At 72.8% G+C, this 55,823-nt stretch carries 54 protein-coding genes and 1 pseudogene (2 of these 55 running past the window's edge); 23 read left to right on the top strand and 32 right to left on the bottom strand.

From position 1 onward, the window contains the following. Both JSY13_RS12655 and JSY13_RS04270 read left to right on the top strand, forming a co-directional pair. A pseudogene (locus JSY13_RS12655) lies at window positions 1–231 on the top strand (cytosine permease) (its annotated part extends 648 nt beyond the left edge of the window); the annotation flags it as partial. A 230-nt stretch (window positions 232–461) separates the two neighbouring features. After that, window positions 462–911 (top strand): nucleoside deaminase, encoded by a 450-nt coding sequence (locus JSY13_RS04270; protein WP_259607797.1) that lies wholly within the window; start codon window positions 462–464, stop codon window positions 909–911. Window positions 912–949: 38 nt separating this feature from the next. Here JSY13_RS04270 and JSY13_RS04265 read toward each other — a convergent pair whose 3' ends face one another. From JSY13_RS04265 to JSY13_RS04255, 3 genes are read right to left on the bottom strand one after another with little or no spacing between them, the layout of a single operon-like run. Then, window positions 950–1,438 (bottom strand): GNAT family N-acetyltransferase, encoded by a 489-nt coding sequence (locus JSY13_RS04265; protein ID WP_259607796.1) that lies wholly within the window; start codon window positions 1,436–1,438, stop codon window positions 950–952. Window positions 1,439–1,449: 11 nt separating this feature from the next. Further along, window positions 1,450–2,148 (bottom strand): uracil-DNA glycosylase, encoded by a 699-nt coding sequence (locus JSY13_RS04260; RefSeq protein WP_259607795.1) that lies wholly within the window; start codon window positions 2,146–2,148, stop codon window positions 1,450–1,452. After that, entirely contained in the window at window positions 2,148–2,933 is a 786-nt protein-coding gene (locus JSY13_RS04255) for an SDR family oxidoreductase (RefSeq protein ID WP_259607794.1), read from the bottom strand. The genes JSY13_RS04260 and JSY13_RS04255 overlap by 1 nt, the downstream gene beginning before the upstream one ends. 170 nt (window positions 2,934–3,103) lie before the next feature. Here JSY13_RS04255 and JSY13_RS04250 point away from each other — a divergent pair, with 170 nt between their 5' ends. Both JSY13_RS04250 and metX read left to right on the top strand, forming a co-directional pair. Further along, window positions 3,104–4,426 carry a bifunctional o-acetylhomoserine/o-acetylserine sulfhydrylase gene (locus JSY13_RS04250; protein WP_259607793.1) on the top strand — a complete coding sequence of 441 codons (1,323 nt, stop codon included), beginning with the start codon at window positions 3,104–3,106 and terminating at the stop codon, window positions 4,424–4,426. A 120-nt stretch (window positions 4,427–4,546) separates the two neighbouring features. Then, window positions 4,547–5,752, top strand: a complete 1,206-nt coding sequence (gene metX / locus JSY13_RS04245; protein ID WP_259607792.1) for a homoserine O-acetyltransferase MetX — start codon at window positions 4,547–4,549, stop codon at window positions 5,750–5,752. A 42-nt stretch (window positions 5,753–5,794) separates the two neighbouring features. Here the strand turns inward: metX and JSY13_RS04240 are convergent, their stop codons facing one another. The 4 genes from JSY13_RS04240 to JSY13_RS04225 all read right to left on the bottom strand — a co-directional run bounded on the left by JSY13_RS04240 (window position 5,795) and on the right by JSY13_RS04225 (window position 8,937). Beyond that, window positions 5,795–6,442: an NUDIX hydrolase gene (locus JSY13_RS04240; protein WP_259607791.1), complete on the bottom strand. Its 648-nt coding sequence runs from the start codon at window positions 6,440–6,442 to the stop codon at window positions 5,795–5,797. Between the two features lie 91 nt (window positions 6,443–6,533). Further along, complete coding sequence (locus JSY13_RS04235) at window positions 6,534–6,863, bottom strand: thiamine-binding protein (protein WP_259607790.1); 330 nt, start codon at window positions 6,861–6,863, stop codon at window positions 6,534–6,536. Window positions 6,864–6,898: 35 nt separating this feature from the next. After that, entirely contained in the window at window positions 6,899–8,116 is a 1,218-nt protein-coding gene (locus JSY13_RS04230; protein ID WP_259607789.1) for a hypothetical protein, read from the bottom strand. Beyond that, the gene (locus JSY13_RS04225) at window positions 8,113–8,937 is read right to left on the bottom strand and encodes an NAD(P)H-hydrate dehydratase (protein WP_259607788.1); all 825 of its coding nucleotides are present in this window, start codon (window positions 8,935–8,937) and stop codon (window positions 8,113–8,115) included. The genes JSY13_RS04230 and JSY13_RS04225 overlap by 4 nt, the downstream gene beginning before the upstream one ends. Window positions 8,938–8,991: 54 nt before the next feature. Here JSY13_RS04225 and JSY13_RS04220 point away from each other — a divergent pair, with 54 nt between their 5' ends. Beyond that, window positions 8,992–10,059 carry an NADH:flavin oxidoreductase/NADH oxidase gene (locus JSY13_RS04220; RefSeq protein WP_259607787.1) on the top strand — a complete coding sequence of 356 codons (1,068 nt, stop codon included), beginning with the start codon at window positions 8,992–8,994 and terminating at the stop codon, window positions 10,057–10,059. 6 nt (window positions 10,060–10,065) lie between these two features. Here the strand turns inward: JSY13_RS04220 and JSY13_RS04215 are convergent, their stop codons facing one another. The 3 genes from JSY13_RS04215 to guaB1 all read right to left on the bottom strand — a co-directional run bounded on the left by JSY13_RS04215 (window position 10,066) and on the right by guaB1 (window position 14,029). Then, window positions 10,066–11,127: a hemolysin family protein gene (locus tag JSY13_RS04215; RefSeq protein WP_259607786.1), complete on the bottom strand. Its 1,062-nt coding sequence runs from the start codon at window positions 11,125–11,127 to the stop codon at window positions 10,066–10,068. Beyond that, on the bottom strand, window positions 11,124–12,440 hold the full coding sequence (locus tag JSY13_RS04210; RefSeq protein ID WP_259607785.1) for a hemolysin family protein: 1,317 nt from the start codon (window positions 12,438–12,440) through the stop codon (window positions 11,124–11,126). Before JSY13_RS04210 ends, JSY13_RS04215 begins: the two co-directional genes overlap by 4 nt. A 128-nt stretch (window positions 12,441–12,568) precedes the next feature. Then, entirely contained in the window at window positions 12,569–14,029 is a 1,461-nt protein-coding gene (gene guaB1 / locus JSY13_RS04205) for a GMP reductase (protein ID WP_259607784.1), read from the bottom strand. A 160-nt stretch (window positions 14,030–14,189) separates the two neighbouring features. On the opposite strand from guaB1, the gene JSY13_RS04200 reads away from it, so the two are divergent. Next, complete coding sequence (locus JSY13_RS04200; RefSeq protein WP_259607783.1) at window positions 14,190–17,855, top strand: multifunctional oxoglutarate decarboxylase/oxoglutarate dehydrogenase thiamine pyrophosphate-binding subunit/dihydrolipoyllysine-residue succinyltransferase subunit; 3,666 nt, start codon at window positions 14,190–14,192, stop codon at window positions 17,853–17,855. Window positions 17,856–18,332: 477 nt separating this feature from the next. On the opposite strand, the gene JSY13_RS04195 is transcribed toward JSY13_RS04200, so the two are convergent. Then, window positions 18,333–18,578 carry a zf-HC2 domain-containing protein gene (locus JSY13_RS04195; RefSeq protein WP_259607782.1) on the bottom strand — a complete coding sequence of 82 codons (246 nt, stop codon included), beginning with the start codon at window positions 18,576–18,578 and terminating at the stop codon, window positions 18,333–18,335. Then, the gene (locus JSY13_RS04190) at window positions 18,575–19,225 is read right to left on the bottom strand and encodes a sigma-70 family RNA polymerase sigma factor (protein WP_272653688.1); all 651 of its coding nucleotides are present in this window, start codon (window positions 19,223–19,225) and stop codon (window positions 18,575–18,577) included. Before JSY13_RS04190 ends, JSY13_RS04195 begins: the two co-directional genes overlap by 4 nt. Window positions 19,226–19,277: 52 nt before the next feature. On the opposite strand from JSY13_RS04190, the gene aroA reads away from it, so the two are divergent. The 3 genes from aroA to bcp all read left to right on the top strand — a co-directional run bounded on the left by aroA (window position 19,278) and on the right by bcp (window position 22,217). Further along, the gene (gene aroA / locus JSY13_RS04185; protein ID WP_259607781.1) at window positions 19,278–20,597 is read left to right on the top strand and encodes a 3-phosphoshikimate 1-carboxyvinyltransferase; all 1,320 of its coding nucleotides are present in this window, start codon (window positions 19,278–19,280) and stop codon (window positions 20,595–20,597) included. Then, window positions 20,594–21,640 carry a ribosome small subunit-dependent GTPase A gene (gene rsgA, locus JSY13_RS04180; RefSeq protein WP_259607780.1) on the top strand — a complete coding sequence of 349 codons (1,047 nt, stop codon included), beginning with the start codon at window positions 20,594–20,596 and terminating at the stop codon, window positions 21,638–21,640. Before aroA ends, rsgA begins: the two co-directional genes overlap by 4 nt. A 100-nt stretch (window positions 21,641–21,740) precedes the next feature. Continuing rightward, a complete protein-coding gene (gene bcp / locus JSY13_RS04175) occupies window positions 21,741–22,217 on the top strand; it encodes a thioredoxin-dependent thiol peroxidase (protein WP_259607779.1) in 477 nt (158 codons plus the stop codon). Window positions 22,218–22,274: 57 nt separating this feature from the next. On the opposite strand, the gene JSY13_RS04170 is transcribed toward bcp, so the two are convergent. Further along, the gene (locus JSY13_RS04170) at window positions 22,275–22,667 is read right to left on the bottom strand and encodes a hypothetical protein (protein WP_259607778.1); all 393 of its coding nucleotides are present in this window, start codon (window positions 22,665–22,667) and stop codon (window positions 22,275–22,277) included. Between the two features lie 205 nt (window positions 22,668–22,872). On the opposite strand from JSY13_RS04170, the gene JSY13_RS04165 reads away from it, so the two are divergent. Further along, entirely contained in the window at window positions 22,873–23,121 is a 249-nt protein-coding gene (locus JSY13_RS04165; protein ID WP_071641453.1) for a WhiB family transcriptional regulator, read from the top strand. A 119-nt stretch (window positions 23,122–23,240) separates the two neighbouring features. On the opposite strand, the gene JSY13_RS04160 is transcribed toward JSY13_RS04165, so the two are convergent. Next, complete coding sequence (locus tag JSY13_RS04160; protein ID WP_259607777.1) at window positions 23,241–24,731, bottom strand: sensor histidine kinase; 1,491 nt, start codon at window positions 24,729–24,731, stop codon at window positions 23,241–23,243. Between the two features lie 59 nt (window positions 24,732–24,790). Beyond that, on the bottom strand, window positions 24,791–25,177 hold the full coding sequence (locus JSY13_RS04155) for an Rv3235 family protein (protein ID WP_259607776.1): 387 nt from the start codon (window positions 25,175–25,177) through the stop codon (window positions 24,791–24,793). A 158-nt stretch (window positions 25,178–25,335) separates the two neighbouring features. Here JSY13_RS04155 and JSY13_RS04150 point away from each other — a divergent pair, with 158 nt between their 5' ends. Then, the gene (locus JSY13_RS04150) at window positions 25,336–25,914 is read left to right on the top strand and encodes a hypothetical protein (protein WP_259607775.1); all 579 of its coding nucleotides are present in this window, start codon (window positions 25,336–25,338) and stop codon (window positions 25,912–25,914) included. A gap of 77 nt (window positions 25,915–25,991) precedes the next feature. On the opposite strand, the gene JSY13_RS04145 is transcribed toward JSY13_RS04150, so the two are convergent. Further along, a complete protein-coding gene (locus JSY13_RS04145; protein ID WP_259607774.1) occupies window positions 25,992–26,267 on the bottom strand; it encodes a helix-turn-helix domain-containing protein in 276 nt (91 codons plus the stop codon). A gap of 97 nt (window positions 26,268–26,364) precedes the next feature. Between JSY13_RS04145 and JSY13_RS04140 the strand changes: the two genes are divergently transcribed. Both JSY13_RS04140 and JSY13_RS04135 read left to right on the top strand, forming a co-directional pair. Further along, window positions 26,365–26,985: an SAF domain-containing protein gene (locus JSY13_RS04140; RefSeq protein WP_259607773.1), complete on the top strand. Its 621-nt coding sequence runs from the start codon at window positions 26,365–26,367 to the stop codon at window positions 26,983–26,985. Continuing rightward, window positions 26,982–28,181: a CpaE/TadZ family protein gene (locus tag JSY13_RS04135; protein ID WP_259607772.1), complete on the top strand. Its 1,200-nt coding sequence runs from the start codon at window positions 26,982–26,984 to the stop codon at window positions 28,179–28,181. The genes JSY13_RS04140 and JSY13_RS04135 overlap by 4 nt, the downstream gene beginning before the upstream one ends. Here the strand turns inward: JSY13_RS04135 and JSY13_RS04130 are convergent. The 3 genes from JSY13_RS04130 to JSY13_RS04120 are packed head-to-tail and all read right to left on the bottom strand — an operon-like array spanning window position 28,129 to window position 30,563. Continuing rightward, window positions 28,129–29,346, bottom strand: a complete 1,218-nt coding sequence (locus JSY13_RS04130; RefSeq protein WP_259607771.1) for a pyridoxal phosphate-dependent aminotransferase — start codon at window positions 29,344–29,346, stop codon at window positions 28,129–28,131. The two genes, JSY13_RS04135 and JSY13_RS04130, sit on opposite strands and share 53 nt — an antisense overlap. Window positions 29,347–29,355: 9 nt before the next feature. Next, on the bottom strand, window positions 29,356–30,054 hold the full coding sequence (locus JSY13_RS04125; RefSeq protein WP_259607770.1) for a GntR family transcriptional regulator: 699 nt from the start codon (window positions 30,052–30,054) through the stop codon (window positions 29,356–29,358). Between the two features lie 35 nt (window positions 30,055–30,089). Further along, on the bottom strand, window positions 30,090–30,563 hold the full coding sequence (locus tag JSY13_RS04120; protein ID WP_259607769.1) for an amino acid kinase family protein: 474 nt from the start codon (window positions 30,561–30,563) through the stop codon (window positions 30,090–30,092). Between JSY13_RS04120 and JSY13_RS04115 the strand changes: the two genes are divergently transcribed. Beyond that, window positions 30,555–30,740: a hypothetical protein gene (locus JSY13_RS04115; protein WP_259607768.1), complete on the top strand. Its 186-nt coding sequence runs from the start codon at window positions 30,555–30,557 to the stop codon at window positions 30,738–30,740. The genes JSY13_RS04120 and JSY13_RS04115 overlap by 9 nt on opposite strands. A gap of 73 nt (window positions 30,741–30,813) precedes the next feature. Here JSY13_RS04115 and secA read toward each other — a convergent pair whose 3' ends face one another. Both secA and JSY13_RS04105 read right to left on the bottom strand, forming a co-directional pair. Continuing rightward, window positions 30,814–33,606: a preprotein translocase subunit SecA gene (gene secA / locus JSY13_RS04110; protein ID WP_259607767.1), complete on the bottom strand. Its 2,793-nt coding sequence runs from the start codon at window positions 33,604–33,606 to the stop codon at window positions 30,814–30,816. Window positions 33,607–33,746: 140 nt separating this feature from the next. Continuing rightward, complete coding sequence (locus JSY13_RS04105; RefSeq protein ID WP_259607766.1) at window positions 33,747–34,157, bottom strand: hypothetical protein; 411 nt, start codon at window positions 34,155–34,157, stop codon at window positions 33,747–33,749. A gap of 273 nt (window positions 34,158–34,430) precedes the next feature. Here JSY13_RS04105 and JSY13_RS04100 point away from each other — a divergent pair, with 273 nt between their 5' ends. Together JSY13_RS04100 and JSY13_RS04095 are read left to right on the top strand one after the other, a co-directional pair. Beyond that, window positions 34,431–35,057: a PadR family transcriptional regulator gene (locus tag JSY13_RS04100; protein WP_259608124.1), complete on the top strand. Its 627-nt coding sequence runs from the start codon at window positions 34,431–34,433 to the stop codon at window positions 35,055–35,057. Between the two features lie 68 nt (window positions 35,058–35,125). After that, window positions 35,126–36,463 carry a hypothetical protein gene (locus JSY13_RS04095; protein ID WP_259607765.1) on the top strand — a complete coding sequence of 446 codons (1,338 nt, stop codon included), beginning with the start codon at window positions 35,126–35,128 and terminating at the stop codon, window positions 36,461–36,463. Window positions 36,464–36,554: 91 nt separating this feature from the next. Here the strand turns inward: JSY13_RS04095 and hpf are convergent, their stop codons facing one another. From hpf to mtrA, 5 genes are all read right to left on the bottom strand, one after another. Beyond that, window positions 36,555–37,217 (bottom strand): ribosome hibernation-promoting factor, HPF/YfiA family, encoded by a 663-nt coding sequence (gene hpf, locus JSY13_RS04090; protein ID WP_259607764.1) that lies wholly within the window; start codon window positions 37,215–37,217, stop codon window positions 36,555–36,557. A gap of 76 nt (window positions 37,218–37,293) precedes the next feature. Then, the gene (locus JSY13_RS04085; protein WP_259607763.1) at window positions 37,294–38,001 is read right to left on the bottom strand and encodes a ComF family protein; all 708 of its coding nucleotides are present in this window, start codon (window positions 37,999–38,001) and stop codon (window positions 37,294–37,296) included. A gap of 136 nt (window positions 38,002–38,137) precedes the next feature. After that, window positions 38,138–39,847, bottom strand: a complete 1,710-nt coding sequence (locus JSY13_RS04080) for an LpqB family beta-propeller domain-containing protein (protein WP_259607762.1) — start codon at window positions 39,845–39,847, stop codon at window positions 38,138–38,140. Beyond that, window positions 39,844–41,535: an MtrAB system histidine kinase MtrB gene (mtrB, locus tag JSY13_RS04075; RefSeq protein WP_259607761.1), complete on the bottom strand. Its 1,692-nt coding sequence runs from the start codon at window positions 41,533–41,535 to the stop codon at window positions 39,844–39,846. The genes JSY13_RS04080 and mtrB overlap by 4 nt, the downstream gene beginning before the upstream one ends. A 9-nt stretch (window positions 41,536–41,544) precedes the next feature. Continuing rightward, complete coding sequence (gene mtrA, locus JSY13_RS04070) at window positions 41,545–42,225, bottom strand: MtrAB system response regulator MtrA (RefSeq protein WP_259607760.1); 681 nt, start codon at window positions 42,223–42,225, stop codon at window positions 41,545–41,547. A gap of 151 nt (window positions 42,226–42,376) precedes the next feature. On the opposite strand from mtrA, the gene JSY13_RS04065 reads away from it, so the two are divergent. The 5 genes from JSY13_RS04065 to JSY13_RS04045 all read left to right on the top strand — a co-directional run bounded on the left by JSY13_RS04065 (window position 42,377) and on the right by JSY13_RS04045 (window position 48,034). Beyond that, on the top strand, window positions 42,377–43,690 hold the full coding sequence (locus JSY13_RS04065) for a hypothetical protein (protein ID WP_259607759.1): 1,314 nt from the start codon (window positions 42,377–42,379) through the stop codon (window positions 43,688–43,690). Further along, window positions 43,687–44,349, top strand: a complete 663-nt coding sequence (locus JSY13_RS04060) for a DUF4129 domain-containing protein (RefSeq protein WP_259607758.1) — start codon at window positions 43,687–43,689, stop codon at window positions 44,347–44,349. The genes JSY13_RS04065 and JSY13_RS04060 overlap by 4 nt, the downstream gene beginning before the upstream one ends. After that, the gene (locus JSY13_RS04055) at window positions 44,346–45,635 is read left to right on the top strand and encodes a DUF4350 domain-containing protein (protein ID WP_259607757.1); all 1,290 of its coding nucleotides are present in this window, start codon (window positions 44,346–44,348) and stop codon (window positions 45,633–45,635) included. Before JSY13_RS04060 ends, JSY13_RS04055 begins: the two co-directional genes overlap by 4 nt. A gap of 167 nt (window positions 45,636–45,802) precedes the next feature. Next, window positions 45,803–46,726 carry an AAA family ATPase gene (locus tag JSY13_RS04050; RefSeq protein WP_259608123.1) on the top strand — a complete coding sequence of 308 codons (924 nt, stop codon included), beginning with the start codon at window positions 45,803–45,805 and terminating at the stop codon, window positions 46,724–46,726. After that, window positions 46,727–48,034, top strand: a complete 1,308-nt coding sequence (locus JSY13_RS04045; RefSeq protein ID WP_259607756.1) for a DUF58 domain-containing protein — start codon at window positions 46,727–46,729, stop codon at window positions 48,032–48,034. It abuts the gene before it with no gap. 184 nt (window positions 48,035–48,218) lie between these two features. Here JSY13_RS04045 and katG read toward each other — a convergent pair whose 3' ends face one another. Together katG and JSY13_RS04035 are read right to left on the bottom strand one after the other, a co-directional pair. Then, window positions 48,219–50,492 carry a catalase/peroxidase HPI gene (katG, locus tag JSY13_RS04040; RefSeq protein WP_259607755.1) on the bottom strand — a complete coding sequence of 758 codons (2,274 nt, stop codon included), beginning with the start codon at window positions 50,490–50,492 and terminating at the stop codon, window positions 48,219–48,221. Between the two features lie 43 nt (window positions 50,493–50,535). Next, a complete protein-coding gene (locus tag JSY13_RS04035) occupies window positions 50,536–50,970 on the bottom strand; it encodes a Fur family transcriptional regulator (RefSeq protein ID WP_272653680.1) in 435 nt (144 codons plus the stop codon). A 187-nt stretch (window positions 50,971–51,157) separates the two neighbouring features. On the opposite strand from JSY13_RS04035, the gene JSY13_RS04030 reads away from it, so the two are divergent. Beyond that, window positions 51,158–51,934: an aquaporin gene (locus JSY13_RS04030; RefSeq protein WP_259607753.1), complete on the top strand. Its 777-nt coding sequence runs from the start codon at window positions 51,158–51,160 to the stop codon at window positions 51,932–51,934. A 42-nt stretch (window positions 51,935–51,976) separates the two neighbouring features. Here JSY13_RS04030 and JSY13_RS04025 read toward each other — a convergent pair whose 3' ends face one another. Then, entirely contained in the window at window positions 51,977–52,966 is a 990-nt protein-coding gene (locus tag JSY13_RS04025) for a stage II sporulation protein M (RefSeq protein ID WP_259608122.1), read from the bottom strand. A 16-nt stretch (window positions 52,967–52,982) separates the two neighbouring features. Here JSY13_RS04025 and JSY13_RS04020 point away from each other — a divergent pair, with 16 nt between their 5' ends. Next, window positions 52,983–53,792, top strand: a complete 810-nt coding sequence (locus JSY13_RS04020) for an RDD family protein (protein ID WP_259607752.1) — start codon at window positions 52,983–52,985, stop codon at window positions 53,790–53,792. Window positions 53,793–53,805: 13 nt separating this feature from the next. On the opposite strand, the gene JSY13_RS04015 is transcribed toward JSY13_RS04020, so the two are convergent. The 3 genes in view from JSY13_RS04015 to JSY13_RS04005 are tightly spaced (each overlapping or abutting the next) and all read right to left on the bottom strand, a layout consistent with a single transcriptional unit that may run on beyond the window. After that, window positions 53,806–55,020, bottom strand: a complete 1,215-nt coding sequence (locus tag JSY13_RS04015; protein WP_259607751.1) for an ABC transporter permease — start codon at window positions 55,018–55,020, stop codon at window positions 53,806–53,808. After that, a complete protein-coding gene (locus JSY13_RS04010; protein WP_259607750.1) occupies window positions 55,017–55,784 on the bottom strand; it encodes an ABC transporter ATP-binding protein in 768 nt (255 codons plus the stop codon). The genes JSY13_RS04015 and JSY13_RS04010 overlap by 4 nt, the downstream gene beginning before the upstream one ends. After that, a protein-coding gene (locus JSY13_RS04005) for an efflux RND transporter periplasmic adaptor subunit (protein WP_259607749.1) crosses the window boundary here: on the bottom strand, window positions 55,781–55,823 show its final stretch. The gene runs 890 nt beyond the window's last position; 43 of the gene's 933 nt are visible here — the last part of the coding sequence; its start codon lies off the right edge, out of view — the gene reads right to left on this strand; its stop codon occupies window positions 55,781–55,783. The genes JSY13_RS04010 and JSY13_RS04005 overlap by 4 nt, the downstream gene beginning before the upstream one ends.

The following is a 55,823-nucleotide window of genomic DNA, read 5'->3' as shown; positions in this document are numbered from 1 at the left end:
CGGTTCATGCGCTCACCCTCCGCCATGCGCCGCGGCAACTTCCTCGGTCTGCCGGTGAACTTCATGCTGTTCGCCGTCGCCACGGTGATCACGACCTCCGGCGGCCTGGCCGTGTTCGGCGAGCTCATCACCGACCCGGTCGAGCTGGTCGCCCGCATCGACAACACCACCGCGGTGCTCCTCGGCGCCCTGACCTTCATGACCGCCACGATCGCGACCAACATCGTGGCGAACTTCGTCTCCGGGGCGATGGACGTGGCGCCCGCGCGGCCGGTACTGGTACCGCCGCGGTTTCAACCCGCGGGCGATCGCCGCGCTCGTGCTGGCCGGCGGACTGACGACGATCATCGCGCAGGTGCCTGCGCTGAGCGCGCTCGCACCGTTCTCCTGGTTCTTCGGCTGCGCGTTCGGACTGCTGTTCCACTGGATGCTCGCGAAGGACAAGGGGAAGGCGGCGACGGATGCCCTCTGAGCGCACGACCGGGATCGCCGCGGCGCTGCAGGAGGCCGTGGACGGCGTCGCGGAGGGCGGGATGCCCTTCGGCGCGGCGCTGCTCGTGGACGGCGAGGTGGTCGCGAGGGGCCGCAACCGGCAGGTGCAGAACGGCGACCTGCTCGCGCACGCCGAGACCGAGGCGATCCGGGACGCCGTGGCGCGGTTCGGCCGGGTGCCGGCGGGCGCCGTGCTGGTGGCCACCGAGGGGCCGTGCGCGATGTGCGCGGGCGCCGCTGTGATCACCGGCATCCGCTCCGTGATCGTCGGCGAGGTCCATCACTTCGCGGGCGCGGTCGGGATGCTGCGCGCGGAGGGTCTGGACGTGACCGTCCTCGACGACGCCGACTGCATCGACCTGGTCAGCAGGTTCCGCGCCGCGCACCCCGACCTGTGGAGCCGGTTCTCGGCGGGGTGACCGACCGGGGCGCCGCATCCGCGTGCGGCGCCCCGGTCTCAGCCCGGCGCGTCCAGCGACAACTGCAGGAACACCACGCCGAGGTCACGGCCGAACTTCACGCCGACGCCGCGCAGCGCTCCGGCATCCGCGAATCCGGCCTTCCGGTGCAGGGCGATCGAAGCCTCCGCCCCCTCGTCCGCGATCACCGCGATCACCTGGCGCAGTCCCGCCGCGCGGCAGGCGTCCAGGAAGTCCGCGAGCAGCCTGCGGCCGAGCCCCCGCCCGGCGGCGTCGGGGGCGAGGTAGATCGAGTTCTCCACGGTGTAGCGGTAGGCCGATTTCGCCGACCACGGCTGCGCGAGGGCGTAGCCGAGCACCCGGTCGTCCTCCTCGGCGACGAGGAACGGCAGTCCGCGGGCGGCCAGCAGCACCCGCTTCGCGGTCCAGGACTCGACGGTGGACTCCTCCTCGTCGAAGGTCACCACCGAGGAGCGCACGTAGTGGTTGTAGATGTCGCGGATCGCGGACAGATCCGCATCCGTCACGTCCCTGATCCTCACGCCTCTCCCCCGACCCGCCAGTCGATCGGCGCCGCGCCGAGGCCCTCCAGCAGCGCGTTGGATCGCGAGAACGGGCGAGAGCCGAAGAACCCCCGGCTCGCCGACAACGGCGACGGATGCGCGGACTCGATCACGGGCGTCCCGCCCAGCAGCGGCTTCAGTCCCGCCGCATCCCTGCCCCACAGCACCGCCACGAGCGGCTGGTCGCGGGCCACGAGCGCGCGGATCGCCCGCTCGGTCACCTTCTCCCAGCCCCAGCCGCGGTGCGAGGCCGGCGCGCCCGGGCGCACGGTGAGCACCCGGTTCAGCAGCAGCACCCCCTGATCGCTCCACGCGCTGAGGTCGCCGTGCGGGGCGGGCGGGATGCCGAGATCGCTCTCCCGTTCCCGGTAGATGTTCGCCAGGCTCCGCGGCAGCGGCCGCACCTCGCGGTCGACGGCGAAGGACAGGCCGATCGGATGCCCCGGCGTCGGGTACGGGTCCTGCCCGGTGATGAGCACCCGCACCTCGGACAGCGGGCGCTGGAAGGCGCGCAGCACGTGGGCGCCGGCAGGCAGGTAGCCGCGGCCGGCGGCCTGCTCCGCACGCAGGCGATCACCGAGCTCGGCGATCAGCGGCTGCACCGGGGCCAGCGCCTGCGCCCAGCCCGGGTCGAGCAGCCCGTCCTCGGCGAGCTGCGCGAGGGTCCGCGGCATCAGTCGTCGTATCCGCGGGGGCGCAGCGGTCCGCGGGCGAGCAGGTGGTGGGCCGACTGGGCGACCGGGCGCATCGTGACCAGATCGAGGTTCACACGGCGCGGGGCGCTCAGTGCGTAGGCGATGAGGTCGGCGACGTCCTCGGCGAGCAGCGGCTCCTCCACCCCGGCGTACACCGACTCCGCGGCCACCCGGTCGCCGCGGAGCCGGTTCAGCGTGAACTCCTCGGTGTGCACCATTCCCGGGGCGATCTCGGCGACGCGGATCGGCTCGCCGTTCAGCTCCTGCCGGAGCACCTTGACGAGCATGGACTGCGCGGCCTTGGCGGCGTTGTACCCCGCACCGCCGGGATAGGCGACCTGCGCCGCGGTCGAGGTGACGAACACGGTGTCCGCGTGCCCGTCGTCCGCCGCCGCGCGGCGCAGCAGCGGCAACAGGCCGGAGACGAGGCGCTTGCTGGCCAGGACGTTCGCGTCGAACATCCACTGCCAGTCCTCGATCGCGCCCTCCTCCACGCTCTCGGTGCCGCGGGCCCCTCCGGCGACCTGCACCAGGGCGTGCAGCGGGCCGGTGGACTCCAGCTCCGACACCATCGCGGCGACGGCGTCCCCGTCGGTCAGATCGCACGCGATCGCACTCGCCCCGGTCTCCGCGGCCAGCGCGGCGAGCCGGTCCTCGCGGCGGGCCACGCCGACGACGTCCCAGCCACGCCCGCGCAGCGCGCGCACGGTCGCCTCGCCGATCCCTGAACTCGCTCCCGTCACCACGGCACGTCTGTTCACCATGCCTCCACCGTACGATGTTTCCGCGGACGGGTCCGGAGACCTCCCGGAGAGCGTGTTACGTCACATTTCCCGTGGCTTGTTGACGAACCGGCCGGTTCCCTACTCTCGCTGCAAGGCATCCGCCTCGCCCATCCACCGCCGCCGGCGGCCTCTGAAACCGGGAGAACCTCATGTCCGCAGCCGAGACCTGGCGCTTCGAGACCAAGCAGATCCACGCCGGCGCTGCGCCCGACCCCGTCACGAAGTCGCGCGCCACGCCGATCTACCAGACCACCTCGTACGTCTTCGACAACGCGGACCACGCGGCGAACCTGTTCGCCCTGGCGGAGTTCGGCAACATCTACACCCGCATCCAGAACCCGACCCAGGACGTGCTCGAGCAGCGCCTGGCAGCCCTGGAGGGCGGCACCGGCGCCCTCGTCCTCTCCAGCGGGCAGGCGGCGGCCACCTTCGCCGTGCTGAACATCGCGGAGGCCGGTGACCACATCGTCTCGTCGAGCTCGATCTACGGCGGCACCTACAACCTGTTCAAGTACACCCTCGCCAAGCTCGGCGTCGAGGTCACCTTCGTGGAGAACCAGGACGACCCGGAGCAGTGGCGCGCCGCCGTCCGCCCGAACACGAAGCTGCTCTTCGCGGAGACCATCGGCAACCCGAAGATCAACGTCCTCGACATCCGCACCGTCGCCGACATCGCGCACGAGAACGGTCTGCCGCTCATCGTCGACAACACCATCGCCACCCCATACCTGATCCGTCCGTTCGAGCACGGCGCGGACATCGTGGTGCACTCGGTGACCAAGTTCCTCGGCGGCCACGGCACCACCATCGGCGGCGCCATCATCGACGGCGGCACGTTCCCGTGGTCGCAGCACGTCGACCGCTTCCCCGGCCTCACCGAGCCGGACCCGTCCTACCACGGCGCCAGCTACACCGCCGCGGTGGGCGACGGCCTCGCCTACATCATCAAGGCGCGCGTGCAGCTGCTGCGCGACCTCGGCTCGGCGATCGCCCCGCAGAGCGCGTGGAACCTGATCCAGGGCGTGGAGACCCTGTCGCTGCGCGTCGAGCGTCACGTGCAGAACGCGCAGGAGATCGCGGAGTGGCTGGAGAACCACGACGACGTCGCCACCGTCAACTACTCCGGCCTGCCGTCCTCCCCGTGGTACGCCGCGGCGAACAAGTACGCCCCCAAGGGCGTCGGCGCGGTGCTCTCCTTCGAGCTGAAGGGCGGCGTGGAGGCGGGTCGCGAGTTCGTGAACAGCCTGTCGCTGTTCAGCCACCTCGCCAACATCGGCGACGTGCGCTCGCTGGTCATCCACCCGGCGTCCACCACGCATTCGCAGCTCACCCCGGAGCAGCAGCTGTCGGCCGGCGTCACGCCGGGCCTGGTGCGCCTGTCGGTGGGCCTGGAGAACGTCGAGGATCTCAAGGCCGACCTCGACCACGCCCTCGCCGCCGCGCGCCGTGTCTCGGAGGCCGCGCGCGCCTGACGAGACCGACGCACGAACGGATGCCCCGGACCCCGCGGTCCGGGGCATCCGCGTCACCGGCGGTCGCCGCCTCCGCGTAACCTGCGGTCGCGGCGCAGACCCGCACGGGAGAATGGATCCATGGACTGGCAGACGACCTCGGAGGACACGGTTCCGTCCGCGCCGGTGACCGAGGCCGACGTCCGCCTGCTCCGCGCCCGGCCGCCGGCGACCGGCGCGTGGCGCGACGGCGATCCGCCCGGCGACCGCCGCTTCACCGAGCTGGGCACCTTCCGCACCGAGAACGGCGCCGAGCTGCCCGCCGTGCGCCTGGCCTGGGAGTCGTGGGGCGAGCTGAGCCCGGCGCGCGACAACGCCGTGCTGGTGCTGCACGCGCTCACCGGCGACAGCCACGTGCGCGGCGAGGCCGGCCGCGGGCATCCCACCGCCGGCTGGTGGGAGGAGGTCGTCGGTCCGGGCGCCCCGATCGACACCGACCGCTGGTTCGTGATCGCCCCGAACATGCTCGGCGGATGCCAGGGCTCGACCGGCCCGGCGAGCATCGCCCCGGACGGCTACGAGTGGGCCTCCCGCTTCCCCTACCTCACGATCCGCGACCAGGTCGCCGCGCAGACGATGCTCGCCGACGCCCTCGGCATCGACCGCTGGGCCGCGGTCGTGGGCGGGTCGATGGGCGGCATGCACGCCCTGGAGTGGGCGATCACGCATCCGGACCGGGTGGAGCGCCTGGCCGTGCTGTCGTCTCCCCCGGTGACCACGGCGGACCAGCTCGCGCTGAACTTCGTGCAGCTGGAGACGGTGCGGATGGATCCGCGCTTCGCCGGCGGCGAGTACTACGACGCCGGCCTCGGCGAGGGCCCGCACCGCGGGCTGGCCCTGGCCCGGCGGATGGCGCTGCTGAACTACCGCAGCCCGATCGAGCTGAACCAGCGCTTCCAGCGCTCCTGGCAGTCCGGGCTGTCCCCGCTCGGCCGCGGCGGCCGGTTCGCGGTCGAGTCGTACCTGGACTTCCACGGCAACAAGTTCACCCGCCGCTTCGACGCGAACAGCTACATCACTCTGGTCGAGGCGATGAACTCGCACGACGTCGGACGCGACCGCGGCGGCGTCGAGGAGGCCCTGCACGCGGTCACCGCGAAGACCCTCGTGATCGGCATCGACTCCGACCGGCTGTTCCCGGTCGACGGGCAGCAGCGCATCGCGCGCAGCATCCGCAACCTCATCGACGACGAGGCGGTGGTGCTGCACAGCGACTTCGGGCACGACGGGTTCCTCATCGAGACGGACGCCGTCGGCGAGCACCTGCGGCGCCTGCTCGACGCCTGAGCCCGCTCGGCGCCGGCGGACGCGTGCGCCGGGGGCTCCGGGTCACGGCCGGCGCTCGTAGCGCCACGGCGGCGCGGCCATCAGCAGGCGGTGCCGCTGTCCTGCCTCCCCGGGCGCCTCCGGATGCTCCTCGTCACCGCCCCACAGCGCGAGCATGCCCTCGGCGGTGCGCCGCATCCGGGTGACGAAGTGCTCCGGCGCGCCGAGCGCGGCATAGACGTCGTCGACCGTGGCGCGATCACGCAGGCCGTGCAGGGTCACCCAGGTCGGCGGGAACAGCGACATCTCCCCCGCCTCGTGGCGGCGGAACGCCTCCGCGACCGTCATCCAGGCCGCCTCGACGACCTCGTCCGGGCTGAGCCGCAGCGGGTCGCCGAGATCGCGGGCGAGGAAGAACCACGTGCGGATGCGGACCGGGACCTCCGGCGGCGGGCTCCACTGCGACAGGAGGGCCGGATCGGCGATGCGGATGCCGGTCTCCTCGGCGGTCTCCCGGACGGCGGCGCGCAGCGCGGCATCCGCCTCCGTCCCGCCGGGCAGCGCATCAACGGGCTCGACCTTGCCGCCGGGGAACACCCAGGCGTCCGCGAAGGACCCGGATGCCGGCCGGCGCAGCAGCAGCGCCTCCGGCCCGGCGGGGCCGTCCCGGAGCACCACAGCGGTGCCGGCGACGGGGAGCGACGCATCCACGCCCCCACTGTAACCGGCGGCGGGACGGCCGGTCAGGCGACCGTCGATCGCCGTGCGCCCCCGGATCAGGCGACCGAGGGTGATGCGGTCCTCACTCGTCGCGTCCCTCCGGCCCGGTCTCGCCGATGGCCCGTTCCAGCCGCTCGATCTTGGCGTCCAGCTCCCCGGTGTAGCCCGGGCGGATGTCGGCCTTCAGCACCAGGGACACGCGCGAGCCGAACGGCAGCACCGCCTCGGTGGCGCGCTTGACGACATCCATCACGGTGTCCCAATCCGGTCCCTCGATCTCGGTGAACATGCTCGTGGTGCGGTGCGGGAGCCCGGATTCCCGGACGATGCGCACCGCGGCGGCGACGGCGTCGTGGACGGAGCCGTCCTCACGTCCGGTTCCGGACGGGGCGACGGAGAAGGCGACGAGCATGGGTCCTCCAGGTGTGGGTCAGCGGGCAGAAGCGGTCAGCGGGTCGGTCCGCGCAGGATAGCGCGCACGGATGCGGCGAGGAGCACGAGCAGCAGCGCGTTGCGGATGCTGAGCACGGCCACCGGCAGCGCCTCGGCGCGCAGCAGCGCGTCGTAGCCGAGCGGGTAGACCGCGAAGGTGAGGGCGCACAGCGCCAGCACGAGCGCGGCCGGCAGCAGGGCGCGCGCCCGGTCGAGCACGAGCCACAGGACCACCGGGGCGAGCAGCCAGGTCTGGAACTGCGGGGAGCCCACCTTGTTCGTCACGATCAGGGCGGTCACCAGTGCCAGGGCGAGCGGCGGCAGCAGGTGCCGGGCGTCCACGCCTCGGCGCGCCCGGTGCACGCCCAGGGCGAGGAGGGCGGCGACCGCGAGCGCCATGACCGGCGTGAGGGCCGCCGCGACGGCATCCGCTCCCCCGGCCTCGACCTGGAAGGTGAGGATCTCGAAGCTGTACGCGATGGACGCCGAGCCGGCCACCGCCAGCCAGAGGAACGGGGTCGCCGCCACCGCCTCGATCTGCAGTCCGCGGCCGGTCTGCGCGGTGAGGAACCCGAACAGCTCGCGGTCGGCGCCGAGCAGGAGCAGCAGCAGGGCGATCGCGCCCGCGGTGCCCGCCGCTGCCACCAGCATCCGCCGCCGGTCGCGGACGGCGACCAGCGCCGCCGCCACCAGCGCACCCGGCCAGATCTTGATCCACGCCCCGACGGTGAGCAGGGCCATCGCCACCTCCGGGCGGCGGCGCAGCCACAGCGCCCCGATGACGGCGAGGGGCACGGTGACCGCGTCGATCCGGTACAGCGCGATCGGGCCGAGCAGCACCAGTGCGGCGCACCAGAACCAGGCCGCCCCGACCCTGCGCGCATCCCGGCACCGGCCGACCAGGACGGCGAACGCGAGCAGGTCGCCCACGGTGACGAGCAGCGCCCACGCGACGAGGTAGCCGCCCTGCGCGCCGAGCAGCGGCACCAGGGGCGCCGCGATGCCGTGCGCGGCGAGCATGGGCAGCAGCGCCAGCTGCGGGTACACCCACGGCTCGGTGATGCCGACGACGGCGCCGCCGGAGGCCGCCGATGCCGCCCACGGCTGGTACACCAGCACGACGTCACCCATCGGCTGCGCCGGCAGCACCCAGCCGAGAACGGCGACCAGCGCATGCGCGAGGACGAAGGACGCCCACAGCACCGCCGCGCGGGCTGTCGCGATTCGCGTCACGAGAGCAGGTCCGCGATCGCCCGCGGCAGCGCCTCCGCGACGTCCAGGGCGACGATCGGATGCCCGGACGCCCCGTCCTGCGCTCCGGATGCCAGCCGCGCGGCGTGTCCGTGCAGCCACGCCGCCGATGCCGCGACCTCCACCGGAGCGCGCCCGGGGTTGGCGGCCGCGAGTGCGGCGATGACACCGGCCAGCACGTCGCCGGTGCCCGCGGCGGCGAGCCAGCCGGGCGCGTCGCCGACGCCGAGCACCTCGCCGTCGGGGTCGGCCACGAGCGTGCGGGATCCCTTCAGCAGCACGGTCTGCCCGAGCCGGGCGGCGATCGCCGCGACCGCGCCCTCCCGGTCCCGGTCCAGATCGGCGTCGGCCCGGATGCGTTCGCACAGCCGGCGGAACTCCCCGGCGTGCGGGGTGAGGATGAGGGGTGCCGCCGCGCCGGGCGCGAGGTCGAGCGCCCCGGCGTCCACGACGACGGGAACATCGCCGGCGAGGATCTCGCGCAGGGCGCGCTCCTCCTCCGCGGTGCGCCGGCCGGCATCCGTGCCCGACCCGACCACCCACGCCCCGGGACGCGTGCGGCCGATGTCCGGGCCGGCCACGGTCTCCGGCCGCCGCGCGAGCACCGCATCCGCCGCCGTGCCGACGTAGCGCACGTAGCCGGCGCCGGCGCGCCACGCCGCCTCGACGCCCAGCACCGCGGCACCGGGGTAGTCGGCCGATCCGGTGCGGATCGCGACGACCCCGCGGGAGTACTTGTCGTCCCCCGGGCCGGGCACCCGCAGCAGGCTCCGCGTCTCGCTCCTCGACCACTCCCGGACCATGGCTCCACGTTAGCGTGCACCGACCGGTGCGCCCGGGGCGATAGCGTCGGAAGGGTGAGCATGCTGTTCTCCCCCCTGACCGTCCGCTCCCGCACGTTCCGCAACCGGCTCTGGGTCTCGCCGATGTGCATGTACAGCGCCGTCGACGGCGTGCCGCAGGAGTGGCACCACACCCACCTCGCCCAGTTCGCCTCCGGCGGCGCGGGGCTGATCGTGGCCGAGGCGACCGCCGTGGTTCCGGAGGGGCGGATCTCGCCGCGCGACACCGGACTGTGGAACGACGCGCAGCGCGATGTGTGGGCCCCGATCGTCGCCGCGATCCACGCCCGCGGCGCGCACGCCGGCATCCAGCTCGCGCACGCGGGCCGGAAGGCGTCGACGTGGTGGCCGTGGGCCGAGCAGCGCGGATCGGTGCCGCTCGACGAGGGCGGCTGGCAGACCGTGGCGCCCTCGGCGGTGGCGTTCGAGGGCTTCGCGGAGCCGGTCGCCCTGAATGCCGCGGGCATCGAGCGTGTGGTGACCGGGTTCGCGGATGCCACGCGCCGTGCGCTGGAGGCCGGCTTCGACGTGCTGGAGATCCACGGCGCACACGGCTACCTGCTGCACGAGTTCCTCTCCCCGCTGTCGAACCTGCGCGACGACGAGTACGGCGGCACGCTGGAGAACCGGGCGCGTCTGCTGCTGCGCGTGGTGGACGTCGTGCGCGAGGTCGCCGGGGACGAGGTGCCCCTGTTCGTGCGGATCTCGGCGACCGATCACGCCGACGGCGGGTTCACCCCCGAGGAGGCGGCGCAGGTCGGCGACTGGGCGGTCGCGCACGGGGCGGACCTCATCGACGTCTCCAGCGGCGGGCTGGTCGCGCATCAGCGCATCGAGCTCGGCCCGGGCTACCAGGTGCCGCTGGCGGAGACCGTGCGGCAGAGCGGGCGCATCCCGACCTCGGCGGTCGGCCTGATCACCGCGGCCGAGCAGGCCGAGCAGGTGCTCGCCTCGGGCGCCGCGGATGCGATCTTCGCCGGCCGGGAGTGGCTGCGCGATCCGCACTTCGGACTGCGTGCCGCGCATGAGCTCGGCGTCGAGGCGCCCTGGCCGCCGCAGTACCTGCGCGCCCGCTGGCGCTGAGGTGTGTCAGCGGCCGTGACCGCGGCGGGTGGCGTCCTGCACCTCGCCGATGAGCTCCTCGAGGATGTCCTCCAGGAACAGCACCGCCGTGGTCTCGCCGTGCGCGTCACGCACCCGCGCCAGATGCCGGCCCGCTCTGCGCATCGCGGCCAGCGCGTCCTCGAGATCGGTGTCCTCCTGCACGGGCACCATGTGGTGGATCCGCTTCGCCGGCACCGGCGCAGCCGCCTTCTCCGCGGCATCCGCCCCCTCCGCCGCGCGCAGGATGTCCTTCAGGTGCACGTACCCGACCGGCGAGCCGTGCTCGTCGACGATCACGTACCGCGAGAACCCGTACCGCGCGACCGCGCGCTCGATGTCGTCAGGGGTGGTGTTCTGCGGCAGGGTGACCAGCTCCGACAGCGGCACCGCGATGTCGCGGGCCTTCTTGTCGGTGAACTCCACCACCGCCGCGACCGTGCCCGCGGCATCCGTGAGCACGCCCTCACGACGCGACTGGCTCACGATCGTGGCGACCTCTTCGATCGTGAACGCCGACGCGGCCTCGTTCTTCGGCTCCACCCGGAACAGCCGCAGCACCGCGTTCGCGGTGGCGTTCAGCAGCCAGATCACGTGCCGGAACAGCCGCGACACCCACACCAGCGGGGTCGCGAGGAGGAGCACCGCGCGGTCGGGCAGAGAGAAGGCGAGGTTCTTCGGCACCATCTCGCCGAAGACGACGTGCAGGAACGACACCAGCGACAGCGTGATCACGAACGACGCCACCGAGACGACCGAGTCGTCCCAGCCGATCGCGTGCAGCGGGACCTCCAGCAGGTGGTGGATGGCCGGCTCGGACACGTTCAGGATCAGCAGGGAGCAGATCGTGATACCCAGCTGCGAGGTCGCCAGCATCAGCGTGGCGTGCTCCATCGCGTACAGCGCGGTCTTCGCCGGCCGCGACCCGCGTTCGGCGAGCGGCTCGATCTGCGAGCGCCGCGCGGAGATGACGGCGAACTCCGCGCCGACGAAGAAGGCGTTGGCCGCGAGCAGCACGACCAGCCAGACCAGGCCCGCCCAGTCGCTCATCGCTCCTCCTCCGTCGCCGTCTCCACGGGGTCGGGACGGTAGCGGATGCGGTCCACCCGCCGGCCGTCCATGCGGACCACCTCGAGGGACCCGGTCTCCAGCCGCACCTCGTCGCCGACGGCGGGCACCCGCTCCAGCACGCTCATCACGAACCCGCCCACGGTGTCGTAGACGTCCCCTTCGGGCACCTCGATGCCGGTGCGCTCGCGCAGCTCGTCGGGCCGCAGCTCGCCGGGGAAGGTGATCGAGTCGCGCCGCCGGACGATGCCCGCGCGGGTGCGGTCGTGCTCGTCGGACACCTCGCCGACGATCTCCTCCACGAGATCCTCGAGCGTCACGACCCCGGCCGTCCCGCCGTACTCGTCGACGACGATCGCCAGCTGGTAGCCCTTGGCGCGCAGCTCCGCGACGAGGGCGTCCAGGTGGACCGTCTCGGGCACGCGCAGCGGCTCGGTGGCCAGCGCGCCCACCGGCACCTCGCCGCGGCGCTCCCTGGGCACCGAGACGGCGGCCTTCACGTGCACGATGCCGGTGATGTCGTCGAGGTCGTCGTCGTACACCGGGAAGCGGCTGTGCCCGGTGCGCCGGGCGAGCTGGATGACGTCGTTCGCGGAGTCGCCGGCGGACAGCGCGTGCATGCTCGGGCGGGCGGTCATGATGTCGGCCGCGGTGAGGCGCGCGAAGGTGAGGCTGCGGTCCAGCAGCGTCGCGGTGTCCTTCTCCAGCACCCCGGCGCTCGCCGACCGGCGCACCAGGGAGGACAGCTCCTCGGCGGTGCGCGCCCCGGACAGCTCCTCCTTCGGCTCGACGCCCATGCCGCGCAGCACCGCGTTCGCGCTGCCGTTGAGCAGGATCACGGCGGGCTTGAACACCGCCGTGAACGCGGTCTGGAACGGGATCACCAGCTTCGCGGTGGCCAGCGGCAGCGCCAGGGCGAAGTTCTTCGGCACCAGCTCGCCGAGGATCATCGACAGCACCGTGGCGACGAGCATCGCGATCGTCGCGGAGACCGGCCTGACCGCCGGCTCGGGCAGCCCCCAGGACAGCAGCACCGGACGCAGCAGGCTGGACAGCGCCGGCTCCATGGTGAAGCCGGTGAGCAGGGTGGTCAGCGTGATGCCCAGCTGCGCGGAGGACAGGTGCGTGGAGGTGATCCGCAGCGCCCGGATCGTGAGCGACAGGCGGGATTCACCGCGCGCCTGCCGCGCCTCGAGGTCGGCGCGGTCGAGGTTGACCAGCGCGAACTCGCTGGCCACGAACAGGCCCGTGCCGATGATCAGGAGGAGCCCCACGCCCAGCATCAGGAGTTCCATCAGCTGCTCCCCTCAGCGCCGGTGCGATCCGGTCGGACAGGGGTCGGGCGGTGGGGCCGGGGACTGCAGGAAGGGGGGTCGTCCATCGTGCGCCCGAGTCTACCCAACCGGTCCGGCCCCGGCATCCGCTACCAGCTGACCGGCAGCGCCTTGCCCTCCTCGTACCCGGCCGCGGACTGCAGCCCGACCAGCGCGCGGTCGTGGAACTCGGGGACGGTCGCCGCGCCCGCGTACGTGAACGACGAGCGGATGCCGGAGGTGATCATGTCCAGCAGGTCCTCGATGCCGGGGCGCAGCGGGTCGAGGTAGATCCGCGAGGACGAGATCCCCTCGGCGAAGAGCTCCTTGCGGGCGCGCTCGTACGCGTCCAGGCGGCCGAACCGGGCCTGCACCGCCTTCGTGGAGGCCATCCCCCACGACTCCTTGTAGATCCGGCCGTCGGCGTCCCGCTGCAGCTCGCCCGGCGCCTCCACGGTGCCGGCGAACCAGGAGCCGATCATGACGGATGCCGCGCCCGCGGCGAGCGCCAGGGCGACGTCCCGCGGGTAGCGCACTCCCCCGTCCGCCCAGACGTGCGCCCCCAGCCCCCGCGCCGCCTCGGCGGTCTCCAGCACGGCGGAGAACTGCGGCCGGCCCACCGCCGTCATCATCCGGGTGGTGCACATCGCGCCCGGGCCGACGCCGACCTTGAGGATCGAGGCGCCCGCCTCGACGAGGTCCTTCACCCCGTCCGCGGTGACGATGTTGCCGGCCACGATCGGGATGCCCAGGGCCAGGCCGGCCACCGCGGCGAGGGCGCGCAGCATCCCCTCCTGGTGTCCGTGCGCGGTGTCGACGACGAGCACGTCGACACCGGCGCCGGCCAGCGCCCTGGCCTTGCCTGCCACGTCCCCGTTGATGCCGACCGCGGCGGCGACCGCGAGGCGGCCGGAGCCGTCCACCGCGGGCCGGTACAGCGTGCTGCGCAGGGCGGAGCGGCGGCTGATCGTGCCGACCAGGTGCGCGTGGTCGATGACGAGCGCGGTCTCCACGTCCAGTGCGTCGATCGCGTCGAACGCCGCGCGCCCGTCGCCGATCTCCTCCGCATCGATCGCCGGGGCGTGCCCGCGGACGAGGTCGCAGAGCGCGGCATCCGGGAGCGCCGTGGCGAGCCGGCTCGCCGGCACCACGCCCGCGACCGACTCCACCGGCAGGGAGCCGTGCGGATGCGGCGGTGCGACGACGATCCCGTGCCCCTCCGTCGGCGGCAGCAGCCGGAGGGCGTCGGCGACGGTGGCGTCCGGCGGCAGCACCAGCGGGGTATCCCAGCGCACCGGCTGATCCTTCACCCAGCGGATCGCGGCGTCGAGCTCCTGCAGCGGCAGATCCTGCGGCAGCACCCCGATCCCGCCGCGGCGGGCGAGCGTCGCCGCCAGGCGCGGCCCGGTCACCGAGTTCATGTTCGCGGCGACCAGCGGGATGGTCGCCGGCGTGCCGTCGGCCGGGCTGAGATCCACCTGGAGCCGGCTCGTCACGGCCGACCTGCGGGGCACGAGGAACACGTCCGAATAGGTCAGGTCCACCATCGGCCGCTCACCGGAGAACTCCATGGCTCCACCGTACTCTCCGCCCCGGACGGCGCCCGGCAAGCCCACACGATCGGCATCCGGAATGGGACTAGGCTTGAATCCCGAAAACGTGAGCGGATCCGGACACCGGCAGTGTCCTGCCGCAGCACACCGATTCAGCGATGAAAGAGGGCGATCGAGCGTGTCGAACCAGGTGACCGGCGTCGGGGGCGACGGAGGGTTCGGAGCCAATTCGTGGCTCGTCGACGAGCTCTACGAACAGTTCAAGAAGGACCCCGACTCGGTCGACAAGGAGTGGTGGCCGATCCTGGAGAAGTACCAGCCCGAGGCCGCCGCCCCTGCGGCATCCGCCACGCAGACCTCCGGCGCCCACCCGGTCACCGCGCCGATCCCCGTCATCGGCACCCAGCCCGTCGCGCGCACCACCGCCAAGCCGGCCGCGCAGGCCCCGATCCCGGCGCAGGCACCCAAGCCTCAGGCGAAGACCGACGAGGCGCCCGTCGACGAGGACAAGGTCACCGTCCTGCGCGGCATGCCCAAGACGCTCGCGGCCAACATGGACGAGTCGCTCAGCGTGCCGACCGCGACCAGCGTGCGCACGATCCCGGCGAAGCTGATGATCGACAACCGGATCGTCATCAACAACCACATGGCCCGCACGCGCGGCGGCAAGGTCAGCTTCACGCACCTCATCGGCTGGGCGCTCATCCAGACGCTCAAGGAGTTCCCCAGCCAGAACGTGTTCTACGCCGAGATCGACGGCAAGCCGTCCGTCGTCGCCCCGGCGCACGTCAACCTGGGCATCGCGATCGACCTGCCCAAGCCCGACGGCACGCGCGCGCTGCTGGTGCCGAGCATCAAGCGCGCCGACACGATGACGTTCAACGAGTACCTCTCCGCCTACGAGGACCTCGTCACGCGCGCCCGCGGCAACAAGCTCACCGCCGCCGACTTCCAGGGCACCACGGTCTCCCTCACCAACCCGGGCGGCATCGGCACCGTGCACTCCGTGCCCCGCCTGATGAAGGGCCAGGGCTGCATCATCGGCGCCGGCGCGCTGGAGTACCCGGCCGAGTTCCAGGGCTCGAGCGACAAGACCCTCGCCGCTCTCGCCATCGGCAAGACCATCACGCTCACCAGCACCTACGACCACCGCGTGATCCAGGGCGCCGGCTCCGGCGAGTTCCTGAAGAAGGTGCACGAGCTGCTGATCGGCGAGCGCGGCTTCTACGACGAGATCTTCGCCGCGCTGCGCATCCCTTACCAGCCGATCCGCTGGAACGCGGACATCTCGGTGGACCTCGCCGAGAAGATCGACAAGACGGCGCGGGTTCAGGAGCTCATCAACGCGTACCGCGTGCGCGGCCACCTGATGGCCGACACCGACCCGCTCGAGTACGTGCAGCGCTCGCACCCCGACCTCGAGATCGAGAAGCACGGCCTCACCTTCTGGGATCTGGACCGCGAGTTCGTCACCAACGGCTTCGGCGGCCGGCGGGTGATGAAGCTGCGCGACATCCTCGGCGTGCTGCGCGACTCGTACTGCCGCACCCTGGGCATCGAGTACATGCACATCCAGGATCCGGAGCAGCGGCGCTGGTTCCAGGAGAAGGTCGAGGTCAAGTACGTCAAGCCCGGCCACGACGAGCAGCTGCGCGTGCTGCGCAAGCTGAACGAGGCGGAGGCCTTCGAGACCTTCCTGCAGACGAAGTTCGTCGGCCAGAAGCGCTTCTCCCTCGAGGGCGGCGAGTCGCTGATCCCGCTGCTCGACGAGATCCTGCAGGGCGCGGCCACCTCCGGCCTGGACGGCGCTGCGATCGGCATGGCGCACCGCGGCCGGCTGAACGTGCTCACCAACATCGCCGGCAAGACGTACGGCCAGGTGTTCCGCGAGTTCGAGGGGTCGCTCACCCCGGGCAACCAGCGCGGCTCCGGAGACGTGAAGTACCACCTCGGCACCGAGGGCACCTTCGTCGCGGAGGACGGCTCGGAGCTGCCGGTGTACCTCGCCGCGAACCCGTCGCACCTGGAGACGGTGGACGGTGTGCTCGAGGGCATCGTCCGCGCCAAGCAGGACCGCAAGCCGATCGGCACCTTCTCCTGGCTGCCGATCCTCATCCACGGCGACGCCGCGTTCGCCGGCCAGGGTGTGGTGGTGGAGACGCTGCAGATGTCGCAGCTGCGCGGATACCGCACCGGCGGCACCGTGCACATCGTGGTGAACAACCAGGTGGGCTTCACCACCCTGCCGACCGACTCGCGCACCTCCGTGTACGCCACCGACGTCGCCAAGACCATCCAGGCGCCGATCCTGCACGTGAACGGCGACGACCCGGAGGCCGTCATCCACGTCGCCCAGCTGGCATTCGAGTACCGCGAGCGCTTCCACCGCGACATCGTGATCGACCTGGTCTGCTACCGCCGCCGCGGCCACAACGAGGGCGACGATCCGTCGATGACCCAGCCGCTGATGACCGACCTGATCCAGGCGAAGCGGTCGGTGCGCAAGCTGTACACCGAGGCGCTGGTCGGCCGCGGCGACATCACCGAGGAGGAGTACGAGGAGGCGAAGGCCGACTTCCAGAACCGCTTGGAGATCGCGTTCGCCGAGACGCACGCCGCCGAGACCGGCGCCACGCCGATCGCCCCCGAGCTGAACCGCGTGGACGAGCAGGTCGGCTCCCCCGAGACCACCGGCGTCGCGCTCGAGGTGATCCACCTCATCGGCGACGCCCACGCGAACAAGCCGGAGGGCTTCACCGTGCATCCGAAGCTGCAGCAGCAGCTGGACAAGCGCGTGGAGATGAGCCGCAACGGCAACATCGACTGGGGCTTCGGCGAGTTGCTCGCCTTCGGCTCCCTGCTGGTCGAGGGCACGCCGGTGCGCCTGGCCGGGCAGGACTCGCGGCGGGGCACGTTCGTGCAGCGGCACGCCGTGCTGCACGACCGCAACAACGGCCAGGAGTGGCTGCCGCTGACGAACCTGTCCGAGAACCAGGCCCGCTTCTTCGTGTACGACTCGCTGCTGAGCGAGTACGCGGCGCTCGCGTTCGAGTACGGCTACTCGGTGGAGGACACGAAGGCGCTGGTGCTGTGGGAGGCGCAGTTCGGCGACTTCGCGAACGGCGCGCAGTCCGTCATCGACGAGTACATCTCCGCGGCCGACCAGAAGTGGGGGCAGCAGTCCGGCGTGGTGATGCTGCTGCCGCACGGGTACGAGGGTCAGGGCCCCGACCACTCCTCCGCCCGCATGGAGCGCTTCCTGCAGCTGTGCGCGCAGGACAACATGATCGTCACGCGCCCGTCCACGCCGGCCTCGTACTTCCACCTGCTGCGCCGCCAGGCGTACGCGCGGCCGCGCAAGCCGCTGATCGTGTTCACGCCGAAGGCGATGCTGCGCTTGCGGGGTGCGACCAGTCCGCTGCAGGCGTTCACGCAGGGACGCTTCGAGCCGGTGCTGGACGACGACCGCGGGCTGGACCGCTCGGCCGTGACGCGGGTGCTGATCCACTCCGGCAAGGTGCACTGGGATCTGCGCAACGAGCTGGAGAAGAACCCGAACCCGCGGATCGCGCTGGTGCGCCTGGAGCAGCTGTACCCGACCCCGGTCGACGAGCTCAAGGCGGTTCTGGACACGTACCCGAACGCCGAACTGGTGTGGGTGCAGGAGGAGCCGGAGAACCAGGGCGCCTGGCCGTTCCTCGCGCTCGCGTTCGCCGGGCGCCTGGGCGATCGCACCCTGCGCGGCGTCACCCGCCCGGCATCCGCCTCGCCGGCGACCGGCTCGTCGAAGGTGCACGCCATCGAGCAGGCCGAGCTGCTGCGCACCGCGCTGACGCTGGACTGACACCTCACGCGAAGAGCGCCGCTCCCGTCGCGGGGCGGCGCTCTTCGCGTCCGTGCGGAGGCCGGGTCTTCCCCGGCGCGCCGGGGCGGCCGCTCTCGCCGGTCCCCCAGGGCGGGCCGCCGGGACGGGCCGCTCGCGCCGCGGGCGGCATCCCGCTCGAACACGCCGATGTTGCGCACCTCACGCAGCCGCGCGGCGATCTCCTCCGCCGTCTCCTCGGACGGCTCCTCGTCCAGGAAGCCGCGGACCTCGGCGCGCACGAACGCGCGCACGTCGACGGCGTCACCGGTGTCGACGATGCGGTAGTCCAGGCCCGCGTCGCTCAGGCGACGGGCGGACGTGGGTCGGCGGGGATGTCACGCGAGTCGATGAGGGTCACCCGCCCACCCTATCGAGCCGGTCCGACAGGGCCGCGCCGCAGGCCTCGGCCTGCTCGAACCGCGGCGCCGTCCTCGGGCCCGCCTCGGGGCCCCGACGTCAGTGGACGGCGGCCTGCACCGCGCGGATGCGGGCGAGCACCTGATCGCGCAGCGTCTCGGGGGCGGTCTCACGGCAGGCGCGCGCGACGACCTCCGTCAGCGTGGTCGCGACCAGCGCCTCGTCCTTGCACGACGGGCAGTTCTCGAGGTGCTCGCGGATGTCCTCGTGCTCCGTCTTGCACACCTCGTTGCGGAGGTACTCCTCGAGATCCCGGCGCGCCTTCTCGCAGCCGCAGTCGCTCATTTCCTGCTCCTCGGTTCGGCCGCGGTGATGCCTCGCTCCGCGGCGTAGTCTGCCAGCAGCTCCCGCAGCATCCGCCTGCCACGGTGCAGACGGCTCATCACGGTGCCGATGGGTGTCTTCATGATGTCGGCGATCTCCTGGTACGAGAACCCCTCGACGTCCGCCAGGTAGACGGCCAGCCGGAAGTCCTCGGGGACCTCCTGCAGGGCGTCCTTGACGACGGACGCCGGCATGCGGTCGATCGCCTCCGCCTCCGCCGACCGGCTGTGCGTCGCCGTGGTCGACTCCGCACCGCCCAGCTGCCAGTCCTCGAGATCGTCGATCGTCCCCTGGAACGGCTCCCGCTGCTTCTTGCGGTAGATGTTGATGTACGTGTTCGTCAGGATGCGGTAGAGCCACGCCTTCAGGTTCGTGCCCTGCGTGAACGTCGACCAGGAGCCGTACGCCTTCACGAAGGTCTCCTGCACGAGGTCGGCCGCGTCGGCGGGGTTGCGCGTCATGCGCATCGCCGCCGCATAGAGCTGATCCATGTACGGGATCGCCTGATCCTCGAAATCGCGCCGGGGGTCGCCGGATGCTGTGTCGTCCATCACCGGCCAGTCTAGGCCGCTGAGGTCGATGACCTCGGGGTCGAGCGTCGCGAGCATCCGCACCTCCGTTATCGGTTCCGGGACCGGGGGTTCACTAGGGTAGAAACCGATGAGCGCTGCACGGTATTCCACTCCCCCCGCCACGGCTCCGTACGCCGCGCCGGTCGCCGACGGCGCCGTGCACGCGACGGTGAACGTCCCCGGCTCCAAGTCGCTGACGAACCGCGAGCTCATCATCGCGGCGATCGCCGACGGACCGGGCCGGCTGGTGCATCCGCTGCACTCGGACGACTCGCGCCGGATGATCGAGGCGCTGCGGGCGCTCGGCATCGGCGTCGAGGAGGCGGACGGCGACGGCGACTTCGGCCCGGACCTGGTGGTGACCCCGGCTCCCCTGGCCGGCGGCGTGACCGTGGACTGCGGTCAGGCCGGCACCGTGATGCGCTTCATCGCCCCGCTGGCCGGCCTTGCGGCCCGGGACGTGCACATGACCGCGCACGAGACGGCGCTGCACCGGCCGATGGGCGCCATGATCAGCGCGCTGCGCGATCTCGGCGTCGACGTCGACGACGAGGGCACCTGGGCGCTGCCGTTCACGATCCGCGGGCACGGACACATCCGCGGGGGCCGGGTGGAGATCGACGCCTCCGGCTCCAGCCAGTTCGTGTCGGGCCTGCTGCTGGCCGCGCCGCGGTTCGACGTCGGCCTGCACCTCGTGCACACCGGTGCGCACCTGCCGAGCGTGCCGCACATCGACATGACCATCGAGTCGCTGAGCCGGCGCGGCATCCGCATCGAACGCCCCGCGCACGGCGAGTGGCTCGTCGAGGCGGGGGTGCCGCGCGCCAAGGAGATCGCGATCGAGCCGGACCTCTCCAACGCCGCGCCGTTCCTGGCCGCCGCGCTCGTGACCGGCGGCGCCGTGACGGTGCCCGGCTGGCCGCTGCACTCCACGCAGCCCGGCGCCCTGCTGCCGGCGATCCTGCAGGCGATGGGGGCGCACGCCTCCCGGCACGGCGGGGCGCTCACGGTGCGCGCCGGCGACGGCATCCGCGGCCTCGATCTGGACCTGTCTGCCGCGAGCGAGCTGACCCCCACCATCGCCGGCCTCGCCGTCTTCGCGGACGGCCCGACCACCATCCGCGGCGTCGGGCACATCCGCACCCACGAGACCGACCGCATCGCCGCCCTGGTGGGCAACATCCGCGCCCTCGGCGGGCGCGCGGAGGAGCTGCCGGACGGGCTGCGGATCGTCCCCGCCCCGCTGCACGGCGGCGCCTGGCCCGCCCACCACGACCACCGGATGGCCACCACCGGAGCGCTGATCGGGCTGCGCGTCCCCGGCGTGCGGGTCGACGAGATCGGCACCACCGCGAAGACGCTGCCCGAGTTCACGCTGCTGTGGGAACGGATGCTGGGGGCCGCGTGAGCTGGCTCGGCGACGACGACCTCGACGACGCGTTCGACGAGTTCGACGAGAGCCGCATCCGCACCCGCCCGAACCCGAAGGCGAACCGGCCCCGTACGAAGCGCCGTCCGGCCCACGAGGACGCCGAGATCGGCCGCGTGCTGGGCGTCGACCGGGGCCGGTACACGGTGCTGGTCGGCGAGGGCACCCCCGAGGAGCGCATGGTGACCGCCGCACGCGCCCGCGAGCTGCGCCGCACCCCGATCGTCACCGGCGACCGGGCCCGCGTCGTCGGCGACACCTCAGGCGCCGAGGGCACCCTGGCCCGCATCGTCGGCATCCTGGAGCGCACCTCGCTGCTGCGGCGCAGCGCCGACGACACCGACCAGGTGGAGCGCGTGATCGTCGCGAACGCCGACCAGATGCTCATCGTCGTGGCGGCCGCCGACCCCGAACCGCGCCCCCGTCTCGTGGACCGCTACCTGGTCGCGGCGCTGGACGCGGGCATCCGCCCCCTGCTCGTGGTGACCAAGACCGACCTCGCCGACCCGGGCCCGTTCCTGACCCATTTCGAGGGGCTCGACGACCTGCGGGTGTTCACCAGCGCGCGCGGACGGATGCCGCTGGACGAGATCGGCGCGGCCCTCGTCGGGCACTCCACCGTGTTCGTGGGGCACTCCGGCGTCGGCAAGTCGACGCTCGTGAACGCGCTCGTCCCGGATGCCGGACGCGCGACCGGGCACGTGAACGAGGTGACCGGGCGCGGGCGGCACACCTCCTCGTCGACGGTGTCGCTGCGCTACCACGGGGAGCACGGCAGCGGCTGGGTGATCGACACCCCCGGTGTGCGCTCCTTCGGCCTCGGGCACGTCGACCCGGCCAACATCCTCGCCGCGTTCACCGAGCTCGCCGAGATCGCGGAGGACTGCCCGCGCGGATGCACGCACCTGCCCGACGCCCCGGACTGCGCACTGAACGAGGCTGCGGCCGCCAGCCGGCTGAGCGCGTCCACCCGGGCGCGCCTGGACTCCCTGCAGCGCCTGCTGGAGACCTTCCAGGCGTGACCCGACCGGTGACCCGACCGGCGAGCCCGGCCGGAGCTGCGGGCGTGACCCCACCGTCATCCACGACGGTGCCGTCGCGCGTCCCCCGTAGGCTGGAGGCATGACGAACGCGCGCCTGGAACCCGGAGACACCGCCCCCGATTTCGCCCTGCTCGACCAGGACGGCAACACGGTGACGCTGGGCGATCTGCGCGGGACGAAGACGATCCTGTACTTCTACCCCGCCGCGATGACCCCCGGATGCACCACGCAGGCGTGCGACTTCCGCGACAGCATCTCCTCCCTGCAGGGCGCGGGCTACCAGGTCGTCGGCATCTCGCGCGACACCCCGGAGAAGCTCGCGGAGTTCCGCGAGCGCGACGGGCTCACCTTCCCGCTGCTCAGCGACCCCGACCACGCCGTGCACAGCGCGTACGGCGTGTGGGGCGAGAAGATGAACTACGGCAAGGTGATCGAGGGCGTCATCCGCTCCACCTTCGTCCTCGACGAGGACGGCGTCGTCACGCACGCGCTCTACAACGTCAAGGCCACCGGGCACGTCGCCCGGCTGCGCAAGACCCTCGGCCTGGCCGCCTGACGGATGCGGCGGACGCGGCGTCCCGGGATGGACGTCGCGCATCCGGCATCCGCCGCTTCACGCGTGCAGGCGCGGGTCCTCCCGGCCCTCGCGGCGCACCGCGGCGATCAGCAGCACGAATCCGACCAGGCCGGGCAGGCCCACCCCGAGCGTGAACAGCCACGGGACCGGCTGCAGCGAGAGCGAGGCCAGGCCGAGCGCCACGCCGAGCACCTGGAAGACGACCGCGCCGGACCGCGCCCACGACCTCCGCCGCACCGTGCCCACCGCGAACGCAGCGAGCGCGGCCGCAGCCAGCAGCGTCAGCACGATCAGCGCGAGCGCAGCCGGCAGCGAGGCCGCATCCCCGGCGCCGAGGGCGAACAGCTCGAGCAGCGCGATCGCGGCGAGCGCCACCGCCTCGGCGACGAGGACGACGGCCGCGGCGACGGCGGGACGGGATGGGCGCACGCGCACTCCTCTCAAGGGATGTCAGAAAACCCTTGATTTCAGTTTGTTTCTGTAACACAATGGACAAAGCCATGTGCTCCCACAGCGGAGTGGGGCGAGCACTCGCTCGTATCACACAGGGTACCGGACCCGAACCAGCACCCGAATTCTAGCGCGTCGTGAACGCGACCGCCCACACCGAAATCACATTCTGAGGAGCCCATCGATGGACTGGCGCGACAAAGCAGCCTGCCTGACCGTCGACCCCGAGCTGTTCTTCCCCGTGGGGAACACCGGCCCCGCGGTCGACCAGATCGAGAAGGCCAAGGCCGTCTGCGCCACCTGCACCGTCACCGAGATCTGCCTGCAGTACGCCCTCGAGTCCGGCCAGGACTCGGGCGTGTGGGGCGGTCTCTCCGAGGACGAGCGCCGCGCCCTGAAGCGTCGCGCCGCGCGCGCCCGCCGCGCCGGCTGACCCCCGGCATCCCCTCCCTCTCTTCCCGTTCGGGGCGGATTCTCGCGTTCGGGGCGGTTCTCCGCCGCCCCAAGTGTGAGAATCCGCCCCGAACGCGTTCGGCGGGCCGGCTCAGGGCGTCACTTGGTGATCCAGCGGAGCGGGATGTCGATGGTCACCTGCGTGCCGTCGCCGTCCTGGCCCTTCCACTCGATCGTTCCGCCGAGCTCGCCCTGGATGAGGGTGCGCACGATCTGGGTGCCCAGGCCCTGACCGACCCTGCCCTCGGGCAGTCCGTGGCCGGTGTCGCTGACGATCACGCGCAGGTGCTCCTCGGTGCGGAACGCCTCGATCGTGACCACGCCCTCCTGGCCGGCCAGGCCGTGCTCCACGGCGTTCGTGACCACCTCGGTGAGGGCGAGGGCGAGCGGGGTCGCGTACTCGCTGGGCAGCACGCCGAAGCGCCCTTCGCGCTGGGTGCGCGCCCGGGTGTTCGGGGCGGCGGCGACCTCGGCGACGAGCTTCAGCACCCGGTCGAAGACCTCGTCGAAGTCGACCGTCTGCGCCAGACCGCTGGCGAGGGTGTCGTGCACGACCGCGATGGACTCCACCCGCCGCATCGCCTGGGTCAGCGCTTCGCGCGCCTCCTCGGAGTGCGTGCGCCGCGCCTGGATCCGCAGCAGCGAGGCCACCGTCTGCAGGTTGTTCTTCACCCGGTGGTGGATCTCGCGGATCGTGGCGTCCTTGGTGATCAGCTCCTGCTCCTGGTGGCGCAGCTCGGACACGTCACGGCACAGCACGATGGCGCCGATCCGGGTGCCGTGGTCCTTCAGCGGGATCGCCCGCAGCGACACGGTCACCCCGCGCGCCTCCATGTCGGTGCGCCACGGCGCCCGCCCGGTGACCACGACCGGCAGCGACTCGTCCACCTGCCGGGAGGGCGGCACGATGCGCGTGGTGACCTCGGCGAGCGACTCGCCCTCCAGCTCGTCGTCGAACCCCATCCGGTTGAACGCGGACAGTGCGTTCGGGCTGGCGAACGTGGTCACCCCGTCGACATCGATCCGGATCAGCCCGTCCGAGGCGCGCGGCGCGCCGCGGCGCGGCGCGGTCGGTGCGGACGGGTCGGGGAACTCGCCGGAGGAGATCATCCGGAACAGGTCGTTGGCGCATTCGTCGAAGCTGATCTGCTGCCGCAACGGCATCCGCGCCTCGCCGAGATTGGTGTGCCGGGTGAGCACGCCGAGCACGGTGCGCCGGCCCCCGTCGCGCTCGTCGCCGGCGCGCACGATCGGCACCGCGCGCACCCGCGTCGGCGTCTCCTCGAACCAGTCCGGCGAGGAGGAGTCCACGATCTCCCCGCTCTCGAACGCGGAGCGCACCTGGGTGCGCCACTGCGGGCGCACCTTCTCGCCGACGATGTCGCGGTAGAACAGGGTGGCCGCGCCGCTCGGGCGGGAGTGGGCCACGGCGACGAAGGAGCCCTCGTCGGCCGTCTCGACCCACATCACGATGTCGGCGGATGCCAGGTCCGCCAGCAGCTGGCCGTCGCCGGCCAGGCGGTGCAGCCATTCGACGTCGGCTTCGGTCAGCCGGCCCTGGGCGTGGACGAGATCGCTGAGGGTTGACACTCCCCCAGCCTAGAGCGTCGTGCGGCGAGCGCCCGGCAGCGAGACGGGGCCGCCCGGGGTCACAGCACCGCGAGGGAGGTGGCGCGCCAGCGGCCGTCCAGCCCCTCGAGCCGGATCGCCACGGCGCGCGTTCTGCCGGGCCCTGCCACCACGATCGCCGCCTCCACCACGCCGTCGGCGGGGGCGGCGTGGTGGATGGAGAGGATGCGGAAGCTCGGCCGCGTCGGCGCGGTGCCGCGGGCGCTGCGCGCCCGCGCGGAGAGGTTGGCACGCGTGACCAGGGCGCGGAACGCGTCCTCGCTGAACCAGCGCGCCAGCTGATCGACCTCCCGCACGCCGGCGAGCACCTCGAGGGCGCCCTGGGTGAGGCTGCGCAGCAGCGGCACCGGGTCAGGCAGCTCCGTCGCCGAAGTCGGCTGCGGTGCGAAATAGTCGTTCAGCATCATCGTCGTCTCGTCCCCCCGATCCGAGGCCGGCGCTCCCGTGCGCCGACTGCGAAGGTAACCGAGCCGGTGCCGGCGCGGACAGGGTTCCGCCGCCCTGTGGAGAACCCGCCTGTGGAGAACCCGCACGGCGCGGGCGCGGCTACCCTACCCTCGGTCGGGTGGAATGGGATCACCTCTTCGACGACCTCGAGGATCAGCTCGCGGCCGAATGGGAGGCCGAGCGCGCCGCCCTGGACGCGGAATCGGAGCGGCTGCGGATCGCGAAGCTGGCGCTGCGCGACCGGCTGCGGACGATCCCGCAGGGCGCGCCCGTGCTCCTCGAGCTCGCCGACGGTGGCCGGCTGCACGGACGGATGCAGGAGGTCGGGGCCGACTGGCTCGCGCTCGCGGCCGAGGCCGCGCCGGCGCGCGTCACGATCGTCCCGCTGCGCGCGGTCGAGGCGGTCGGCGTCGACCACGGGATGCTGCTGGCGACCCTCGAACCCGATCAGCCCGCCCCGGGCATCCGCGAACGGATGACGTTCGGGTTCATGCTGCGCGATCTCGCCCGGCGCCGCATCCCGGTGCGCCTCGGGCTGCGCTCCGGCGATCCGAGGCACGGCACGATCGACCGCGCCGGCGCCGACCACCTCGATCTCGCCCTGCACGACCCGGGCGAGCCGCGGCGGGCGCGCGCGGTGCGCGGCCACCGGATGATCCCGCTCGACGCCGTGGTCTGGGTGCGCCCGGAGCCGTGACGGACACGGGCGCGGTCTGACGGAACCTGCCGTGATCGGTCCGACCCGCGTCGTGGCCGTCCCGCGTCGCGACCCGGTCAGGATCCGCGGTACGGGCTGGTGCCCCACACCTCCGGGAAGCTGGCCTCGTTGGACTGGCGCCACAGCGCCATCCGCCGGGCCTCCTCGGACTGCGCGTCGAGGTACTCGGCGATGCTGGCCTCCTCGACCCGCCACCGGGGCGGGGACCCGAGCTGCGACCCGCGCAGCCGTCCCTCGTGGATGAGAGCGACCACCTCGTCGACCTCGATGCTGAGCAGCTCGGCGACCTGGGCGGGTGCCAGGAACCGCGGTGCGGGAGGTGTGTGGGGCATGGCCCCATTCTCCACGGCCCGGGGCCGGGACGCCCCTGCGAATCGGCTCTGTGGATAACTTCGGCGGCCGATTCCCGGGATCTGTGACGATGTCCGCATGACGACGCTCTCCCGCACCCGCCGCGCGTTCCTCGGCGACGTGCGCTTCCTCATCGGCATCGTGCTGGTGCTCGCCTCGGTGGCCGGGGTGTGGCTGCTAGTCTCCTCGTCGCGGCAGACGACGCCGGTGCTGCAGGCCGCGCGCACCGTGGTCGCCGGCGAGCCGCTCACCTCCGCCGACCTGCAGGTGGTGGAGATCGGGCTGGCCGGGCTCACCGACGCGTACCTGGCCCCGCAGGACCTGGAGTCCGGGATGATCGCCACCCGCACGCTGCCGGAGGGGGAACTGGTGCCCGTGTCCGCCGTCGGCGACGCCGATCGCGCGCGCACCACGACGGTGGTCATCTCCGCCACCGGCGCGATCCCTCGCGATGTCGGTCCCGGCACCGGCGTCGAGCTCTGGCACGCGCCGCTCCTGGAGGACGGCCGGACCCACGACGCGCCGCGCATCCTCGTCGCGGATGCGGTCGTCGCCTCCGTCGCGGAGACGGATGCCATGCTCAGCCAGGCTCGGACCGACGTGGAGGTCGTCATCGACCGCGCCGATGTCGCCGCCGTCCTCGCCGCCGTCACCGGGGGGGCGGCGATCTCGATCGTGCCCGCGGGAGCCGGCTCGTGACGGCCGTCGTCGTCGCCCTGCCCGGCCCGGATGCGGCGGCCAGGGCCGCCGACCTGGAACTGGAGGGCGCCACCGTGATCGCCGTGCTCCCGCCCGAGCGGCTGGCCGAGGCGCCGCTGGACGCCGCGGATGCCGTGCTCGTGCCGCCCCGGCGCACCGCCCTGACCGCGGCCTTCGTCCGGGCGTGCGACCGCGCCGGTGTGCGGATCGTGCCGGTCGGCGAGGGCGAGCCCCGGCTGCTCGCCCGCCTCGGCCTGCCGGCCGCGCTGCCGGAGGACGCACCCGCCTGGCGCATCTTGGCCGCCCTGTCCGGGGATCCGGCCCCGTCCGCCGCGGACGATGCGGCGCCGCCGCGGGTGATCGCGGTGTGGGGGCCGCACGGCGCACCGGGCCGCACCACCGTGGCCGTCCAGCTGGCGGTCGAGCTGGCCCGGGCCGGACGGCGCACGGCGCTCGTGGACGCCGACACCACGGCACCGGCGCTCGCCCTGCTGCTCGGGCTGGGCGACGAGTCCCCGGGTCTGGCGGCGGCGTGCCGCCGCGCCGAGCTGGGCGGCCTGGATGCCGCCGAGCTGGCGCGGCTGTCCACGCCGCTGGAGACCTCGGCCGGGGCGGTCGAGGTGCTCGGCGGGCTGAATCGTCCGGGTCGCTGGCCGGAGATCAGCGCGTCGCGGCTGCGGGCCACGCTGGCGGCCTGCCGCACCTGGACCGACGAGACCGTCGTCGACGTGGCGGCGGAGCTCGACGAGGACGACGGCGACGACGGCGCCCCGGCCCGTCACGCCGCGACGCGCGCGGCCCTGATCGAGGCGGACGCGATCGTCGCCGTGCTGGCGGCCGATCCGCTCGGGGTCAGCCGGTTCGTGCGCGCGCACCCCGAACTGCGCCATCTGGCCGGCGACGCCCCGGTGACGGTGGTCGCGAACCGGGTGCGTCCTGGCCCCCTCGGCATCGACGCGCGCGGGCAGATCCGCCGCACCCTGGACCGGTTCGCCGGCATCCAGGACGTGCTGTTCCTGCCGGAGGATCAGCGCGGAACGGATGCCGCGGCGCTGCACGCCCGGCCGATCGCGGACGTGGCCCCGAGGTCGGCGCTGGTCGCCGCGGTGCGGCGACTGGCCGCCGGCCTCGGGGCGCGGGAGCTCACTGCCGGTACGAGGCGAGGAAGTTCCCGAGCCGTTCGACGGCTTCGCTGAGCACCCGCGCCTCCGGCAGCGTCACCACGCGCAGGTGGTCGGGGGCGCGCCAGTTGAAGCCGGTGCCCTGCACCAGCAGGATCTTCTCCGAGACGAGGAGGTCGTACACGAGGCGCTCGTCGTCGTGGATCTCGTGCACCTCCGGGTCCAGCCGGGGGAACGCGTACAGGGCGCCACGCGGTCGCACGCAGCTGACGCCGGGGATCGCCTCCAGCCCCTCCCAGGCGATGTCGCGCTGCTCGTGCAGGCGGCCGGTCGGCGCGACCAGCGCCTCGATGCTCTGCACCCCGGACAGCGCGGCCTGCACGGCGTGCTGGGCCGGCACGTTCGGGCACAGCCGGGTGGAGGCCAGCAGCGTGATGCCCTCGATGAACCCCTGGGCGTGGTCCTTGGGGCCTGTGATCGCCAGCCAGCCCGAGCGGTAGCCGGCCACCCGGTAGGTCTTCGACAGGCCGTTGAAGGTGAGGCACAGCAGGTCCGGCGCGAGGGTCGCGGTCGGGATGTGCGTCGCGTCGTCGAACAGGATGCGGTCGTAGATCTCGTCCGAGAGCAGCAGCAGCTGGTTCTCCCGGGCGATCTGCACGATCCCCTCCAGCACCTGACGCGAGTACACCGCGCCGGTGGGGTTGTTCGGGTTGATGATGACGATCGCCTTCGTCTGCGGCGTGACCTTGGCGCGGATGTCCTCCAGGTCGGGCTGCCAGTCGTTCGCCTCGTCGCACAGGTAGTGCACCGGCGTGCCGCCAGCGAGGGAGGTCATCGCGGTCCAGAGCGGATAGTCCGGCGCCGGGATGAGCACCTCGTCGCCCTGGTCGAGCAGGGCCTGCATCGTCATGGTGATCAGCTCGGAGACGCCGTTGCCGAGGTAGACGTCGTCCGGGTCGAGCGGCGGGAAGCCCTCGACCTGCTCGTAGCGGCTGACCACGGCGCGGCGGGCGGAGACGATGCCCTTGCTGTCGCTGTAGCCGTGCGCGGTGGGCAGGGCGGCGAGCATGTCCTGCACGATCTGGTGCGGCGCCTCGAAGCCGAAGATCGCCGGGTTCCCGGTGTTCAGCTTCAGGATCTGGTGCCCCTCGGCCTCCAGCCGCGCCGCCTCGACGAGAGCCTTGCCGCGGATCTCGTAGAGGACGTTCTTGAGCTTGGAGGACTGATCGAGGTGTCGCATCGTAGAAGATTACCGTCCGAACGCGGCGTCCTCGCGCGCCGGGATCACCGGCACCGCGCCGGTGCGCAGCGCCTCCGCGTGGGCGACCCGATGCAGCCGGCTGCTGTCGACGTGGGCGTAGGCCAGCTCCGCGGCCCGTTCGCCGTCGCGGTCCCGGATCGCCTCGAAGAGCGCGACGTGCTCGTCGGAGATGTGCTGCAGGTCGTCGTGCTGCGCGAGCGCCCAGCGCAGGCGGCTGCGGATGCCGTTCATCAGCTCCCGCAGCAGGCGGTTGTCCGCCAGCTCCACCACGATCTCGTGGAAGTCGGCGGCGGCGCGACGCGACTCGACGCTGTTCGCGGTGCGCGCGCTCTCCTGCTCCGCCTGCAGCGCCGCGTGCAGCCGCTCCAGCCCCTCGCGGCGGTGCCGCTCCGCGGCGAGTCGGAACGCCATCGGCTCCAGCACCTGGCGGACCTCGTCGAGGTCGGCCAGGTCCGTCGGCGTGAACTCGCGGACGATCGCCCAGGTGCGCGGCCGCAGCTCGACCAGGCCCTCCGCCTCGAGCAGCTTGAGCGCATCGCGCACCGGGACCCGGCTCACGCCGAACTCGGTGGCCAGATCGCGCTCGATCAGGCGGCTGCCCGGTTCGCGCGCGCCGTCCAGGATCGCGTCGCGCAGCCAGGCGGCGACCCTGGTCGACTCCAGCTCGCGTTCGTCTGCTCTGCTCACACGGCCATTCTCGCACTGCGCCCCGGCACGGGCCGTCAGCGCTTCTTCGCCGGCGCCTGGTCGACCCAGATCACGCCCTCGGCGAGCTCGGGCACGATCTCGGTGCCCACCCGGCGTGCCAGCAGGTCGTCGAGGCGGTCCAGCGGGCCGATCAGGGCGCGGCCCCCGGCGCGGGCGACGCGGATCGCCGCGTCGATCTTCGGCTGCATCGAGCCCTCCGCGAAGGCCATCCCGGCCACCGCGTCGGCGGAGGCGGTGTGGATGTCGCGCTGCTCGGGGGTGCCCCAGTCCTCGCTGACGTAGTCGCCGTCGGTGAGCATGATCAGGGTGTCCGCCTGGATGTCGGCGGCGAGCGCGGCGCTGGCCAGGTCCTTGTCGACGACGGCCTGCACGCCGATGTGGCGCCCCTTGGCATCCGTGCGCACCGGCACGCCGCCGCCGCCCACGCACACCGCGAGGGTGCCGTCCTCGAGGAGCCGGCGGATCTGTCCTTCTTCGGCGTGATCCACGCCCCGGTCCCCCGTCTCGCGGATCTCGGCGAGGGACTGGGCGACTCGCAGGTGATGTTCGCCGTGGCGTATCTCATGGTGGCGGCGCTGTTCCTGGCGAAGTGGTTCCAGGACCGGGTGACCAAGCAGAAGGCGGTCTTCTCCACCTCCGACGAGGCCACGATGGCCTCGCTCTGAGTCCCGTCGGGCTCCCGGAGTGACGAAGAAGGCCGGATCCCTCGGGATCCGGCCTTCTTCGCGTCTCAGCGGGTCACTTCTTCTTCTTGCCCTGGGCGCGGCGCTGCTGGCGGTTCCCCGTCGGCTCCGCGCCCGCGGCATCCGTGCGCTGGCCGAAGGCGCCGCGCGGGCCCTCCGCGGCCGGTGCCTGCGCCGCCCCGGCCTGCCGCAGCCGGGCGGTCGCCGCCTGCTGCACCTGACCGCGCTCGTTGCGCACCTCGACGTCGCCCGCGTCGTTCGGGGCGGAGTACTCCAGCTTCTGCTCGGGCTGCGCGGCCGACAGGCCCTTCGCCTCCACCTGCGCGCTCTGCTCGTCGCCGGCGCGGCGCACCTCGACCTCGAGGTTGAAGAGGTAGCCGACCGACTCCTCCTTGATCTGCGCCATCATCGACTGGAACATGGCGTAGCCCTCGCGCTGGTACTCGATCAGCGGGTCGCGCTGCGCCATGGCGCGCAGGCCGATGCCGTCCTTGAGGTAGTCCATCTCGTACAGGTGGTCCCGCCAGCGGCGGTCGAGCACCTGCAGCACCACGCGGCGCTCGAGTTCCCGCATCGCCGCCGAGCCGAGCGACTCCTCGCGCCGCTCGTAGGTGATCTTCGCGTCGGAGATGAGCTCCCGCTTCAGGCCGTCCGCCGAGATGCCGCCCTTGCGGGCACCGGCCTCGGCGACGACCTCGTCGATGGTCACCCCCACCGGGTACAGCGTCTTCAGCTCGGTCCACAGCGCGTCGAAGTCCCAGTTCTCCGCGTGCCCCTCGCCGGTGTGGTCGTCCACGATCGCGCCGATCGCGTCCTCGATGAAGTGCTGCACGCGGTCGGCGATGTCGTCGCCCTGCAGGATGTGGCGCCGGTCGGCGTAGATCGCCTCGCGCTGGCGGTTCAGCACGTCGTCGTACTTGAGGACGTTCTTGCGCATCTCCGCATTGCGCGCCTCGACCTGCGCCTGCGCGCTGCGGATGGCGCGGCTGACCAGGCCGGACTCGATCGGCACGTCGTCCGGGAAGTTCGTGCGGGCCAGGATCGCCTCGGCCGCGCCGGACTGGAAAAGCCGCATCAGGTCGTCGGTGAGGCTGAGGTAGAAGCGGCTCTCACCCGGGTCGCCCTGGCGACCCGAGCGTCCGCGCAGCTGGTTGTCGATGCGCCGGGACTCGTGCCGCTCCGTGCCGAGGACGTAGAGGCCGCCCGCCTCGATGACCTTCTCGGCCTCCTCGGCGACCTGCGCCTTCATCGCCTCGTACGTCTCATCCCACGCGGTCTCGTACTCCTCCGGCGTCTCCACCGGGTCGAGCCCCTTCGCCTTGAGCTCCTGCACTGCGAGGAACTCGGCGTTGCCGCCGAGCATGATGTCGGTGCCGCGGCCGGCCATGTTCGTCGCCACGGTGACCGCGCCGAGCTTGCCGGCGCGGGCGACGATCTCGGCCTCGCGCGCATGGTTCTTGGCGTTCAGCACCTCGTGGCGGATGCCCTTCTTCGACAGCAGCCGGGAGAGGTACTCGCTCTTCTCCACGCTGACGGTGCCGACCAGCACCGGCTGGCCCTTGGCGTGCCGCTCGGCGATGTCTTCGACGACCTGAGCGAACTTCGCCTGCTCGTTCTTGTAGACGAGGTCGGGCATGTCCTTGCGGATCATCGGCTTGTTCGTCGGGATCGGCACCACGCCCAGCTTGTAGGTGGACATGAACTCCGCCGCCTCGGTCTCGGCGGTGCCGGTCATGCCGGCGAGCTTCTGGTAGAGGCGGAAGTAGTTCTGCAGGGTGACCGTGGCGAGGGTCTGGTTCTCAGCCTTGACCGGCACGCCCTCCTTGGCCTCGATGGCCTGGTGGATGCCCTCGTTGTAGCGGCGGCCGACCAGGATGCGGCCGGTGTGCTCGTCGACGATCATGACCTCGTCGTTCATCACGACGTAGTCGGTGTCGCGCTTGAACAGCGCGAGCGCCTTGATCGAGTTGTTCAGGAACGAGATCAGCGGGGTGTTCGCCGACTCGTACAGGTTGTCGATGCCGAGGTAGTCCTCGACCTTCTCGATGCCGGGCTCGAGCACGCCGACGGTGCGCTTCTTCTCGTCGACCTCGTAGTCCACGCCGGCCTCGAGGGTGCGGGCGATCTTCGCGAACTCGGTGAACCAGCGGTTCGCCTCCCCCGACGACGGCCCGGAGATGATGAGCGGCGTGCGGGCCTCGTCGATGAGGATGGAGTCCACCTCGTCGACGATCGCGAAGAAGTGCTCGCGCTGGACGAGATCCTCCTTGCGCCACGCCATGTTGTCGCGCAGGTAGTCGAAGCCGAACTCGTTGTTCGTGCCGTAGGTGATGTCGGCCGCGTACTGCCGGCGGCGCACGTCGGGGTTCTGCCCGGACACGATCGTTCCGGTCGTCATGCCGAGCGCGCGGTAGACGCGGCCCATCAGCTCGGACTGATACGAGGCGAGGAAGTCATTCACGGTGATCACGTGCACGCCCTTGCCGGCGATCGCGTTCAGGTAGGCGGGGAAGGTCGCCACCAGGGTCTTGCCCTCACCGGTCTTCATCTCGGCGATGTTGCCGAAGTGGAGTGCCGCCCCACCCATCACCTGCACGTCGTAGGGGCGCATGCCCAGGGTGCGCTTGGCCGCCTCCCGGACCGCGGCGAACGCCTCCGGCATCAGCTGGTCGAGCGTCTCGCCGTTGTCGAACCGGGCGCGCAGCTCCGCGGTCTCGTTCCTCAGCTCCTCGTCGGTGAGCTTCTCGAAGTCCTCCTCCAGCGCGCCGACGGCCTTGACGACCTGCTTCAGTCGGCGGAGGATGCGTCCTTCGCCCGCGCGCAGAAGCTTCTCGAGGGGGTTCGCCACGGATGTCTCCCTTGTGTGGGTCTCGCCCGCCGCCGAACCGGGCCGGGCATACCGTGCCATGTTACCGGCCTGTGACCTCGGGATGCCCGGAAGCACGAAGGCGGGGCGGACCCTCCGGCCCGCCCCGCGCTCGGTCCGGCCTATCCCATGTGCGCCTGCGCCTCGAAGAAGATCGAGACCAGCTGCCCCTCGTACGTGGCGAAGAAGTGGTCGATGCCCTTGCCGTCCGAGGAGTGCTCCGCCGGCGCCTTGCCCTTGGGCAGGGTGTCGCGCAGGAACGTGGTCAGGCTGAGCGGGATGCCCTGCTCCTCGGCCAGCCCGAGCGCGTAGTCCACCTGCGCGGGCGTGAGCGCCGGCCCGCCGAGGAACTCGTGCGCGGTGGCGAACAGGCCGGCCAGCTCCAGCGTCTCCCAGTTGCCGGAGTGCGTCGCGTTCGTGTTCCCCTGCGCGGAGCGGTCCGGGATGTAGCACTCGTGCGCGGATGCGACGCCGGTGCCTGCCAGGACGAGCACGGCGGTGAGCCCGGCCGTGGCGATGGTCTTGCGGATCATTGGTTTCCCCCTTCGGGCGCTCCCACGGCGCCGACTCCGCGATTCAAACGCATCCGGCCCAGGCGGTCGGTGGAGGGCGTGAGCGCTCGCGAGCGCGGCATCCGCACCCGGCCGCATCCGTACACCGTGACCGCGTTCGCGGCCGCCCTGCGGCTGGATGCCGAGGCGGTGCGGGCCCTGCGCCGCGCCGCGGCGGGCACCGGCGGAGGGGACCGCGGCGGCGACGGCCCTATACTCGGAAATCATTACCCGGAAACTCCGCAGGAGCGCCGCATGTCCGTACGCCAGACCCTGCTGGCCATCCTCGACCAGGGAGCCTGCTACGGATACCAGCTGCGCGCCGAGTTCGATCGCCGCACCGGGTCGACCTGGCCGCTGAACGTCGGGCAGATCTACAACACGCTGGAGCGGCTGGAGCGCGACGGGCTGGTCGCCCGTGGGGCACCGGATGCGCAGGGTCACGTCTACTGGCGGATCACGGATGCCGGCTCGGCCGAGGTGTCCCGCTGGCTGGGCGCCCCGGTCACCCGCGATCAGGCGACCCGCGACGAGCTGGCGATCAAGCTGGCCGTCGCCGCGACCCTCCCCGGCGTGGACGTCGCCGAGGTGATCCGCCGGCAGCGGGCGGCATCCGAGGACCGGCTGCAGCGCCTGCGCGCGACGCGCGACGCGGCGGAGGCGACCGGGCCGGAGGAGCTGGCCCGGGCCCTGGTCCTGGACTCGATGATCTTCGCCGCTGAGGCGGAGGTGCGCTGGCTCGACCACGCCGCGCGGGAGCTGGCGCGGCATCCGCAGCACGCCATGGAGCTGCAGCTGACCACCGAGCGTCCCAAGCGCGGCCGACCGAGCAGGGCCGTCGCCGAGGGCGCGCCCGGCGCCGTGCTCGCTCCCGGTGTGTGAGGCGACGGCTGACTGTGAGTCCGCCCGCGACCGGCGGCGTGCCGCCCCGGCCTGAGTAGGATCGGGACATGGCCGGATTCTGGGACAGACGCGGACGTGAGCAGGAGGCGCAATCGGCGCAGGACGCCGATCTCGCGCGGCGGGCCGAGCAGGCCCTGGTCGCCGCGGACGAGCGCATCCGCACCACCTCGGACGAGCTGGTGTTCGCGCAGGCCGAGCTGGGCGAGTCCCTCACCGCGGACCTCCGCGCCGCTCTCGACGCCGTCCGCACCCACCTGCGCGAGGCGTTCCAGCTGCACCAGCTGAACCATGACGAGATCCCCGACACCGTCGAGGAGCTGCGCACCCGGAACGCCCGCATCGTGCAGCTGTGCGAGTGGGCGGAGAGCCTGCTGGACGAGAAGACCGCGGCGATCGCGGAGCAGGTGGCGAAGGTGCGTCGCGCACCCGAGATCATCGCGCAGGTGCGGCGGGATGCCGAGGCGCTGAGCGCCCGGGTGCCGCAGGCCCGCAGCGCCGTGGAACGGCTGTCGGCGCGGTACGCCCCCAGCGCCATGCATCAGATCGACGCGGCCGGCGACGAGGCCGAGCAGCTGATCGCGTTCGCCGTGCACGGCGCGGACGTCTCCGAGCGGCGGCGGGCCGCCCAGCAGAACGAGGAGGCGAACCTCGCCCTGGAGACGGCGACCGAGGCCCTGCGGCGCGCCGCGGCCGTGCTCGACGCCGTGGAGGATTTCGAGATCCAGGCGCTGCGCGCCGAGGCCACCCTGGCCGACGTCGTCGCCGACTCCCGCGGCGACATCGTCGCGGCGCGCTCGGCCCCGCAGACGCCCGAGGTCGTCGCGGCCGCGCAGGCGCTGGAGCGGGAGCTGTCGCAGCTGACGCCGTCAGGCACCCCGAACGATCCGTTCGCCGAGCTCACCCGGCTGCGGGCGGCCAACACCGCCCTGGACGAGGCCGTCGCCAAGGCCCGTCACCGCGCGGAGCACCCGCTGCCGAGCATCGCGCAGGTGCAGCACGCCCTGGACGACGCGGACGGTCAGCTGGGCGTGGCCCGCGGCCTCATCGCCGGGCACCGCGGCTGGATCGGCGCCGATGCCCGCACCCGGCTGGCCGAGGCCGAGCGACTCCGGGTGGACGTGCCGGCGCTGCTGCCCGCGGAGGACACCCGGGAGCAGGCGCTGGCGGCGGCGCGACGCGTCGCCCAGCTGGCGTCCGAGGCGCTGCAGCTCGCGCAGCGGGATATCGACGCGTCCCGTCCGCGCAACGACGGCTGGGGCGGAGACGGCTGGGGCGGCGGTCCCGGCTGGGGCGGCGGGCGCCGCGGCGCCGGCGGCGGCGACATCGTCTCCGGCGTGCTGGGCGGCCTCGTGATCGGCAGCATCCTGGACGGCATCTTCGACTGACATCGCCGCGGATCGGCGGTGGACGTCCCCCGCGGAACCGCGGAAGAAGAGGCGCGCCCCTCGCGGAGCGCGCCTCTCGCCGTCTGCCGGTTCAGGAGGCCATGGCCTCCTCCTCGGAGGGCGACGCCTGCGTGGTCAGGGAGATGACACCGTAGTCCCAGCCCTTGCGCCGGTACACGACGCTCGGGTGGTCGGTGCGCGCGTCGACGAAGAGGAAGAAGTCGTGGCCGACGAGCTCCATGCGGTCGACGGCCTCCTCGACGGTCATCCACTCCGGCTCGAAGTTCTTGGTGCGGATGACGACCGGCGAGTAGGCCTCCTCGTCCTCCTGCTGCACGGGGATGTGCCCGGTGGCGACGGCCTGCAGCACGTCGACCGAGGCCGGCTGCACGTCGATGCCGGTGAGCGATCCGCTGCCCTTCTCGAAGTGCGGTCCGCGCGGGTGGTGACGGCCGTCGATGCGCTTCTCCTTGGCGCGTCGCAGCTGCTCGGCGAGCTTGTCGAGCGCGAGGTCCAGGGCGGTGAACTTGTCCGCGTCGACCGCCTCGGCCCGCACGACCGGCCCCTTTCCGAGGAGCGTGAGCTCCACGGTCTCGTCCGGCACGCGGCCGTTGCGGTAGGCGCGATGGGTGACCTTGACCTCGAGCCGCAGCGCCCGCGGCGCGAGCGTCTGGATGCGCGCGATCTTCTCCTCGACAACCGTCCGGAACCGGTCGGAGATGCTCACTCCGACGCCGACGATGCTCGTTTCCATCACTGCCTCCTTGTCCCCGTCCTCCCGGCCAAGGGCGGACCGTGGTCGCCTTGTGATGCCCTACCGTAGTCGCCGTTCACCCGGATGTCACCACCCATTTCATCCCGTCCGCCCCGCCTGTTTCGTCCGCGTGCGCACCGCCCCGTGGGCGCCGCGGCGTGGCGGCGAGGACGACCGCGCCGCGCACCAGGAACCCGGCCGTCCGCAGGGCGCGCGCCGCCTCGTCGAGGGTGGCCCCGGTGGTGACGACGTCGTCCACGATCACCGCCTCCCTCCCCCGGCCCGGCTCCGCCGCGCGCAGGCTGCCGTGCACGTTCCGGGCGCGCTGGGTCCGCCCGAGGCCGCGCTGATCCCCGACCGCGCGGGTGGGGCGCAGCAGGCGTCGCGGGGTGTCGCCGGCGCGCCGGATGAGCAGCTCGGGCACCCGGTAGCCGCGGCGCCGGTAGGAGGCGCGCCCGGTCGGCACGGGCACGAGCAGCGCCGCATCCGCCCCGCGCCGCGCGTCCTGGAGGAGTGGCCGCATCGCCCCGCCCAGCGCCGCGGCGATGAGCGTGTCACCGTCCTCCTTCAGGTGGCGGATGCAGCGCGCCGGCACGCCCTCGAAGCGCAGCGCCGCATGCACCGCGAGGCCCGCCGGGGTGGTGGTGCGCACCGGGCAGGGCTGCAGGGCCGACCGGCATCCTTCGCACAGCAGCGTGCCGGGCTCGTCGCAGCCCGGGCAGCGCGCGGCCAGCAGGAAGGCCAGGGCCTCCCGCCCGAGCGCCGTCCACTGCTCCGATCGCACGCCCCGATCCTGCCGCGCCCCGCGGCCGCGCGGAGAGCGGATGCCGCCGGCTGTGCACATCCCGCGGCATCCACTCGCCCGTGCAGGAGGACGGCCGTACAGGACGACCGTGCAGGACGACGTCGCCCCGACCTGCTCAGTACCCGGCGCGGGTGCCCAGCACGAGCACGCCGGCGGTGGACTCCTGCCAGGAGGAGCCGCGCTGCGCGTACACGACGCCGCTCGAGGTGAGCACCCGCACGCCGGCGGGAGTGCTCGCCCCGGCGACCGACTGGGCCCCGACCGGCACGCCGCTGACCGTCGCGGGCCCGCCGACGGTCTGGGTCACCAGGCTCGGGTCCTGGGCATCCGTCAGCACGACGAGGGCGTCCGCCCCCAGCCATCCCAGACCCAGCGCCGGGTTCTCGATCCGACCCACCTCGTGCACGGCACCCAGCTCCACCGGCGTGCCGTCCTCGTCGCGGATGACGGCGGCGACGACGATCCGCCGCTGCCCGCCCACGCTCAGCACGGCGGCGACCCGGGCGCCGTCCGCGGAGACGCGCAGATGGCTGATGCCCGCGGCATCCGGCCATGCCTGCGCGATCTCGTGGCTGACGACCTCGGCGTCCCACGCCAGCAGCGCCTGCGGCTGGTCGCGCGGCACCGTCCAGGTGTAGCCGTACGGATCCATCGACGGCGCGGCCAGGTCCGGCCGGGTGTCGAGGACGTTGGTGTGCCCATCGCTGATCAGCGACACCGTGCCGTCGGCGAGCTGCACCGCGGCGTGCGCGCCGCCGGCCTCCACATCGATCGCGGCGATCGGCCCGGGGATCTTCCCGATCTGCGCCGTCAGCGCCGGCACCGGGGTGACCTCGTCGCCGACGGCCGTGCCGAAGGCGTCGTCGGTGAGCACGAGCACGCCGTTCGCCGGTGGCCGTTCGGCCAGCGGAGCCCGCGCGGCGTCCAGCGGGCTGCCGTCGACGAGGAGGCGCACCTCGCTGACGCCGAGGTCCGCCAGGCTCGCCTCCAGCTGGGTGCGCATCCGCGCCAGCGTCGTCGGGTCGATGGACAGGGCCGCCCGGTTCAGGGACACCTCGGCCACCTGCGACGAGTCCACCGGCACGGCGTTGCGGTCCAGGCCGATCTCGCCGGTGAAGGCCGAGCGCACCGCGGGAGCCAGCCACGGCGCCGGCTCGCCGGTGACGAGGGCGCGCGTGATCGAGGTGGCCATCGACCCGCGCCGCGGGAACCAGCGCACGTCCGGCACGAGCCGCGACCACGTGGCGTCGAAGTACTGCAGGGCGTGGCTGTCGTACACCTGGGCGAAGCTGTCCGAGTCCAGCACGATGCCGTCCGGCGCTTCCGCGATCCGCCACTCCCCGTCCACCCGCACGAGGTGGAACGCCGCCTGGGCCTGGCCGGCCTGCTCGGTGTAGGCGCCGGTGGCGTCCACGCTGGCGACCTGGTTGAACCGGACGCTGACGTCGCTCTCCGTGGCCTCCTCCTCGGCCTCCTCGGAGCCGTCGGTGCTGGCGGAGAACAGCCGGGAGAACAGGGTGTCGTCGATGGTGACACCGGTCCCCGCCTTCCAGGTGCGGGCCAGCTCCTCGGTGAGGAATTCGCGTGCGATCGCCCAGTCGCCGTCCGGGGTGACGCCCGCCTCAAGGAACCCGGCGACGATCTGCTTCGGCGAGGCGCCCTCGACCGGCTCCTCGGCCACCTCGGTGTACTCGGGCACGGTCGGCCCGTCACCCAGCGGCAGGCCGATGTTGGGCGGCCCGGATGTCGGAAGACCGGCGCATCCTGCCAGCAGCAGTGCGGCGGCGGCGAGCGCCGCTGCCCGCACGGTGCGCGTGAGCCTCATGACCCCACCTCCCCGTCCGGACCCGCTGACCCCGCGGCATCCGCAGGGGGGACGCCGATCGGCTCGGTGATGCTGCCGAGTTCGCCGAGCGTCTCCTGCGGCTCCAGCGGCACGGGGCTCGGACCCTCCATCTCCCCCGGCGTGCGCGGGATCGTGAGCACGAAGTTCGTGCCCACCCCGAGCTCGGACCACACCTCGAGTGTGCCGCCGTGCAGCTTGGCGTCGCCGAGCGCGATCGACAGGCCGAGGCCGGTGCCGCCGATGGTCCGCTTGCGGGAGGGGTCGGCGCGCCAGAACCGGTCGAACACGCGATCGGCGTCCTCCGCGGTCATGCCGAGACCGAAGTCGCGCACGCCGGCGGCGACCGCGTGCTGGTTGCTGTCCACGGTGACCACGATGGGCCGGCCCTCGCCGTGCTCGATGGCGTTGCCGATGAGGTTGCGCAGCACGCGGCGCACCCGGCGCGGATCCATGTCCACCGGGGAGTACCCGCCCGGCGCCACCAGGCGGAGTTCGGTGCCGTGCGTCTCGGCGAGCGGCCGCATCTGCTCGACGACCTCCTCCGCCAGCTGGGCCATGCTCGTCGCCTCGACCTCGAGCTGCACCGACCCGGCGTCGTACCGGCTGATCTCCAGCAGATCGGCGAGCAGGGTCTCGAACCGCTGCACTTGGGTGTGCAGCAGCTCGGCGGTGCGGGCGGTGGTCGGGTCGAACTCGTCCTTCTGGTCGTTGATCATCTCCGCCGCCAGCCGGATGGTCGTCAGCGGCGTGCGCAGCTCGTGCGAGACGTCGGAGACGAAGCGCTGCTGCACGAGCGAGAGCTCGGCGAGTTCCCGGATCTGCGCCTCGATGCTGTCGGCCATGGCGTTGAACGACCGGGCCAGCGTGGCCAGCTCGTCCTCGCCGCGCACCGGCAGCCTCACCGCCAGGTCGCCGGCCGCGAGCCGGGCGCTGGTCTCGGCGGCCTCGACGATCGGGGTGGACACCGCCCGCAGCACCAGCCAGGAGATCGCGGCGACGATGGCGACCAGCGAGATGCCGGCCAGCCACAGGGTGCGCTGCACGAAGAGCAGCGTGCCCTCGGCATCCGTCAGGTCGTACGCGATGTACAGCTCGTACACGCCGACGTGGGGCACGACGAGCTGCTGGCCGACGATGACACCGGGGGCGGTCCCGCCGGATTCCGTGGGCAGCGCCACCGATTGCCAGGCCTGACGGTCGTCGAGGTCGACCACCCGCGCGCGCAGGGCGTCGTCGATGAGCTCGGCGCTGAGCCGGTTGCGGAACCCGTTCGGGGCCACGGCGGCGTTCTCGATCCGCGACGGGAAGGCGATCAGCATGTCGGAGGAGGAGGTGCGCTGGATCTCGCGCTGCACCGACCCCCACAGCGCGCGCATGGCGGCGCGGTCGTCGCCGACCTCGCCGGAGTCGAGCACGCTCTGCGCCTGAGCGACGGCCCGCTTGGCGTTCTCCAGCGCCTCGTCCTTGCGCGATTCGAACAGGTCGTTCTGGATCACCAGCGCCATCGTGAGGCAGGTGATGAAGATCGCGAACGCGGTGAGCACGAGCGTGAGCGCGATCGTGCGGAAGCGCATCGAGCGGTGCCACAGGGATCCGATGGCCCGCGGCCATTCGCGCGGATCGCGCCACAGCGCGACCGGCGCGGGACTGGCGGTCGTCGCCGTCACGGCCGTCTCCTAGCCGACGCTCCCGGCCCGGTAGCCGACGCCCCGCACCGTCATCACGATCTTCGGGTTGTCCGGGTCGAGCTCGACCTTCGCGCGCAGCCGCTGCACGTGCACGTTCACCAGGCGGGTGTCCGCCTTGTAGTGGTAGCCCCAGACCTGCTCGAGCAGCATCTCCCGGGAGAACACCTGCTGCGGCTTGGAGGCCAGTGCGACCAGCAGCTGGAACTCCAGCGGCGTCAGCGCGATGGGCGTGGTGCCGCGGCGCACCTCGTGCGCGTCGACGTCGATCACCAGGTCGCCGATCCGCAGCACGTCACTCGCGGACGGCGTGACCGGGCGCAGGCGGGTGCGGATGCGGGCGACCAGCTCCTTCGGATTGAACGGCTTGACGATGTAGTCGTCCGCGCCCACCTCGAGACCGCGCACCACGTCCGCCGTGTCGCTGCGCGCGGTGAGCATGATGATCGGCACGCCGGACTCGGCGCGGATGCGGGTGCAGATCTCGATCCCGTCCATGCCGGGCAGCATAAGGTCGAGCAGCACGAGGTCGGGGCGGGACGTGCGCCACTCCTCGACGGCACGGGCCCCGTCCGCGCAGAACAGCGTCTCGAAGCCTTCCGTCCGCAGCACGATGCCGATCATCTCGGCGAGCGCCGTGTCGTCGTCGACCACGAGGATGCGTGAGGTCATATGGGCCCAGCCTCTTTCTTGACGGATGCGGACGGCGAAGCACCCCAGCGCGACCGCAGCTTTCCTCAGCTTACTCAAGATGCTCCCGGCGGCGGCCGAGGGGCGCGGCGCCCGATGTGACACGATGGGAGAGCACGAGGAGGGAGTGCACGTGAGCGGTCAGACCTGGACCCCCGCCCCGAAGAAGGGCGCCATCCCCCTGCATCCGATGACCTTCGGGATGCTGCTCGGGAAGGCGTTCGCCGCTCTGCGCCACAACCCCAAGGTGCTGTTCGGCTTCGCGGTCACGCTGCAGCTGGGCGTCACGATCGCCGTGGTCGCGGTGATGGCCACCGTGATGCTGATCACCTTCTCCCGGCTGGAGACGGTGCCGCCGGGGTCCCCCGACTACCCGACGATCCTCGCCGGGACGGTGGCGATCAACGCCGTGGTCGGCGTCCTGGTGGCGCTCGCGACGGTCGCCTTCACCGCGATCGTGCAGGGCATCGTCGCCGCCGACGTCTCGTACGCCGCCCTCGGCCGCAAGGCGGGGCTGCGGATGCTGTGGGCGCGCATGCGTCCGTCGTTCTGGCGGCTGTTCGGCTTCGCCGTGCTGCAGATGCTCGCCGTGATCGCGGTCGTCGCCGTCGTGCTGCTGATCATCCTCGCCCTGGTCGCGGGGGCGAGCGCCGGCGGCGGGGAGGCGCTGATCGGCATCGCCGTGCTCGTGGGCATCGTGTCGGTGCTCGGCGGCGTCGTGCTGTTCGTCTGGATCGGCACGAAGATCCTGCTGGTGCCCTCCGCGCTCGTGCTGGAGCGCGCCACGGTGCGCGGCGGCCTGGTGCGGTCGTGGCGGCTGACCCGCGGCCGGTTCTGGGTGGCGTTCGGGGTGATGTTCCTGATCGGCGCGATCATGGGCCTGGCGGCGCAGGTGGTGAGCATCCCGGGGTCGATCCTCAGCATGGTGCTCACCGGCGTGTTCGCGCCCACCGGGGCGAGCGAGCCGACCGCCGTGATCGGGCTGATCATGCTGACGATCCTGCCGCAGGTGCTCGTGCTGGCGCTGCAGGCCGTCGCCCTGGTGGTGCAGGCCACCGGCGCGACGCTGGTGTACCTGGACAGCCGGATGCGGTACGAGGGGCTGGACCAGGCGCTGATCGCGTACACCGAGAGGTCCGCCCTCGGCGCGTCCGAGGAGCAGCTCGGAGACCCGTACGCGGTGGATCCCGCCCGCGCGGTGACCGCCGGTCCCCCGCCCGCGTCGCCGCCGGCGCCGTCGTACCCGGGACCGTACCCCGCGCCGGACGCCGCGCCGTATCCCGGGCAGCCGTATCCCGGGCAGCCGTACGGAGCGCAGCCGTACGGAGCGCAGCCGTATCCCGGGCAGCCGTACGGAGCGCAGCCGCCGGCCCCGCCTCCCCCCGCGGCGCGGCCGATCCCGCCGGCATCCGACAGCCCGTGGGCGCCTCCGGGCGGATCCGCGTGATCCTGAGGGCGGACGTCTTCGTCCCGGACGGGGACGAAGCGCGGCGCTGGGCCGAGGAGGAGCTGTCGCGCCAGGAGTATCAGGCGGCGAAGCCGACCTGGTTCGACAGCCTCGCCCGCGACATCGTGGAGGGCATCGCCGACCTGTTCTCCACCGAGGGCGCCGGGAACGCGGCCCCGTTCGCCACCGCCCTCATCGTGGCGGTCGTCGTGGCGGCGATCATCGTCGCCCTGATCGTGTGGGGCCGTCCCCGCTCCCCGCGGGCGATCCGCCGACGCGACGAGCTGCTCGGAGCGCGCGACGACCGCACCGCCGCGCAGCTGCGCGCCGAGGCCGAGCGCCGCGCCCGCGACGGCGACTGGGACGGCGCCGTCGTGCTGCGCTTCCGTGCTCTGGCCCGCGGTCTCATCGAACGCGACCTCATCGATCCCGCGCCCGGGGCCACCGCGCAGGCGATCGCGCGCGAGGGCGGCGTGCCGTTCCCCGCGCACGCCGAACGGCTGCACGAGGCCGCCGTCGCCTTCGACCGGGTCCGCTATCTGCGTACGGCCGCAGGCGAGCACGACTACCGGCTCGTGGCGGACACGGATGCCGCGGTCACCGCCGCCGCCCCCGCCATCCCGGTTCCGGCGGCGGACACCCGCGGAGTGCCGGCATGAGCCCGTCCGCCCCCGCCGCACGGGCCGGGTCGCCGGATGCCGCGGCATCCGCCTCCGGGGACCTCGCCGGCGTCACGGGTACCGCCGCCCCGGATGCCGGCTCTGCCGCATCCGTCCCCGCGATCGCCGCCTCGACGGCCGTCGGACCGCCGCGCGGACGCGGGCGCCGGCTCCTCGGCTGGCTGTTCGTGCTCCTGCTGCTGCTGGGCGTGGCGCTCGTCTCGTTGCGGTTCACCGCGACCGCGCCGACCATCGGCGGCATGCTGAACCCCGACGGGCGCAACCCGCAGGGGGCCCGCGCGCTGGCCGAGATCCTCCGCCAGCAGGACATCGAGGTCACCGTGGCGCGCACCCGCGCGGAGGTGCGCGACGCCCTGCGCCCGGACTCGACCCTCGCCATGACCGATCCCTACCCGCTCAGCGACGAGGCCGTGCAGGAGCTGATCCAGCCCGCCGACCGGGTGGTCTTCCTGTCCACGAGCGCGCGCCTGCTGGAGCTCACCGGCCTCGGCGAGGACGCCTTCGGCGCCCCGCAGACCGTGGATGCCGGATGCGACCTGGCGGAGTTCGCGCGGGTCGGCGAGATCGCCCCGGACCGGATGTTCCGCCCCGCTCCCGGCGTCGCCGGCTGCTTCGCGGATGCAGACGGCGACGCCGCCGTGCTCGTCGCCGACGATCCGCGCATCGCCGTCGTGGAGGGGCGCCGGCTGTTCGACAACGAGCACCTCGCCGAGAACGGCAACGCCGCCCTCGGCCTCGCCCTGCTCGGGCAGACCGGACACGTCGTCTGGTACGTGCCCTCGTTCGAGGACTCCGACCGCGTCGGCGACCCGGAGGAGACGCTGGGATCGCTCACGCCCGAATGGGTGACCCCGGCGATCGTCCTGCTCGCCCTGGCCGCGCTGGCCGCGATCGCCTGGCGGGGACGCCGGTTCGGCCCACTGGTCACGGAGTCGCTGCCGGTCACGGTCCGCGCCTCCGAGACCATGCACGGCCGCGCGCGGCTCACCGCCAGGGCCGGGGATGCCGCGCACGCCGCCGAGGCGATCCGCACCGGGACGGTGCTGCGTCTCGGCCGGCGCCTGGGCCTCAGCGCCCGGGCATCCGCCGTGGAGGTCGCGGATGCCGCATCCGACCGCCTGCGCGTACCGCGCGGCTCCCTGCACCAGCTGCTCGCCGGTCCTCCGCCGGCGGGCGACGCCGATCTCGTCGACCTGGCCCGCAAGCTCGCCGAGCTCGAGGCGGCCGTCGACGCCGCCGTCCACACCGAAAGGAACGTGCCGTGACCGACGCGAACCAGCCTTCCGCCGCTCCCCCGGCCGGCGCTCCGGCGCCGCCGCCCGCACCGCCCGCCCCGGGTCCGGCATCCGCACCGCCGGCGGCTGCCCCGGCATCCGCGGCCCCCGCCTCCTCGGCGGCATCGGCACCCTCCGACGACGCGCTGCGTCAGGCGATGCACCGCGTGCGCGCGGAGGTGGACAAGGCGGTGATCGGGCAGGCGGGCACCGTGACCGGCCTGCTGGTGGCGCTCCTCGCCCGCGGCCACGTGCTGCTGGAGGGCGTGCCCGGCGTCGCGAAGACCCTCGTGGTGCGCTCGTTCGCCCGGGCCCTCGGCCTGGACACCAAGCGCGTGCAGTTTACCCCCGACCTGATGCCGGGCGACGTCACCGGGTCGCTCGTCTACGACGCGCGGACCGGCGAGTTCGAGTTCCGGCCGGGACCGGTGTTCACCAGCATCCTGCTCGCCGACGAGATCAACCGCACGCCCCCGAAGACGCAGGCCGCGCTGCTGGAGGCGATGGAGGAGCGCCAGGTCTCCGCCGACGGCACCAGCCGTCCCCTGCCGGACCCGTTCCTCGTCGCCGCGACGCAGAACCCGGTCGAGCACGAGGGCACGTACACGCTGCCGGAGGCGCAGCTGGACCGCTTCCTGATGAAGCTCGTCGTCGCGATGCCGGAACGGGACGCCGAGGTCGGCGTGCTACGCCTGCACGCCGGCGGCTTCTCGCCCCGTGCCCTGAGCGGGATCGCGTCCGTGGTCACCGCCGAGGAGATCCGCGCCGCGCAGGACGCCGCCGGGCGCGTGCAGGTCACCGACGACGTGCTCGGCTACATCGTCGACCTCGCCCGCGCCACACGGCAGTCGCCGTCGGTGGAGCTGGGCGCGAGCCCGCGTGCGGCCACCGCCCTGCTCGCCGCCGCGAAGGCCTGGGCGTGGCTGAACGCCTCCTCCGCCGTGACGCCGGATCACGTGCAGACCATGCTCATGCCGGTGTGGCGGCACCGCATCCAGCTCCGTCCGGATGCCGAGATGGAGGGCGTGTCACCGGATGCGGTGCTGCACGCGGTCGTCCAGCAGACGCGGGTGCCGATCTAGGTGTTCGTCACCGGCCTGCTCCCGCTGCTCCTCGCGCTCGGCGTCGTCCCGGTCGTGCTGCTGAGCGCGGCCGGCGTGCCCGCGTGGGCGGTGCTCGGCGTGTGGGTGCTGCTGTGTGCAGCGCTGACGGCGGCGGATGCGGCGCTGGCCGCCTCGCCGAGGGCGCTCGTGGTGACCCGGCGGGTGCCGAACCGGGCGCGGCTGGGCGAGCCGGTGTCGGTGAGCGTGGCGGTGCAGAACACGGGGCGGCGGATGCTGCGCGGTCTGCTCCGGGACGCGTGGCAGCCGACCGCCGGCGCACCGGAGCGGCGGACGCCGATCACGGTGCCGCCCGGGGAGCGCCGGCGGGTGGAGGTCCCGCTGCTGCCGCGGCGGCGCGGGGAGCTGGAGAGCCCGTTCGTGGTGGTCCGCTCGCGCGGCCCCCTCGGCATCGCCGGCCGGCAGGCCCGGCACGATGTGCGGGGCGCGCTGCGGGTGCTGCCGGCGTTCACCTCCCGCAAGCACCTGCCCTCGCGGCTGGCGCGGCTGCGCGAGCTGGACGGCAACACGTCGATCCAGGTGCGCGGTCAGGGCACCGAGTTCGACTCGCTGCGCGAATACGTCCGCGGCGACGATGTGCGCTCGATCGACTGGCGCGCCACGGCGCGCGCCGGCACCACCATGCTGCGCACCTGGCGTCCGGAGCGCGACCGGCACGTGGTGATCCTGATCGACACCGGCCGCACCGCCGCGGCCCGGGTCGGCGACGGCACCCGGCTGGATGCCTCGCTCGAGGCGGCCCTGCTGCTGTCCGCCCTCGCCGCGCGCGCCGGCGACCACGTGCATCTGCTGCTGTACGACCGGGTCGCCCGCGGCCGGGTCACCGGCGTGGACGGCGCCGGCCTGCTCCCGGCGATCACGGACGCGATGGCGCCGGTGCACGCGCGGCTGGTGGACACCGACTGGCACGGCGCGTTCGCCGCGATCCGGACGCTGACCACGCGCCCGTCGCTGATCGTGGTGCTCACGGCGCAAGACGCCGCGGAGTCCGCACGCGGTTTCCTCGGCGCCTTCCCCCGGGCGTCGCGGGCGACCACGGTGCTGGTCGGCTCGGTGACCGACGACGCGATCGGCGAACTGGCGCGGCGGCGCGACTCCCGCGAGGCGGTGTACCTCGCGGCCGCGGCGGAGCGGACGCTGCGCGACGCCGAGAACGTCGCCGACGCGATCCGCCGGGCCGGCGGGGAGGCGATCGCCGCCGACCCCGAGACCCTGCCGCCCCGGATCGCCGACCGCTACCTCGAGCTCAAGGCCGCCGGCCTGCTCTGAGCGCCGCCCCGCGGCATCCGCCCGGCCCCGCCCGCGGCATCCGCTCCGCGGCATCCGCTGCGCCTCGCGACGGACGGATGCCCGACGACGGACGCCCGTGGCGGATGCCGGATGCCCGAGGCACCGCGCCCGGAGACGCGGGACGGCCCCCGCCTGAGGCGAGGGCCGTCCCGGTGAGCGCAGATCAGCGCAGGTCGAAGCGGTCCAGCTCGGTGACCTTGCCCCACGCGGCGACGAAGTCGCGCACGAACTTCTCCTTCGCGTCGTCGGAGGCGTACACCTCGGCCAGCGCGCGCAGCTCGGAGTTCGAGCCGAACACGAGGTCGACGCGGGTGCCGCGGCCGACGACCTCGCCGGAGCCGTCCTTGCGGCCCTCGAAGGCGTGCGAGCCGGGGTCGAGCGGCTTCCAGGTCGTGCCGAGGTCGAGCAGGTTCACGAAGAAGTCGTTCGTGAGCACGCCCGGACGGTCGGTGAACACGCCGTAGGCGGAGCCGTCCCAGTTCGCGCCGAGGACGCGCAGCCCGCCGACGAGGACGGTCATCTCCGGCGCGGTCAGCGTCAGCAGGTTCGCCTTGTCGAGCAGCAGGTGCTCGGCGGGGATGCGCGCGACGTCCTTCGAGACGTAGTTGCGGAACCCGTCGGCCTGCGGCTCGAGGTAGCTGAACGAGTGCACGTCGGTCTGCTCCGGCGTGGCATCCGTGCGACCAGGGTGGAACGGCACCTCGACGTCGACGCCGGCGACCTTCGCGGCCTTCTCGACCGCGGCGTTGCCGGCGAGGACGATGAGGTCGGCGAGCGAGACGCGCACGTCGTCGGTGCGGGACTCGTTGAAGCGCTGCTGGACGCCCTCGAGCACCTCGAGCACGTGCGCCAGGCGGGCCGGGTTGTTCACCTCCCAGTCCTTCTGCGGGGCGAGGCGGATGCGGGCGCCGTTGACGCCGCCGCGCTTGTCGCTGCCGCGGAAGGTGGACGCCGCCGCCCAGGTCACCGAGACCAGGTCGGACACGCCGAGGCCGGACTCCAGGATCTGCGCCTTCAGCGCCGCGGCGTCCGCGGCGTCGATGAGGGCGTGGTCGACCGCCGGCACCGGGTCCTGCCAGACCAGCTCCTCGGCCGGGACCTCCGGGCCGAGGTAGCGGGCGCGCGGACCCATGTCACGGTGCGTGAGCTTGAACCAGGCGCGGGCGAACGCGTCGGCGAAGGCCTCCGGGTCGTCCTTGAAGCGGCGCGAGATCTTGCCGTACTCCGGGTCGAAGCGCAGCGCCAGGTCGGTGGTGAGCATGCGCGGCTCGCGGCGGCCGGCGGAGTGCGCCATCGGCACCATGTCGGCGCCGGCGCCGTTCACCGGACGCCACTGCTTGGCGCCGGCCGGGCTCTCGAACAGCTCCCAGTCGTACGCGTACAGGATGTGGAAGAACTCGTTGTCCCAGCGGGTCGGGTGGTAGGTCCAGGTGACCTCGAGGCCCGAGGTGATCTGGTCGTCGCCCTTGCCGGTGCCGAAGTTGTTCTTCCAGCCCAGGCCCTGCATCTCCAGGCCCGCCGCCTCGGGGTTGGCCTCGAGGTGCTCGTCGGATGCCGCGCCGTGGGTCTTGCCGAAGGTGTGGCCGCCGGCGATCAGGGCGACGGTCTCCTCGTCGTTCATCGCCATCCGCCCGAAGGTCTCGCGGATGTCGCGGGCCGCGGCGATCGGGTCGGGGTTGCCGTTCGGGCCCTCCGGGTTGACGTAGATGAGACCCATCTGCACCGCCGCCAGCGGCTTCTCGAGCTCGCGGTCGCCGGAGTAGCGCTCGTCGCCGAGCCAGGTGGTCTCCGGACCCCAGTACACGTCGTCGTCCGGCTCCCATGCGTCCACGCGGCCGCCGGCGAAGCCGAAGGTCTTGAAGCCCATCGACTCGAGCGCGACGTTGCCGGCCAGGATCATCAGGTCGGCCCACGACAGCGACTGACCGTACTTCTTCTTGATCGGCCACAGGATGCGGCGCGCCTTGTCGAGGCCGACGTTGTCGGGCCAGCTGTTCAGCGGCGCGAAGCGCTGCTGGCCGGTCCCGCCGCCGCCGCGGCCGTCGGTGACGCGGTAGGTGCCGGCGCTGTGCCAGGCCATCCGGACGATGAGCGGGCCGTAGTGGCCGAAGTCGGCGGGCCACCAGTCCTGCGAGGTGGTGATGACCTCCTCGATGTCCTTCTTCACGGCGTCCAGGTCCAGCGCCTCGAAGGCAGCCTTGTAGTCGAAGCCCGGGTCCAGCGGGTTCCGCTCGGCGGTGTTCTTGGCGAGGATCTTCAGGTTCAGCTGCTCGGGCCACCACACGCGGTTGGCCGAACCCATGGTCGGGTGCGGCTGGGCGTGGATGACCGGGCAGGCGCCCGCGTCGTCCGCCTCGACCGGCTCCTCGGTCACCGTCTTGGACTGGTCGATTCCGGAGGCGTCGTCACCGATACCTGGGATCTGAACGTCGGTCATGGATGTCCTTCCGTTCATGGGTGGGGTCTCTGGGGTGGGGTCGTCAGGCCGCGTCGGAGGCGCACCGGGCGCACAGGCCCCAGTACGTGACCTCCGCGACGGCGACCCGATAGCCGCGCGCGTCACCGGGCAGCAGACAGGGCGCGTGCCCCACCGCGCAGTCCACGTCCTCGATGGCGCCGCACTGCGTGCACACGAGGTGGTGGTGGTTGTCATCGACGCGCAGCTCGAACATCATCGGATGCCCGGCCGGCTCGATCCGGCGCACCAGCCCCGCGGCGGCGAAGTCGCCGAGGGCGTTGTACACCGACTGCAGGCTGGTCGGCGACGACAGGGCCGCGTGCACATCCTCGGCCGTGGCGTGCGGATGCGCGGCCAGGGCCTCATAAACGGCGCGGCGCGACTCGGTGATGCGCAGCCCTGCACCGCGGATCGCCTCGTCGGCGGAGCGGAGTGCGGGGGCGGTCATGTCCCCCATCTTCGCACTTCTTTTGAACTCTTCAAAACAACGGCGTGTCGTGGCGCGTCGTGGCGCGTCGTGGTCCGCGGGCGGGCCGGACCGCTCGGCGTGCCGCGTGCGCGTCGGGCATCCGGCGCGGGATCATGTGGAGCAGCAGCCGGCGTCCCACCCGACGTCCCGCCGGCGTCTCCCGAAGGACAGGCCCATGAGCGACTCCCCCACCAGCACCAGCACCGCGGTCTCCACCCCGACGCTGGGCGCCCGGCTCGCGGCGGAGGGGTTCGGCGCCCTCCTCCTCGTGTTCGGCGGCGTGGGCACCGCCCTGTTCGCCTCCAGCCGCTTCACCGAGCCCGGCTCGACGGCGACCGTGTACCTGGCCGTCGCTGTCGCGTTCGGGCTGGCGCTGATCGTGGGCCTGTACGCGTTCGGGCCGGTCTCGGGCGGCCACTTCAACCCGGCAGTGACCCTGGGGATGGCCGCGGCCGGCCGCTTCCCGTGGCGCGACGTCGGCCCGTACGCGGTCGCGCAACTGGTGGGCAGCGTGGTCGGGACCACCCTGCTGGTGCTGGTCGGGATGTTCGGTCCGGAGACGTGGCTCGCCGCCGCCCAGGACGCCGGGTTCGCCAGCAACGGCTGGGACGCGCAGTCGCCCGGCGGGTTCGGGATGCTCGCGGCGGTGGTGATCGAGCTGATCCTCACCGGCCTGCTCCTCTTCGTGGTGCTCGGCACCACGCATCCGGAGCGGTCCACCCGCTTCGCGGGGCTGGTGATCGGCCTCGCGCTGACGGTGATCCACCTGGTCGCGATCCCGGTCGACGGCGCCTCGGTCAACCCGGCGCGCTCGATCGCCACCGCGATCTACGGCGGCATGGGCCCGCTGTCGCAGCTGTGGGTGTTCCTGGTGTTCCCGGTGGTCGGCGCGATGCTCGCCGGGTACGCCTACCGGGCGCTGTTCGACGGCCGCTCCCCCACCGGGCGCTGACCGCGATCCCTGCCTGGCCGAGAAGGTCGGCCCGGCACGGAGTCAGCCCGCCACGAGGGTGGGCGTGCCCGCCTCGTACTCGACGAGGTCGCCGCTCTCGCCCCGGCGCACCGCTCGTCGACCGGTCACGAGCATGTAGAACAGGAACGCGCCCAGGGCCGCCGCACCGATGACGAGCTTGACCGGCGAGGGCAGCGCCGAGCCGGTGACGAAGCCCTCGACCAGGCCGGACAGCCCGAGCGCGAACACCAGCCCTATCGCGACGGTGGCCAGCGCCCGCCCCTCTGCGGCCAGCGCCGCCCCGCGGGTGCGCGGGCCGGGCGCGACCCACGCCCAGAACACGTGCAGCCCGGCGGCGGCCGCCACGAACAGGCAGGTCAGCTCGAGCATCCCGTGCGGGAGGATGTGCAGCAGCATCACGTCGAGGTAGCCGTAGGAGGCCATCACGGCGGTCGCGACGCCGATGCCGATGGCGTTCTGCGCCAGCATCCACACCGGCCACACGCCGCTGACGCCGAAGAGCACGCACTGCATCGCCAGCCAGGCGTTGTTGGTCCACACCATCCCGGCGAAGGAGGCGGCGGGCTGGTAGTACTCGACGAAGTCCTCCTCGGCGTACTGCTGGAGCACGTCCGGCGGGCCCAGGGTCGCGACCCGTTCGGGGTCCGCGGCGATCCAGGCGCCGGTGACGGCCCAGATCAGCACGAACGCGAGGGCGATGACGAGCGTGGTCCACCGCACCCGGTAGAGCGCGGCGGGGAGCTGGGATCCGAAGAATCGCGTGGCCTGGGTGAGGATGCTGTCGGAGGCGCCGGTGAGGCGCAGCCGGGCGGCGGCGAGGATCGTGGACAGGTAGGCGCCCTGCGGCGAGTCGCCGACCGAGGTCTTCAGCTCGGCGAGATCGGCGGATGCCGCCCGGTACCGGACGATGAGCTCGTCCACCTGCGCGCCGTTCAGCCGATGCGCCCGGCTCAGAGCGTCCAGCCGCTCCCACTCGGGGCGGCGGGCGTCGCTGAGCGCGTCGGCATCCACCTGATTTACTGTACTCATGTCCACGCCGATCGCCGACGAGCAGGAGATCCTGTCCGGCGAGGCCGTCGCGATCGATGTGCAGCCGGTCGGCTTCCTGCTGCGCGCGGCGGGGGCGCTGGTGGACATGATCCTGGCGTTCCTGGTGTTCCTCGCGTTCGTGATGCTGCAGCTGTGGCTCGGCGATCTCGGGCTGCTCGGGGAGCACGGCTTCCGGATCTTCACCGTCGCGGCGATCGTGATCAGCTTCCTGGTGCTGCCGGTCACCGTGGAGGTGGCGACGCGGGGGCGCAGTCTCGGCAAGCTCATCGTGGGCGGCCGGATCGTGCGCGTGGACGGCGGGGCGATCACGTTCCGGCACAGCTTCATCCGCGGGCTTCTGGGCGTGCTCGAGATCTATTTCACCTTCGGCGGCCTGGCCGTCATCACCGGCGCGCTCACCCCGAGGTCGCAGCGCCTGGGCGATCTTGTCGCCGGCACCTACGTGCAGCGGGTGCGCACGCCGCGCCTCGTGCCGCACGCCCCCGTGCTCTCCCCGGCGCTGTACGACTGGGCCGGGATCGCGGACGTCGCCCGGCTCCCGGACCGGCTCGCGCGGCGCGTGTCGCAGTTCCTCGCGAACGCGGAGCGGATGACGCCGACCGCCCGCGACCGGGTCGCGCGCGAGCTGGCCGTCGAGGTCGCCCCGTTCGTCGCCCCGCTACCCTCGGCGCCCCCGGAGCAGCTGCTGAACGCCGTGGCGGCGCTGCGCCGTGAGCGCGAGGCGCGCGCCCTGGCGATCGCAGACGAGCGTGCCGAGCGGCTCACCGGCCGCCGCATCCGGGTCTGACCCGGCATCCGCGTCAGAACCGGATCGCGTCGATCACCTTCACCCGCAGCGCGACCAGGGCCGGGACGAGACCGGCGAGCGCCCCCACCACGACCGCGGCGAGCAGCCCGGTCAGCGCCGCCCGCATCGGGAACGGCGGGACGTCCACGAGGGCGGGGAACATCATCCCGGTGACCCAGCCCGAGCGCAGCACCGCGACGACGAGCGCGATCCCGACGACGCCGGCGACCGTGGTGGCCACCAGGCTCTCCAGGAACACCGTGGTGAACACGCGTCCGGCGGTGGCGCCGAACGCCCGGCGCACGCCGATCTCCCGCACGCGCTGGCGCATCGCGACGAGCTGGATGTTGATCAGGCTGAGCGCGCCGAGCGCGAGGATGAGCGCGGCGACCCCCGCCATGATCGTCTCCGCCATCTGCACGGAGTCGAGCATCCCCGGCTGCGCGGCCCAGTCGCTGCGCCGCACCTCCACCGCGGTGCCCTCCGGCAGCCCGGCGCGCAGGTCCATCGCCAGCACCGGTCCGATCGCCCCGGCCTGCGGCGTCGGCACCCAGATGTCGTAGCGGGTCGTCGTGCCCTCCGGCAGCGCGTCCACGCGGAGCCGGTAGGCGTCGTAGAGCAGATCCACGCTCGGCTGCTCGTCGAACGGGTTCTGCCGCGGGCGCACGCCGACCACCTGGTACGTGCCGCCGCCCTCGCCGCCGATGGTCAGCGTCGGGTGCTGGGACAGCGGCACGCTGCCCAGCCGCTCCCACAGCGGCTCGCTGATGATCGCCGGCGGCGCCATCGCCTCGACGTCCTCGGGGCGGAACTCGCGTCCTTCGAGCAGCTTGTCGCGGTGGATGACGGCGTACCCCGGGTCGATCAGCCGCACCGGCGTGAGCTTGAAGCCCTCGGACGACTGCACCGGCAGCTGCATGCCCTCGGCGATGCGCGCGACGTGGCTGAAGCCGTAGCGCTCGCCCACAGTGAGGAAGTGGGCGTGGAAGGCCTCCAGATCGGGCCCGTGCTCTCCCCCGCCCATCGGGACGACCGCGATCGTCGCCGCGCGCCCTCCCCAGCGGTCGGACTCCTCGAGCATCGCCTGACGCTGGTACTCGGTGATCGCCACGACTGCGGTCAGCGCCGCCACCGACACCGCGATGCCGATCAGGCTCAGCAGCACCCGCATCTTGTGCACGCGGATCTCGGCCCAGGCGTCCGCGAGCGCGCCGAGCACGCCCGTCATGCGATCAGCTCCCCGTCGGCGGAGGGGACGGATGCCGCAAGCGGCGTGTGCTGCAGCGTCGAGGCCTCGAACGCGCGGCGCAGGTCGGCGGGCGCCAGGACGCCGGCGTCCAGCCGGTAGTGCCGCCGCGCCCGTGCCGCGACGTGGAGATCGTGGGTGATGGTGACCAGGGCCGCGTCGGTCTCGGTGGCGACCTCGTCCAGCAGCGCCATCACGGTCGCGCCGGTGTCGATGTCCAGTGCGCCGGTGGGCTCGTCGGCGAGGATGAGCACGGGACGGCGGACCAGGGCACGCGCGATCGCGACGCGCTGCTGCTCGCCGCCGGAGAGTCGGTCGGCGATCTGGTCGACACGGTGGCCCAGTCCGACCCGTTCCAGCATGTCGGCGGCGATCCGGCGGCGGTTCCAGAACAGCCGGCCTCGGGCGTGGCCCAGCGGCATCATGACGTTATCCAGGGCGGTGCGTCCAGGCAGCAGGTTGAACTGCTGGAACACGAAGCCCACGTTGGCGCCGCGCAGCCGGTCGAGCCGGCCCGCCCGCATCCGCCGCACCTCGCGGCCCTCGAAGGAGACGCTGCCGGTGGTCGGTGCGTCCAGCATGCCGAGGATGTTCAGCAGCGTGGACTTGCCGGAGCCGGAGCGGCCCACGATCGACACGTGGTCGCCGGCGGCGACCTGCAGCGACACGCCGCGGAGGATCTCGAGCAGGCTGTCGTCGGGGAGCCGGACGCTCTTGGTGACGTCCTCGAGTGCGACGAGGGTCACCAGCTGGTCCCGCTCTCGCAGAACTCGCCGCCCGCACCG

Origin of the sequence: Microbacterium neungamense (assembly GCF_024971095.1) — a bacterium.
Taxonomy (GTDB): domain Bacteria; phylum Actinomycetota; class Actinomycetes; order Actinomycetales; family Microbacteriaceae; genus Microbacterium; species Microbacterium neungamense.
The sequence above is the reverse complement of the archived record's forward strand: the minus strand, read 5'-3'. Positions and strand labels throughout refer to the sequence as shown.

Coding starts and splice junctions, on each gene's coding strand:
- JSY13_RS04270 (WP_259607797.1), top strand. CDS start 462: ATGCCCTCTGAGCGCACGACCGGGATCGCCGCGGCGCTGCAGGAGGCC.
- JSY13_RS04260 (WP_259607795.1), bottom strand. CDS start 2,148: ATGCCGCGGACCCTCGCGCAGCTCGCCGAGGACGGGCTGCTCGACCCG.
- JSY13_RS04255 (WP_259607794.1), bottom strand. CDS start 2,933: ATGGTGAACAGACGTGCCGTGGTGACGGGAGCGAGTTCAGGGATCGGC.
- JSY13_RS04250 (WP_259607793.1), top strand. CDS start 3,104: ATGTCCGCAGCCGAGACCTGGCGCTTCGAGACCAAGCAGATCCACGCC.
- metX (WP_259607792.1), top strand. CDS start 4,547: ATGGACTGGCAGACGACCTCGGAGGACACGGTTCCGTCCGCGCCGGTG.
- JSY13_RS04235 (WP_259607790.1), bottom strand. CDS start 6,863: ATGCTCGTCGCCTTCTCCGTCGCCCCGTCCGGAACCGGACGTGAGGAC.
- JSY13_RS04225 (WP_259607788.1), bottom strand. CDS start 8,937: ATGGTCCGGGAGTGGTCGAGGAGCGAGACGCGGAGCCTGCTGCGGGTG.
- JSY13_RS04215 (WP_259607786.1), bottom strand. CDS start 11,127: ATGAGCGACTGGGCGGGCCTGGTCTGGCTGGTCGTGCTGCTCGCGGCC.
- JSY13_RS04210 (WP_259607785.1), bottom strand. CDS start 12,440: ATGGAACTCCTGATGCTGGGCGTGGGGCTCCTCCTGATCATCGGCACG.
- guaB1 (WP_259607784.1), bottom strand. CDS start 14,029: ATGGAGTTCTCCGGTGAGCGGCCGATGGTGGACCTGACCTATTCGGAC.
- JSY13_RS04195 (WP_259607782.1), bottom strand. CDS start 18,578: ATGAGCGACTGCGGCTGCGAGAAGGCGCGCCGGGATCTCGAGGAGTAC.
- JSY13_RS04190 (WP_272653688.1), bottom strand. CDS start 19,225: ATGCTCGCGACGCTCGACCCCGAGGTCATCGACCTCAGCGGCCTAGAC.
- aroA (WP_259607781.1), top strand. CDS start 19,278: ATGAGCGCTGCACGGTATTCCACTCCCCCCGCCACGGCTCCGTACGCC.
- bcp (WP_259607779.1), top strand. CDS start 21,741: ATGACGAACGCGCGCCTGGAACCCGGAGACACCGCCCCCGATTTCGCC.
- JSY13_RS04165 (WP_071641453.1), top strand. CDS start 22,873: ATGGACTGGCGCGACAAAGCAGCCTGCCTGACCGTCGACCCCGAGCTG.
- JSY13_RS04155 (WP_259607776.1), bottom strand. CDS start 25,177: ATGATGCTGAACGACTATTTCGCACCGCAGCCGACTTCGGCGACGGAG.
- JSY13_RS04145 (WP_259607774.1), bottom strand. CDS start 26,267: ATGCCCCACACACCTCCCGCACCGCGGTTCCTGGCACCCGCCCAGGTC.
- JSY13_RS04140 (WP_259607773.1), top strand. CDS start 26,365: ATGACGACGCTCTCCCGCACCCGCCGCGCGTTCCTCGGCGACGTGCGC.
- JSY13_RS04130 (WP_259607771.1), bottom strand. CDS start 29,346: ATGCGACACCTCGATCAGTCCTCCAAGCTCAAGAACGTCCTCTACGAG.
- JSY13_RS04105 (WP_259607766.1), bottom strand. CDS start 34,157: ATGATCCGCAAGACCATCGCCACGGCCGGGCTCACCGCCGTGCTCGTC.
- JSY13_RS04100 (WP_259608124.1), top strand. CDS start 34,431: ATGTCCGTACGCCAGACCCTGCTGGCCATCCTCGACCAGGGAGCCTGC.
- JSY13_RS04095 (WP_259607765.1), top strand. CDS start 35,126: ATGGCCGGATTCTGGGACAGACGCGGACGTGAGCAGGAGGCGCAATCG.
- hpf (WP_259607764.1), bottom strand. CDS start 37,217: ATGGAAACGAGCATCGTCGGCGTCGGAGTGAGCATCTCCGACCGGTTC.
- JSY13_RS04080 (WP_259607762.1), bottom strand. CDS start 39,847: ATGAGGCTCACGCGCACCGTGCGGGCAGCGGCGCTCGCCGCCGCCGCA.
- mtrA (WP_259607760.1), bottom strand. CDS start 42,225: ATGACCTCACGCATCCTCGTGGTCGACGACGACACGGCGCTCGCCGAG.
- JSY13_RS04055 (WP_259607757.1), top strand. CDS start 44,346: ATGAGCCCGTCCGCCCCCGCCGCACGGGCCGGGTCGCCGGATGCCGCG.
- JSY13_RS04050 (WP_259608123.1), top strand. CDS start 45,803: ATGCACCGCGTGCGCGCGGAGGTGGACAAGGCGGTGATCGGGCAGGCG.
- katG (WP_259607755.1), bottom strand. CDS start 50,492: ATGACCGACGTTCAGATCCCAGGTATCGGTGACGACGCCTCCGGAATC.
- JSY13_RS04035 (WP_272653680.1), bottom strand. CDS start 50,970: ATGGGGGACATGACCGCCCCCGCACTCCGCTCCGCCGACGAGGCGATC.
- JSY13_RS04030 (WP_259607753.1), top strand. CDS start 51,158: ATGAGCGACTCCCCCACCAGCACCAGCACCGCGGTCTCCACCCCGACG.
- JSY13_RS04020 (WP_259607752.1), top strand. CDS start 52,983: ATGTCCACGCCGATCGCCGACGAGCAGGAGATCCTGTCCGGCGAGGCC.
- JSY13_RS04015 (WP_259607751.1), bottom strand. CDS start 55,020: ATGACGGGCGTGCTCGGCGCGCTCGCGGACGCCTGGGCCGAGATCCGC.